This window comes from Actinocorallia sp. B10E7 (assembly GCF_039871655.1).
Taxonomy (GTDB): Bacteria; Actinomycetota; Actinomycetes; order Streptosporangiales; family Streptosporangiaceae; genus Actinocorallia.
On record NZ_JBDPLZ010000005.1, the window covers coordinates 560673 to 616348 of the forward strand.

At 71.6% G+C, this 55676-nt stretch carries 54 protein-coding genes (2 of these 54 cut by a window edge); 27 read left to right on the forward strand and 27 right to left on the reverse strand.

What is annotated here, in order from left to right; translation table 11 throughout:
* Nucleotides 1–440, forward strand: partial view of a 3-oxoacyl-ACP reductase family protein gene (locus ABGB12_RS20480; protein WP_347680218.1) — the 3' portion only. Its footprint begins 292 nt before the window's first position; only the last 440 of its 732 coding nucleotides appear in the window; its start codon lies off the left edge, out of view; its stop codon occupies nucleotides 438–440.
* Between the two features lie 2 nt (nucleotides 441–442).
* Here the strand turns inward: ABGB12_RS20480 and ABGB12_RS20485 are convergent, their stop codons facing one another.
* The 4 genes from ABGB12_RS20485 to ABGB12_RS20500 all read right to left on the reverse strand — a co-directional run bounded on the left by ABGB12_RS20485 (nucleotide 443) and on the right by ABGB12_RS20500 (nucleotide 2759).
* A complete protein-coding gene (locus ABGB12_RS20485; protein WP_347680220.1) occupies nucleotides 443–694 on the reverse strand; it encodes a hypothetical protein in 252 nt (83 codons plus the stop codon).
* Between the two features lie 151 nt (nucleotides 695–845).
* On the reverse strand, nucleotides 846–1811 hold the full coding sequence (locus ABGB12_RS20490; protein WP_347680222.1) for a sensor histidine kinase: 966 nt from the start codon (nucleotides 1809–1811) through the stop codon (nucleotides 846–848).
* Nucleotides 1808–1984 carry a hypothetical protein gene (locus ABGB12_RS20495; RefSeq protein ID WP_347680224.1) on the reverse strand — a complete coding sequence of 59 codons (177 nt, stop codon included), beginning with the start codon at nucleotides 1982–1984 and terminating at the stop codon, nucleotides 1808–1810. Before ABGB12_RS20495 ends, ABGB12_RS20490 begins: the two co-directional genes overlap by 4 nt.
* Nucleotides 1985–2159: 175 nt before the next feature.
* Nucleotides 2160–2759 carry a maleylpyruvate isomerase family mycothiol-dependent enzyme gene (locus ABGB12_RS20500; protein WP_347680226.1) on the reverse strand — a complete coding sequence of 200 codons (600 nt, stop codon included), beginning with the start codon at nucleotides 2757–2759 and terminating at the stop codon, nucleotides 2160–2162.
* Between the two features lie 132 nt (nucleotides 2760–2891).
* Here ABGB12_RS20500 and ABGB12_RS20505 point away from each other — a divergent pair, with 132 nt between their 5' ends.
* From ABGB12_RS20505 to ABGB12_RS20530, 6 genes are all read left to right on the forward strand, one after another.
* Nucleotides 2892–3917 carry a pyridoxal-phosphate dependent enzyme gene (locus ABGB12_RS20505; protein ID WP_347680228.1) on the forward strand — a complete coding sequence of 342 codons (1026 nt, stop codon included), beginning with the start codon at nucleotides 2892–2894 and terminating at the stop codon, nucleotides 3915–3917.
* Between the two features lie 55 nt (nucleotides 3918–3972).
* Nucleotides 3973–4485, forward strand: coding sequence for a hypothetical protein (locus ABGB12_RS20510; protein ID WP_347680230.1), 513 nt, complete (start codon nucleotides 3973–3975; stop codon nucleotides 4483–4485).
* On the forward strand, nucleotides 4482–5021 hold the full coding sequence (locus ABGB12_RS20515) for an OmpA family protein (protein ID WP_347680232.1): 540 nt from the start codon (nucleotides 4482–4484) through the stop codon (nucleotides 5019–5021). The genes ABGB12_RS20510 and ABGB12_RS20515 overlap by 4 nt, the downstream gene beginning before the upstream one ends.
* A 94-nt stretch (nucleotides 5022–5115) precedes the next feature.
* Nucleotides 5116–5874, forward strand: a complete 759-nt coding sequence (locus tag ABGB12_RS20520) for an ABC transporter ATP-binding protein (protein ID WP_347680234.1) — start codon at nucleotides 5116–5118, stop codon at nucleotides 5872–5874.
* A gap of 1 nt (nucleotide 5875) precedes the next feature.
* Complete coding sequence (locus tag ABGB12_RS20525; RefSeq protein WP_347680236.1) at nucleotides 5876–7207, forward strand: FtsX-like permease family protein; 1332 nt, start codon at nucleotides 5876–5878, stop codon at nucleotides 7205–7207.
* 149 nt (nucleotides 7208–7356) lie between these two features.
* A complete protein-coding gene (locus ABGB12_RS20530) occupies nucleotides 7357–8427 on the forward strand; it encodes a class I SAM-dependent methyltransferase (protein ID WP_347680238.1) in 1071 nt (356 codons plus the stop codon).
* Between the two features lie 53 nt (nucleotides 8428–8480).
* Here ABGB12_RS20530 and ABGB12_RS20535 read toward each other — a convergent pair whose 3' ends face one another.
* Entirely contained in the window at nucleotides 8481–10346 is a 1866-nt protein-coding gene (locus tag ABGB12_RS20535; RefSeq protein WP_347680240.1) for a methyltransferase domain-containing protein, read from the reverse strand.
* Nucleotides 10347–10485: 139 nt separating this feature from the next.
* Between ABGB12_RS20535 and ABGB12_RS20540 the strand changes: the two genes are divergently transcribed.
* A complete protein-coding gene (locus tag ABGB12_RS20540; protein WP_347680242.1) occupies nucleotides 10486–11382 on the forward strand; it encodes an alpha/beta hydrolase family protein in 897 nt (298 codons plus the stop codon).
* A gap of 284 nt (nucleotides 11383–11666) precedes the next feature.
* A complete protein-coding gene (locus tag ABGB12_RS20545; RefSeq protein ID WP_347680244.1) occupies nucleotides 11667–12587 on the forward strand; it encodes a trypsin-like serine protease in 921 nt (306 codons plus the stop codon).
* A 57-nt stretch (nucleotides 12588–12644) separates the two neighbouring features.
* On the opposite strand, the gene ABGB12_RS20550 is transcribed toward ABGB12_RS20545, so the two are convergent.
* The 14 genes from ABGB12_RS20550 to ABGB12_RS20615 form a co-directional block, all read right to left on the reverse strand.
* Nucleotides 12645–15470 carry a BTAD domain-containing putative transcriptional regulator gene (locus tag ABGB12_RS20550; protein WP_347680246.1) on the reverse strand — a complete coding sequence of 942 codons (2826 nt, stop codon included), beginning with the start codon at nucleotides 15468–15470 and terminating at the stop codon, nucleotides 12645–12647.
* Nucleotides 15471–15582: 112 nt separating this feature from the next.
* Nucleotides 15583–18522 (reverse strand): BTAD domain-containing putative transcriptional regulator, encoded by a 2940-nt coding sequence (locus ABGB12_RS20555; RefSeq protein ID WP_347680248.1) that lies wholly within the window; start codon nucleotides 18520–18522, stop codon nucleotides 15583–15585.
* 60 nt (nucleotides 18523–18582) lie between these two features.
* Nucleotides 18583–18993, reverse strand: a complete 411-nt coding sequence (locus ABGB12_RS20560; protein ID WP_347680250.1) for a hypothetical protein — start codon at nucleotides 18991–18993, stop codon at nucleotides 18583–18585.
* Between the two features lie 259 nt (nucleotides 18994–19252).
* The gene (locus ABGB12_RS20565; RefSeq protein WP_347680252.1) at nucleotides 19253–20512 is read right to left on the reverse strand and encodes a hypothetical protein; all 1260 of its coding nucleotides are present in this window, start codon (nucleotides 20510–20512) and stop codon (nucleotides 19253–19255) included.
* Nucleotides 20509–20790: a hypothetical protein gene (locus ABGB12_RS20570; protein WP_347680254.1), complete on the reverse strand. Its 282-nt coding sequence runs from the start codon at nucleotides 20788–20790 to the stop codon at nucleotides 20509–20511. The genes ABGB12_RS20565 and ABGB12_RS20570 overlap by 4 nt, the downstream gene beginning before the upstream one ends.
* Nucleotides 20791–21222: 432 nt before the next feature.
* Nucleotides 21223–21684, reverse strand: coding sequence for an SRPBCC family protein (locus tag ABGB12_RS20575; RefSeq protein ID WP_347680256.1), 462 nt, complete (start codon nucleotides 21682–21684; stop codon nucleotides 21223–21225).
* A gap of 32 nt (nucleotides 21685–21716) precedes the next feature.
* A complete protein-coding gene (locus ABGB12_RS20580) occupies nucleotides 21717–22406 on the reverse strand; it encodes an aspartate/glutamate racemase family protein (RefSeq protein WP_347680258.1) in 690 nt (229 codons plus the stop codon).
* Nucleotides 22407–22414: 8 nt separating this feature from the next.
* A complete protein-coding gene (locus ABGB12_RS20585) occupies nucleotides 22415–23632 on the reverse strand; it encodes an FAD-dependent oxidoreductase (RefSeq protein ID WP_347680260.1) in 1218 nt (405 codons plus the stop codon).
* Nucleotides 23629–24474, reverse strand: coding sequence for a family 3 encapsulin nanocompartment shell protein (locus ABGB12_RS20590; RefSeq protein WP_347680262.1), 846 nt, complete (start codon nucleotides 24472–24474; stop codon nucleotides 23629–23631). The genes ABGB12_RS20585 and ABGB12_RS20590 overlap by 4 nt, the downstream gene beginning before the upstream one ends.
* 10 nt (nucleotides 24475–24484) lie before the next feature.
* A complete protein-coding gene (locus ABGB12_RS20595; RefSeq protein WP_347680264.1) occupies nucleotides 24485–25312 on the reverse strand; it encodes an SDR family oxidoreductase in 828 nt (275 codons plus the stop codon).
* On the reverse strand, nucleotides 25296–26231 hold the full coding sequence (locus ABGB12_RS20600; protein ID WP_347680265.1) for a sulfotransferase: 936 nt from the start codon (nucleotides 26229–26231) through the stop codon (nucleotides 25296–25298). Before ABGB12_RS20600 ends, ABGB12_RS20595 begins: the two co-directional genes overlap by 17 nt.
* Nucleotides 26228–27391 carry an MFS transporter gene (locus tag ABGB12_RS20605; protein ID WP_347680266.1) on the reverse strand — a complete coding sequence of 388 codons (1164 nt, stop codon included), beginning with the start codon at nucleotides 27389–27391 and terminating at the stop codon, nucleotides 26228–26230. Before ABGB12_RS20605 ends, ABGB12_RS20600 begins: the two co-directional genes overlap by 4 nt.
* On the reverse strand, nucleotides 27376–28605 hold the full coding sequence (locus ABGB12_RS20610) for an aminotransferase class I/II-fold pyridoxal phosphate-dependent enzyme (protein ID WP_347680268.1): 1230 nt from the start codon (nucleotides 28603–28605) through the stop codon (nucleotides 27376–27378). The genes ABGB12_RS20605 and ABGB12_RS20610 overlap by 16 nt, the downstream gene beginning before the upstream one ends.
* A 764-nt stretch (nucleotides 28606–29369) precedes the next feature.
* Nucleotides 29370–30377 (reverse strand): LacI family DNA-binding transcriptional regulator, encoded by a 1008-nt coding sequence (locus ABGB12_RS20615; protein WP_347680270.1) that lies wholly within the window; start codon nucleotides 30375–30377, stop codon nucleotides 29370–29372.
* A gap of 101 nt (nucleotides 30378–30478) precedes the next feature.
* On the opposite strand from ABGB12_RS20615, the gene ABGB12_RS20620 reads away from it, so the two are divergent.
* The gene (locus tag ABGB12_RS20620; protein WP_347680272.1) at nucleotides 30479–32245 is read left to right on the forward strand and encodes an amidohydrolase; all 1767 of its coding nucleotides are present in this window, start codon (nucleotides 30479–30481) and stop codon (nucleotides 32243–32245) included.
* Between the two features lie 334 nt (nucleotides 32246–32579).
* Here the strand turns inward: ABGB12_RS20620 and ABGB12_RS20625 are convergent, their stop codons facing one another.
* Both ABGB12_RS20625 and ABGB12_RS20630 read right to left on the reverse strand, forming a co-directional pair.
* Nucleotides 32580–32705 (reverse strand): hypothetical protein, encoded by a 126-nt coding sequence (locus ABGB12_RS20625; protein ID WP_347680274.1) that lies wholly within the window; start codon nucleotides 32703–32705, stop codon nucleotides 32580–32582.
* A gap of 822 nt (nucleotides 32706–33527) precedes the next feature.
* Nucleotides 33528–34925 (reverse strand): TIGR04141 family sporadically distributed protein, encoded by a 1398-nt coding sequence (locus ABGB12_RS20630; RefSeq protein WP_347680276.1) that lies wholly within the window; start codon nucleotides 34923–34925, stop codon nucleotides 33528–33530.
* A gap of 131 nt (nucleotides 34926–35056) precedes the next feature.
* Between ABGB12_RS20630 and ABGB12_RS20635 the strand changes: the two genes are divergently transcribed.
* Nucleotides 35057–35974 carry a hypothetical protein gene (locus ABGB12_RS20635; RefSeq protein ID WP_347680278.1) on the forward strand — a complete coding sequence of 306 codons (918 nt, stop codon included), beginning with the start codon at nucleotides 35057–35059 and terminating at the stop codon, nucleotides 35972–35974.
* A 24-nt stretch (nucleotides 35975–35998) separates the two neighbouring features.
* On the opposite strand, the gene ABGB12_RS20640 is transcribed toward ABGB12_RS20635, so the two are convergent.
* The gene (locus tag ABGB12_RS20640) at nucleotides 35999–36511 is read right to left on the reverse strand and encodes a GNAT family N-acetyltransferase (RefSeq protein ID WP_347680280.1); all 513 of its coding nucleotides are present in this window, start codon (nucleotides 36509–36511) and stop codon (nucleotides 35999–36001) included.
* A 144-nt stretch (nucleotides 36512–36655) separates the two neighbouring features.
* Nucleotides 36656–36820 carry a hypothetical protein gene (locus ABGB12_RS20645; RefSeq protein ID WP_347680282.1) on the reverse strand — a complete coding sequence of 55 codons (165 nt, stop codon included), beginning with the start codon at nucleotides 36818–36820 and terminating at the stop codon, nucleotides 36656–36658.
* 68 nt (nucleotides 36821–36888) lie between these two features.
* On the opposite strand from ABGB12_RS20645, the gene ABGB12_RS20650 reads away from it, so the two are divergent.
* From ABGB12_RS20650 to ABGB12_RS20670, 5 genes are all read left to right on the forward strand, one after another.
* Complete coding sequence (locus ABGB12_RS20650) at nucleotides 36889–37668, forward strand: ABC transporter ATP-binding protein (RefSeq protein ID WP_347680284.1); 780 nt, start codon at nucleotides 36889–36891, stop codon at nucleotides 37666–37668.
* Entirely contained in the window at nucleotides 37665–38474 is an 810-nt protein-coding gene (locus ABGB12_RS20655; protein ID WP_347680286.1) for an ABC transporter ATP-binding protein, read from the forward strand. The genes ABGB12_RS20650 and ABGB12_RS20655 overlap by 4 nt, the downstream gene beginning before the upstream one ends.
* Nucleotides 38471–39355 (forward strand): branched-chain amino acid ABC transporter permease, encoded by an 885-nt coding sequence (locus tag ABGB12_RS20660; protein ID WP_347680288.1) that lies wholly within the window; start codon nucleotides 38471–38473, stop codon nucleotides 39353–39355. The genes ABGB12_RS20655 and ABGB12_RS20660 overlap by 4 nt, the downstream gene beginning before the upstream one ends.
* On the forward strand, nucleotides 39348–40472 hold the full coding sequence (locus tag ABGB12_RS20665) for a branched-chain amino acid ABC transporter permease (protein ID WP_347680290.1): 1125 nt from the start codon (nucleotides 39348–39350) through the stop codon (nucleotides 40470–40472). Before ABGB12_RS20660 ends, ABGB12_RS20665 begins: the two co-directional genes overlap by 8 nt.
* A 102-nt stretch (nucleotides 40473–40574) precedes the next feature.
* The gene (locus ABGB12_RS20670) at nucleotides 40575–41789 is read left to right on the forward strand and encodes an ABC transporter substrate-binding protein (RefSeq protein ID WP_347680292.1); all 1215 of its coding nucleotides are present in this window, start codon (nucleotides 40575–40577) and stop codon (nucleotides 41787–41789) included.
* A 68-nt stretch (nucleotides 41790–41857) separates the two neighbouring features.
* On the opposite strand, the gene ABGB12_RS20675 is transcribed toward ABGB12_RS20670, so the two are convergent.
* Both ABGB12_RS20675 and ABGB12_RS20680 read right to left on the reverse strand, forming a co-directional pair.
* Complete coding sequence (locus ABGB12_RS20675) at nucleotides 41858–42796, reverse strand: 3-carboxyethylcatechol 2,3-dioxygenase (protein WP_347680294.1); 939 nt, start codon at nucleotides 42794–42796, stop codon at nucleotides 41858–41860.
* Nucleotides 42797–42804: 8 nt separating this feature from the next.
* Complete coding sequence (locus ABGB12_RS20680) at nucleotides 42805–43788, reverse strand: zinc-binding dehydrogenase (protein WP_347680296.1); 984 nt, start codon at nucleotides 43786–43788, stop codon at nucleotides 42805–42807.
* A gap of 101 nt (nucleotides 43789–43889) precedes the next feature.
* Between ABGB12_RS20680 and ABGB12_RS20685 the strand changes: the two genes are divergently transcribed.
* From ABGB12_RS20685 to ABGB12_RS20720, 8 genes are all read left to right on the forward strand, one after another.
* Nucleotides 43890–45230, forward strand: a complete 1341-nt coding sequence (locus tag ABGB12_RS20685) for an SRPBCC family protein (RefSeq protein ID WP_347680298.1) — start codon at nucleotides 43890–43892, stop codon at nucleotides 45228–45230.
* A complete protein-coding gene (locus ABGB12_RS20690) occupies nucleotides 45227–45562 on the forward strand; it encodes a non-heme iron oxygenase ferredoxin subunit (RefSeq protein ID WP_347680300.1) in 336 nt (111 codons plus the stop codon). Before ABGB12_RS20685 ends, ABGB12_RS20690 begins: the two co-directional genes overlap by 4 nt.
* A 2-nt stretch (nucleotides 45563–45564) precedes the next feature.
* Nucleotides 45565–46788 (forward strand): FAD-dependent oxidoreductase, encoded by a 1224-nt coding sequence (locus tag ABGB12_RS20695; RefSeq protein ID WP_347680302.1) that lies wholly within the window; start codon nucleotides 45565–45567, stop codon nucleotides 46786–46788.
* A gap of 88 nt (nucleotides 46789–46876) precedes the next feature.
* A complete protein-coding gene (locus ABGB12_RS20700; RefSeq protein ID WP_347680666.1) occupies nucleotides 46877–47467 on the forward strand; it encodes a 3-phenylpropionate/cinnamic acid dioxygenase subunit beta in 591 nt (196 codons plus the stop codon).
* Between the two features lie 64 nt (nucleotides 47468–47531).
* Nucleotides 47532–48395: an alpha/beta fold hydrolase gene (locus ABGB12_RS20705; protein ID WP_347680304.1), complete on the forward strand. Its 864-nt coding sequence runs from the start codon at nucleotides 47532–47534 to the stop codon at nucleotides 48393–48395.
* Entirely contained in the window at nucleotides 48392–49225 is an 834-nt protein-coding gene (locus tag ABGB12_RS20710; protein WP_347680306.1) for an SDR family NAD(P)-dependent oxidoreductase, read from the forward strand. The genes ABGB12_RS20705 and ABGB12_RS20710 overlap by 4 nt, the downstream gene beginning before the upstream one ends.
* An 11-nt stretch (nucleotides 49226–49236) precedes the next feature.
* Nucleotides 49237–50826 carry a long-chain fatty acid--CoA ligase gene (locus tag ABGB12_RS20715; protein ID WP_347680308.1) on the forward strand — a complete coding sequence of 530 codons (1590 nt, stop codon included), beginning with the start codon at nucleotides 49237–49239 and terminating at the stop codon, nucleotides 50824–50826.
* A 1-nt stretch (nucleotide 50827) separates the two neighbouring features.
* A complete protein-coding gene (locus ABGB12_RS20720) occupies nucleotides 50828–51223 on the forward strand; it encodes a hypothetical protein (RefSeq protein WP_347680310.1) in 396 nt (131 codons plus the stop codon).
* 52 nt (nucleotides 51224–51275) lie between these two features.
* Here ABGB12_RS20720 and ABGB12_RS20725 read toward each other — a convergent pair whose 3' ends face one another.
* Nucleotides 51276–52100 carry an IclR family transcriptional regulator gene (locus tag ABGB12_RS20725; protein ID WP_347680312.1) on the reverse strand — a complete coding sequence of 275 codons (825 nt, stop codon included), beginning with the start codon at nucleotides 52098–52100 and terminating at the stop codon, nucleotides 51276–51278.
* A 130-nt stretch (nucleotides 52101–52230) separates the two neighbouring features.
* Here ABGB12_RS20725 and ABGB12_RS20730 point away from each other — a divergent pair, with 130 nt between their 5' ends.
* Nucleotides 52231–52833 (forward strand): helix-turn-helix domain-containing protein, encoded by a 603-nt coding sequence (locus tag ABGB12_RS20730; RefSeq protein ID WP_347680314.1) that lies wholly within the window; start codon nucleotides 52231–52233, stop codon nucleotides 52831–52833.
* Here ABGB12_RS20730 and ABGB12_RS20735 read toward each other — a convergent pair.
* Nucleotides 52830–53078: a glutaredoxin domain-containing protein gene (locus ABGB12_RS20735; RefSeq protein ID WP_347680315.1), complete on the reverse strand. Its 249-nt coding sequence runs from the start codon at nucleotides 53076–53078 to the stop codon at nucleotides 52830–52832. The genes ABGB12_RS20730 and ABGB12_RS20735 overlap by 4 nt on opposite strands.
* Before the next feature lie 122 nt (nucleotides 53079–53200).
* On the opposite strand from ABGB12_RS20735, the gene ABGB12_RS20740 reads away from it, so the two are divergent.
* Together ABGB12_RS20740 and ABGB12_RS20745 are read left to right on the forward strand one after the other, a co-directional pair.
* A complete protein-coding gene (locus tag ABGB12_RS20740; protein ID WP_347680317.1) occupies nucleotides 53201–54820 on the forward strand; it encodes an ABC transporter substrate-binding protein in 1620 nt (539 codons plus the stop codon).
* A gap of 2 nt (nucleotides 54821–54822) precedes the next feature.
* Nucleotides 54823–55676, forward strand: the start of a protein-coding gene (locus ABGB12_RS20745) for a prolyl oligopeptidase family serine peptidase (RefSeq protein ID WP_347680319.1). Its footprint extends 1006 nt past the window's final position; only the first 854 of its 1860 coding nucleotides appear in the window; it begins with the start codon at nucleotides 54823–54825; the stop codon falls past the right edge of the window.

Below are 55676 nucleotides of genomic sequence, written 5' to 3' on the forward strand. Positions count from 1 at the left end.
AGGGCCTGACGCTCGAGGACGTGGACAGGGTGCTCGCGGTGAACGTCCGAGGGGTGTTCCTGGCCTCGCAGACGGCCGCCACGCTGATGACGGCCGGCGGGCGGATCATCACGATCGGCTCCTGTATGGCCGACCGGGTTCCGGGTCCCGGAGGCGTGCTCTACACGCTGAGCAAGTCCGCTCTGATCGGGATGACCAAGGCGCTCGCCCGTGAACTGGGCGGCCGCGGCATCACGGCGAACATCGTCCACCCCGGGCCGATCGACACCGACATGAACCCCGCGGACGGCCCGCACGCGGAAGGCCAGGCGTCGATGACGGCTCTCGGCCGTTTCGGGAACGCCGGGGAGATCGCCTCGATGGTGGCCTACCTCGCGAGCCCCGAGGCGTCCTACGTCACCGGGGCCCGGCTGTCCGTGGACGGCGGCCACGCCGCCTAGGGTCACGGCAGGCGGGAGCACTCGACCTCGGCACGGCGCTCGGTCATGCCGAGGCCGACCGAGCGGGCCACGCAGGTGGCCTGCTCGGAGGTCAGCTTGATCTCACCGCAGGCCGTGGTGCTGGAGTAGGTCCGGCAGTCCTTGGCCGGAGTCGCCGTCGCCGCGGGCATGAGGGCCGCGCCCCCGGTCACCGTCCCCGCCAGGGCGAGGGCCCCCGCCACGATCATGGTCCCGGTCTTCTTGCCGACCTGCATGCTGTCTCCCCTTCACTCTGCTGCACCCGACGCTATGTCCGGTTTTGGGGTCAGGGGAGTGGCCCTGGAGAATCCTTGCCGCCCCTTGGCGCTAGGGCCCTCCAGGGATGGCGCAGGTCAAGGAAGGGCATGTCCGTGCCGTCGGGGAGCCTCAGAGGGGCTGCCCCAGGTCGAGCCGGAGCCGGACGAGGGTGCCCGGTCCCAGGGAGTGGATCTCCACCAGGTCGCAGAGCTGGCGGACGACCCACATGCCGTGGCCGCCGGGCCGCTCCGCGGTCGGGGGGAGGTAGCCGGAGTACCAGGCGGGGCTGGTGCCGCCCGTGTCCGTGACGTCGCAGACGACGCGCCCTCCGTCCAGCCACAGGGTGAGGAACCGCTCGCCGTCACCGTGAGCCAGGGCGTTGGAGGCCACCTCGTTGACGGCGAAGACCAGCCGGTCGACGCCCTCGGGGGACAACCCGAACTCGATGGCGTGGGCGGCTGCGAAGCCGCGTGCCGCGGACAGGTCGGAGCCGAACTCCATGCGGGCCGTCCGGACACCGGGCGGAGGGGGTTCGGGCGTCCCCTCCCAGGTGCCGGGGGAGGTGTCGGGCGGGATGTAGTTGGGGCTGGCCAGAGCCGAGCCGTCGTGCATCAGGGCGGGGTGGGTGCGCCGGGCGTCGGCCACCACGGAGACGGACAGGGCGCGGGTGTCGTAGGGGCAGACGATCCAGGCGCGGTGGTCGGCGAAGGCCTTGTTGGCGGCCGCCTCGTAGCGGGTCCACTCGTCGTTCTCCACCTCGTCGCGGCCGTCCCAGACCGGCTCGCCGAGGATGCGGATCCGCGGATGGGCGGCCGACCGCTCCTCCATGTAGTGGTGGTAGGCGGCCAGGGTGAGGCCGGGTGTGCGGTACCAGTCGTCCGGCCTGGCGAACTCCACCCGTCCGGCGGCGACGCCCAGCGCCTCGTGCAGCAGGGCCGTGTTGGCCGGAGTGGTGACGGCCAGGACGGCTTCCTCCCGTTCGACGCCCTCCAGGCAGAACGGGAGGGCCGAGGAGAGGAACTGCTCGTCGGTGTCGTAGATCAGGGCGTGGTGGACCAGGGTTCCGGGGGTGTCGCAGCCTCGGGTGCCGCTCATGGCGTCGGCACCTCCTCGGAGGAGGAGACGACCAGGGCGGGCGATCGGTCCAGCCCGGCCATGCGGATCACCTTGCACAACATCTCGGGCAGGTGCTCGACCTTCACGAGGCACAGGTGATCGCCGTGTCCCGCCTCTTCGACGAGAAGCTCACGGTCCATCGTCTGGATCACCATTGCTCCGTGGTGTCATCGGTCAAGGCAATACGTCCGCTCGGTGGCACTTTATTTGCCGCCGTCTTCGACAATCTCCTCTTTATGCCTCCCAAAGGGGGGGTCATAGCTATGAACCAGGATGTTCTTCGTCACTACGAAAGGCCCCGCACGAAACACCGTGCGGGGCCCTGCCTCAGTCGAACTTCAACTCGGGGACGACGTCGTCGCGGCCGGTCAGCCACATGCCGAGGGCCTCGCGGGTGCCGTGGACCTGGGGGGCGTCCACCGGGCCGCGGGGACGGCCCCCGTCGGTCGGCACGACGCGGTGGGAGCGGATGCGTTTGTTCAGCGCCGGGCTCAGGAAGAGGCCCTCGCGGAAGACGGCGTCCGAGACCTCCTCCGGGATCTCGCGGCTCAGCCCCAGGCCCCGCAGGATGTCCTGGTGGTGCACGCCGAGGTCGCCGAGCAGGAAGCGGGCGGCCAGCCTGCTGGTGAGGCTGGGGCGGTCGGCCCAGGAGGCGGCCCACTCCATCAGGCGGGCGCGCGGCATCTCCCGGACCCGCTCCGCCTGCGCCTCGTTCGCCAGGTCGAGACGGCGAGCGAAGGTGCGGGGGTCACCGAAGAGCAGGCGGCCGTAGGAGCTCGCGAAGTAGTCGATCCCGATCACGTGGCCGAGCACGTCCCGGGGCGACCATCCGGCGCAGAGCGTCCGCCCTTTGTCGAACTCCTCGTCGGTCAGGCCCTCCAGGGTCGTGATGAGACGCCGTCGCTCGGCGCGCAACTCCTCGATCATGGGCGCTCCTCTCGGTTTTGCCTCCACCTTAGACACCGGTGAACGCAAGGGGCGGGGCGGGCTGAGTCACCGTTTGTTCGTGCTGAGCGAATACCCGGCACCGGAGCGATCGCACCGATTAGGTTCGGGCAGGTGGAGTCACGGGAGTGGACGGCGGCGGCGATCATCCGGATCGAAGAAGACGTGGTCGACACACCGCTGGTGGAAGTGGAGCTGCCCGCGGAGTGGGGCGTGGGGCTCCACCTCAAAGACGAGTCCCGCCAGCCGTCCGGAAGCGTCAAGCACCGGTTGCTGAGCACCGCTTACGTCGACGCCCTGGAATCGGGCCGGCTCGCGGAAGGCGACACGGTCGTCCACGCCGGAGCGGGACCCGCCGCGGTGTCCAGCGCGTATTTCGCCCGCATGATCGGCCTGGGTTTCACGGCCGTGGTGCCCGCGTCCACCCGTCCCGAACGGAGAGAGGCCATAGAGGCGGCCGGCGGGGAATGCCGCCTCTTCGACCCGCCCGCCGGCATCTACACCGAGGCGGCACGGCTGGCGGCGGAGACGGGCGCATGCTACCTCGACCACTTCGCGGCGGCGGCCAGGACGTCCGGAAAGGACAGCCTCGCCGCCGAGATCGTCATAGGGCTCGGCCGCGCCCCCGAGTGGATCGTGACGGGCGCCGGCACCGGCGCGACGTCCGGCTCGATCGGCCGTTCCCTGCGCCGTCACGGCCACCCCACCCGCCTGGCCGTCGCCGACCCGGAGAACTCGGCGTACTTCCCCGGCTGGGCGAGCGGAGCACCCGACTACGCGACGGGAACGCCCTCCCGCGTCGAGGGCGTCGGCCGCCCCCGCATGGAGCCGGGCTTCCTCCCGTCCGTGATCGACCTGGTGATGCCCGTCCCCGACGCGGCGAGCCCCGGCGCCCTGGCCCACCTGCGGGAATTGACCGGCCGCGCCGCGGGCGGCTCGACGGGTTCCTGCCTGTGGGCGGCGTGGCGGCTGATCGCCGGGATGCTCGCCGAGGGACGGCACGGCGACGTCGTCGTGATCATGGCGGACGCGGGCTCCGCCCCCGCCCTGGACGGCACCCCCTACACCGAGGCCCTCCGCGCCTTCCTGCGCGCCGGCGTCCTGGACGTTCCCGCCGTCCCCCCGACCCGCCGGACCTGACCAGGACAGGACGGAACACTGCGCGGAGCGCTGTTTTCTGGCATCTCTGGAGGACATGAGATGCAGAGTCCTGGTGTGTTCGATGGCGCTGGTGGCGGGATGCAGCGGGGGAGGCGGGGGCGATGACGCCCCGCCCAAGAGCGGGGCGGACGTCCCCCGGGGCGACGTGGCGGTGGCCGACCCGGGCAAGGCGCTCGCGCGGGCCACGTTCGACGGGCCCTCTGGCAAGATCGAACTCGCGGTGGTGAGCCTCACAGCGAGAGGGAGACTGGCGAACCTCGCGTTGTCGTTGACCCCGCATCATCCGGATAAGACCTCGATGGGCGCCTTCTTGTACTTCGGGTATTACGTCCCGGAGGCCACCCTGGTGGACCCGGTCAACCTCAAGCGCTACTTGGTCGTCAAGGACTCCGAGGGGGCCGCCCTCGGCGCGGGGAACGTGAACTACAACCTCAATCAGCCGAACACGCTGCAGTACACCTTCGCCGCGCCGCCCGAGAACGTGAAGTCCATCGACGTGCACTTCGGTGACTTCCCGCCGTTCCGCAACGTGCCGATCAGCCGATGAGACGGCTGTTCGTCGCAGCACTGCTGCTCGTGGCGTCGTCCGGCGCGGCCGTCGCCGAGCCGCTCGTGCCCGACCCAGAGTCCTCGGTCCGCACGCTGGCGCCCGAGACGCGCGACGTGGCGCCCGCCGAGCGGACGATCATCCTCGAAGGGTCGGTGGTCCCCCTCGAAGAAGAGGAGAAGACGGACGACGGCACCAAGATCCAGATCAGCTCGGACGTGCTGTTCGAGTTCGACTCGGCCACGCTCACCCCTGCGGCCGAGACCCACCTCGCCCGGCTGGCGGAGCGGCTGAAGGGGAACAAGGTCCGGATCGCCGGGTTCACCGACTCCCTGGGCGCACCCGCCTACAACCTCAGGCTCTCCCGGCGCCGCGCGGACGCCGTCAAGGACGAACTCGTCCGGCTCGGCGTCACCGGCCTCACCGCGCGCGGCTACGGCGAGGCCCGCCCCGTCGCCCCCAACGAGGTCGACGGCAAGGACAATCCCCAGGGCCGTGCCGAGAACCGCCGCGTGGAGATCGTCTTCGGCTCCTGACAGGCCCGGCCTTCCGGCTCCCGCACCGTCCGCTGACCGGATGCCGTCAGCGGACGGTGCGGGGACGGTCAGCGGCGGGCCCGAGAGTCGGGGCATGACGAACACAGAGGCGCTGCGGCTCGAAGGAGTCCGCAAGGTGCACGGCGACGCTGACACCGCCGACAATCACGTGACCGCGCTGGCGGGGGTCTCGCTGAGCCTGCCGGCGGGGACGTTCACCGCGGTCATGGGGCCGTCCGGGTCGGGGAAGTCGACGCTGCTGCAGTGTGCGGCGGGGTTGGACCGGCCCACCGCGGGACGGGTCTTCGTGGCGGGGAGGGAGATGGCCGGGAGCGAGACGGAGCTGACGAAGTTCCGCCGGGAGCACATCGGGTTCGTATTCCAGCAGTTCAACCTGCTGCCCGCGCTGACCGTCCTGCAGAACGTGACGCTGCCGTTGAAGCTGGCCGGCAGGAAGGTCGACGAGAGGAGAGCGGCGGAGATCCTCCGCCAGGTCGGGCTGGGGGAGCGGCTGTCGCACCGGCCGCAGGAGCTGTCGGGCGGGCAGCAGCAGCGGGTGGCGATCGCGCGGGCGCTGGTCACCTCACCGTCGGTGGTCTTCGCGGACGAGCCGACCGGGGCGCTCGACACCCGCAGCGCGCGGGCCGTCCTGGCGCTGCTCCAGCAGGCGGTGCGGGCGCACGGCCGGACACTCGTGATGGTCACGCACGACCCGGTCGCCGCGTCGTACGCCGACTCCGTGCTGTTCCTGGCGGACGGGCAGATCGTCGGCGGCATGATCGACCCGACCGCGGAGGCCGTCGCCGAGCGGCTGACCCGTCTGGGCGACGAACTCGTCCAGAAGGGGGCCTGAGATGTTCTCGCTGGCGCTGTCCTCGCTGCGGCACCGCACCGCCGCCTTCGCCGCCGCGTTCTTCGCGCTGTTCCTCGGCGCGGCCCTGGTCATGACGTTCGGGTCGCTCATCGACACGGCGCTCGGCGAGGGCGTCGACCCGGCGAGCGAGGAGACCCTGGTCATCATGGGCGGCGTCGTCGGCGGCTGGAGCCTGCTGCTGGTGGCCTTCGCGGTGACCTCGACCGCCACCCTGGGCGTCCGGCAGCGGGCGAAGGAGATCGCGCTGCTGAAGAGCGCCGGAGCGGTCCCCGGGCAGCTCACCCGGATGATCCTCGCCGAGGTGCTGGTGCTGGCGCTCGCCGGAGCGGCCCTGGCCGTCCCGCTCGGGGCGGCGTGCGGGCGCGTGGTGCTGGGGCTGCTGCAGGACAGCGGCCAGATCGCGCCGGGGATCGAGCACGCCTTCGGCGCCGTCGCCCTCGGGCAGGGTTTCGGGATCACGCTCCTGTCCGCGGTGGGCGCCTCGCTCATCACGGCCCGCCGCGCCGTCCGGATGCGGGTGACCGAGTCGCTGCTGGAGCCCACGGCCGCCCCGGCCAGGCTGGGCGGCCTGCGCACCGGCTTCGGGCTGCTTTTCTTCGCCGGGGCCGCCACCCAGGCGGTGCTGACCGTCACGCTCGGGAAGGGCACGGGCATCGAAGCCCAGCAGTACGCGGGCGCGGCCGACATCCTGTTCGCGCTCGGGCTCGCCTGCTTCGCGCCGGTGATCGTCCGTAGGCTCCCGCTGCCGGGTTTCGGCACGATGGGCGCGCTGACCCGCGAGGCCCTGCGGGCCCGCACCGCGTCGCTCGCCGCCGCGCTGATCCCGGTCGTGCTGTTCATCGGCGCGGGCGTCGGCACCCTCTACATGCAGGAACTGGACAGCGAGGCGTCCGCCGGCCTGATACCCGAGGAAGGCCAGCGGGCCGTCGAGACGCTCAACTACGTCGTCACCGGAATGATCGCTCTGTTCCTGTGCATCATGCTGATCAACACCCTGGTCGCCTCGACGACGGCCCGCTCCCGCGAGTTCGCCCAGTACCGCCTGGCGGGCGCCACCACCTCCCAGGTTCAGACGATGGTCGCCCTGGAGACACTGACGGTCACCGCCACCGGCGTGCTCTTCGGCACCCTCGCCTCCCTGGTCACCATCGTGCCCTTCTCCTACGCCCGCACCGGCTCCTGGATCCCCGACCTCGACCCCTTCGTCTACCTGACGGCCGTCGTCTTCACCGCCGCCGTCACCTTCGCCGCCACCCTCCTCACCACCCGCCGCTCCCTGGCCGCCCCGCCCGTCACCGCCGTCATGGTCTGACCGCCCTCACACGCCGTGATCCCGGCCCGCACATCGCGGACCGGGATCACGGCTGCGGGCGGCGGCGAGGTGTGAGCGGGGTGCGAGCCGGGTGAGAGGGAGGGGTCCGAATCTGGGGAGACAAGGACGCCGAGACGAGGAGAAGGAAGATGAACGCCGAGGAGACCGTCGGGAAGATGCTGGGCGACGCGGTCGCGCTGACCGAGCTGGCGAGCGCGTGGCTGGGGGTGCGGCTGGGGCTGTACGAGGCGCTGGCCGAGGGGGCGGCGGACGCCAGGACGCTGGCCGAACGGGCCGGGGTGCATCCCAGGTACGCGCGGGAGTGGCTGGAGCAGCAGGGCGTGGCCGGGATGGTCGAGATCGCCGAGGACCATGAGGACCCGTACGCGCGGCGGTTCTCGTTGGGCGAGGGGCCCGCCACGGTGCTGCTCGACGCCGACAGCCCGTACTACATGGGGACGCTGCCGGGATTCGCGCTGTCGATGGCCGAGGCGACGCCGCGGGTCGCCGGGGCCTTCCGCAGCGGCGGGGGCGTGCCGTTCTCCGCCTATGGAGAGGGCGCCCGGCACGGGATCGGCGGGCTCAACCGGGCCGACTTCCTGACCTTCGCCGCCGAGTGGGTCGCGACGCTGCCGGACGTGCGGGAGCGGCTGGCCGGAGGCGCCGGCCGGATCCTCGACCTGGGCTGCGGCACCGGCTGGTCGTCGATCGCGCTGGCCGAGGCGTTCCCCGGGGCCCTCGTGGACGGCATCGACCTGGACGAGCGGTCGGTGAAGGAGGCCGGGGAACACGCCCTCACACGCGGCCTCGACGGGCGGGTCACGTTCCGGCACGGCGACGCCGCGGAGATCGTCAGGACGGCCGCCGGGAGCTACGACCTGGTCTGCCTCTTCCAGGCATTGCACGACATGGCCGACCCGGTCGCGGTGCTGCGGACGGCGCGCGGGCTGCTGGCCCCCGGCGGGGCCGTCCTGATCGGGGACCAGCGGGTCGCCGACGGTTACGGCGCGGTCGGGGACCTGATGGAACGCCTCAACTACGGCTGCAGCGTCCTGCACTGCCTGCCCGCGACCCGCGCCGAGGGCACCGCCGTCGAGGCGGGGACGGTGCTGCGGGCGGGGACCGTCCGGGAGTACGCGGCCGAGGCCGGATACGGCGGCTTCGCGGAACTGCCGATCGAGCACGACGTCTGGCGGTTCTACCGGCTCGACGCGGTCTGACCGCCTTTCACGAGGAGCGGGCCGGCGGGCGGTGTTCGTGCCCGGTCGGCCCCTCACCCGGTGGGCTTGCGGGCCAGGACGCGGTAGGCGTTGCTGTCGCGGCGGGCAAGGGGAAGGGTGAGCAGGTCGGCGAGGAGGGCCAGGGCCATGAGCGGGGCGGCGAGGAGCAGCGTCGCCGAGACCCTGGCGTATTCGGCGCGGCCGGGGACGCGCGGCCACCAGGGGCGGTCGACGTCGAGGCCGAGCCGGTTGAGGACGGCCGCCGCGGACGTGACGAAGTCGGGGCCCTGGTCGGCCTCGCGGCGCTCCTCGGCGAGGACCTCCAGGCCGCGTTGCTCCAAGGCCTCCTTCAGGTTGCCGATGGGGATCATGTGCAGGTGCTGGGGGGCCAGCCACGGCACCCAGAAGCCGCGCAGGAAGCGGGCGAACCGGGACTCGGGGTCGGGCAGTTCGATGAGGAGGTGGCCGCCGGGGAGCAGGACCTTGGCGGCGGTGTCGAGCTCGGCGAGCGGGTCCGCGGTGTGCTCCAGGTAGTGGTGCATGCTGATCACGTCGTAGCGGTCGGCGAGGTCGTCGGAGAGGGAGCGGAACTCGCCTCGGTAGGCCCGGCCGATCCAGCCCCGGGCGGCGCCCTCCTCCACCGCGGCGCCGAAGTCGAGCCCGTCGAACCGGACGTCGGGGAGCAGGGTGCGCGCCACCCGGCAGAAATGGGCCTTCCCGGTGCCGACGTCCAGCCACGCCCTCGGCCGGGCGAACCGGGAGACCATGGCGACGCGGGCCGTGTACCAGGGGGTGTTGGAGCTGAGGATGCGTTCGGCCAGCACGTCGCCGAGCCCGTCGTAGACGTCCTTGTAGTAGAAGGCCAGGCCTTTGGGGGTGACCCTCGGGTTCTGGAAGACGTGGCCGCAGCGTCCGCATCGGTCCAGGGGGAACCTTCCCGGCTTGCCCTGCAGGATGTCGCGGGCGACGACGTGGCGCGAGAGCCGGTCGGAGCCGCACCAGGGGCAGGTCTCGACCCGCGGGCCGAGGAAGCGCTCGACGCCCAGGTCGATCTCGGATCGGTACCATGCGCGGGCCGCCTCGCGTTCGGCGATCATGCGGCGTTCCCAGCGTGTCCGCGGGGCCGTCAGGGTCCGCCAGACCGACCACGGGGTGTGGACGAGGCGCAGGGCGGCGACCTGGTGCAGGTCGCGGGGGCTGACCCGGGTTCCGGCGAAGACCAGGTAGGGGGTCAGGCAGTACAGGACGGCCAGCGCTAGCCCGGCGGGCGGGGCGAGGAGCAGCCCGGCCAGGACCAGGGCGTGGCCGGCCGAGGCCGCCGCGAGCGTCTGGGGGAGGGCCAAGGTCTGCGGGACGACCAGAGCGAGGGCGCGCAGCCGGGAGCGGCGGAACTCCATGCGGTCCCGGCCGCGCGGGCGGGGAAGGCCGGGGAGGTCGGCGACCAGGATGTCGGCGGTGCCGGTGTGGAGCCGCAGCCTGGCGGTCGCCTCGCCGAGCTCATCCGGGTCCAGACCGGAGGACGGCTCGACGCGGGCGGCGGCGATCGCGTCGCGGTCGGCCAGGAGGGCGTAGCACGCTCCCCGGCCCATGCCGAAGCGGTCCCGGCGATAGGCCTCGAAGTCCAGGTGGCGGGCCAGGTCCAGGGCCTCGTCCACGGGCAGGTCGGCGGGCAGCAGGTCGAGCATGCCCAGCCCGTGCTTCCGGGCGTGCGCCTCGGCGGCCCGCCGCACCCCGTCGGGGACCTCGACCCCGGTCGCGGTGAGCAGGCCGTACTCGCGCCTCCCCCCGGCGGTCTCCGTGCTCTCCGTGTTCTTCGAGGGCCCCGCGGGCTCCAGCCGGCGCAGTCCGCGCAGCCGGCGGCGCAGGCGCAGGGCGTTGCCGCTCACGCAGACGGCGACGAGACAGAGGAACCACACCATGTGAACCCTTCTTTCCAGCAGTTTTTTCGCAGCCTGAGATAAGGCATCGTCCGCCCGTGAGAAAAGGGTGGAAAATGGCCTTGAATTAGTTGTTCAGGGATAAAGGAACGCGAAGGTCGGGGCGGCATGATGCACCGCCATGAGCGTCAAGATTCTCGATGAGGAGCGGCTGGGCGACCGGCTGCTGAGGCTGACCGTCCGGGCGGACGCGATCGGCCCGCAGGAGCTGTCCGTCCACGTGCTGCTGCCCCGGTCGTGGCCGGCCGGCGGTACGGGGAGCACAAGGGCCGCGAGGACCACGAGGGCATGGCCGCTGCTGACCCTGCACCACGGCGGCCTCGACGACTCCTCGTCCTGGATCAGGCACACCGACGTGGTGGAGCTCAGCCGCGACGACGACGTGCTGATCGTGATGCCCGACGGGGGAAGGGCGGGCGGCTACACCGACTGGCGGCGCGGCCCGCAGTGGCAGACCTTCCACGTCCGCGACCTGTTCGAGCTGATGCGCGAGAGGTACGGGGCCGCGGAGGTCCGCGCGGTCGCGGGCGTCTCCGGCGGCGGGTACGGGGCCCTGCTGAGCGCCGCGAGCAACCCGGGCGTCTTCCGTTACGCGGCGGCGCTGAGCGGCCCGTGCACGATCCGCTCCCCGCTCGCCTCGCTGACGCTGCTGGCCGCCACCGGCGTCGCGGGCCGCGTCAACCCGCTGGACATGTGGGGCCTCCCGCTCGTCCACGACCGGTACTGGCGGGCCTGCGACCCCCTGCACCTGGCGGCGGGCCTGCGCGGCACGGGACTGTTCCTGTCCTGCGGCCTCACCGGCAGGCCGGGCCCCCTGGACGCCCCGGGCGAGCCCTGGAGCGCCGCCAACCTGGCCGAACCGCTCGTCCGGTCCACCATCCGGCCGTTCCTGCGCCGCCTGCGCGCCCACCGCATCCCGGTGACGACGCACCTGTACCGCGACGGCACGCACAGCTGGCCCTATTGGGAACGCGAGCTTCACCGCGTCTGGCCTTCGCTGGTGCGTTCTCTCGCCTGACGGGCGGCCCTGCCCGGGAAAAGCGTTTTTCGTGGCACGGTCTCCCACTCCTGGAACCGAAGGGAACCACAGTGTGCGACGCCCGGGACCCGGCGGATATGAAACGGTCTCCGAAGAATTCAGGGACGGTTCTTCATCAAGTGCGTTTCCGGGCCGGGCCTGCTCCCGGCGTCCGCGAGCGGCGTGCGAGGGGGCTGACAGTTCGCGGCGAGCCGGGTGAGAGAACGCCCCGGCATCTTCGACGTGGCACCTGAACCGGTGCCTTCCCGAGTCGAGGAGAAACGATGTCCTCCCGTTGGTCCCTCCGCAGCAAGGTGTGCATGCTCGCCGCCGCGGCCGGGTTCGGTGCCCTGCCGCTGGCGGCCACCGCTCCCGCCGAGGCCCTCATCGGCACGTCCTACGACGCGTCGACCAGCCAGGCCCGCTCCATCGTGCGGACGGAGAACGGCTGCACCGGCACCCTCGTCAACCCCTCCTGGGTGCTCACCTCCGCGCTGTGCGCCGACTCCGTGGTGCCTTCCAGCACCACGGCCGTGATCGGCTGGCACAACCGCGCGAACCCGTCCGACCCGCTCACCAACGCCGTCACCCGCGTGGTCATCCAGACCGTCAAGCACCCGTCGTACCGGCCGGCCTCCCAGGACGCCGAGGCCGCCAAGCGGTACGACGTGGCGCTGCTGAGGCTGAACGCCTCGGTCACCGACCGTCCGGTCATCAGGATCGGAGCCCCCGGCATCTACAACGACTACGACGGCGTCGGTGAGACCTGGAAGGACGCGACGTTGTTCGGCTGGGGCCAGATGGACGGCGGTGTGCCGGCCACCAAGCTCCGGGCGCAGAACACCCGGATGCGCGACCACGGCTGGGCGGAGAACCGCTGGGGCGCGGCCAACTGGGACCGCACCTACAACATCGCCTTCGGCGGCCAGGACCTGTCCGGCCAGGGCCCGTGCGGGGCGGACCGGGGCGGCCCCGCCATGGGCAGCACCGCCGTCTACACGGGTTCGGTCCACTCCGACCACGCCGGCTACATCCAGATGGGCGTGCAGTCCGCCATCAAGGGCTCCTGCGGAGTCAACCCGGCCCGCTACATCCGTGTCGACCAGGGCCCGATCCTGAACTGGCTCGCCGGCCAGGTCACTCTGCCCTGCAACGCGAACAAGACCTGGAAGTGGCAGTCCGACAACACCCCCGGCTGCTCCTGAGCCTTCCCTACCGGCCTCTCCGGACCGCGACCAGCGGGCCCGGAGGGGCTTCGGCGTTCACGAGGAGGCCGTCGCGGTCAGGGCGAGCGCGACCAGGTCGTCCAGGGAGCGGATCTCGCCGCGGGCGCGGGCGCGGCGGGCGGCGTCCGCGCCCAGCCGCTCCTCCGCGGCGGCCATGGCCTCGGTCAGGGCGACCGCCTCGGGGTCGGGAGCGTGCGGGAGTCCGACCGGAGAGGCCGCCAGGCCGCCGTGCAGGCAACAGGCGGCCTCGTCTCGGCCCGCGCGGACGAGTAGCGGGATGAGGTTGCGCAGGGTGACCCACTGCTGGGCGTGGTTACCGATGCGCCGCCAGTGCTCGACGACCTCGCGGTAGGCGGGCAGGGCCGTCTTCGGGTCCGGGCGCAGCCTGCTGCGCAGCGTCACCGACGACACGATCGCCAGGCCCTCGACCAGCAGGGCGCCGGCCTCGCGCGCCAGGGCGCGGGCCTCGTCCAGATGGGCCAAGGCCGTCTCCGGGTCGTTCCACAGCCGCACCTCGCCCATCGCGTACGACGCGTACGCCCGCAGGATCGGCGACCCCAGGCGTTCGGCGACGGCCAGGCCCTCGGCGGCGGTGGCCAGCGCGTCCTCGACGTCGCCCCGGTAGGAGAGCCCGAGCGCCTGGAGGCACAGGAGCCCGGCACGGCTCGGCAGGTCGCCGGGGTCGAGGATCCGCGACGCCTCGGCGCAGTGCGCGACGCAGTCGTCGAACCGCCCTTCCAGGAGCGCCACGTCGCTGAGGACGAGCAGAGCCTCGAACGGGGGGATTTCCCGCGGCCCCGCCGAGACCCCGCGCCGGGCCAGATCCCGCGCCCGGGTGAAGTCGCCGCGCCCCCAGGCGCCCCAGGCCGCCGAGCTCAACGCCACCCCCAGCAGCGGGTGCCCCGCCGCGCCCGGCAGCTGCGCGGCGCGTTCCGCCCACTCCTGGAACTCGAACCGCATGTGGTAGAGCGCGTAGGGTCCCAGAGCCGCCGCCAGCCGGACGGCCAGGTCGGCGTTGTGCGCGCAGGTCCACCGCAGGGCCGCTCGCAGCTCGCTCGGGCGGGCCTCGCCGAGCTCGGCGTAAGGCGCCTGCCGGAGCAGGTCGATCTGGTGCCGGGTGTGTTCCGCGGCCAGCCGGAGATCCTCTCCGTGCGCGGCGAGCAGCTCGGCGCCGTACGCGCGCACGGTGTCCAGAAGCCGGTACCGGTCGCCCGCCGGGCTGGCGATCATCGACTTGTCGGACAGCCCGGCCAGCGCGTCCGGGATCCGGGCGGCGGACAGGAGACCGTCGGCGCAGACGGCTTCGGCGTCGGCCAGCCGGAACTCGCCGGCGAACACCGCGAGCCGCCGCAGCAGGACGCGTTCGGCCGGGCCGAGCAGCGCGAACGACCAGTCGAGGACGGCTCGCAGGCTCCGGTGGTGGATCCGGCTCGTGCGCCTGCCGCCGCTGAGCAGGTCGAGGGCGGGCCGGTCGGCGACCGTCGCCAGGCCGAGGCTGCGGGCCCGTGCCGCGGCCAGCTCGATGGCCAGCGGCAGCCCGTCGAGCCGGGCGCACAGTTCGGCCGCGAGAGGGATGTCCTCGTCGCGCAGTTCGGGGCCGCCGGAGGCGCGCAGCCGCTCCCCGAACAGCGTCACCGCCTCCTCCTCCAGCGGCGGCACGGTGAGGACCCGCTCGTCCTCGACGGAGAGGAGCTCACGGCTCGTGGCCAGGACGGCGATCTGCGGGCAGCACCGGACGATCCGGTCGAGCAGCTCGGCGACCGCGTCGATGACGTGCTCGCAGTTGTCGACGACGAGGAGCAGCCGCCTGGACCGCAGGGAGCTCACCAGCAGGTCGGCGACGGTACCGCTCACCGGTTCGGGCAGGCCCAGCGCGTCGGCGAAGGTCGGCGGGACGTCCTCCGGGTCGCCGACGGGCGTCAAGTCGATCCAGCAGGCCGTCCCGTCGGCGGTGGCCTCTCCGGCCAGCCTGGTCTTGCCCACCCCGCCCGGCCCGACCAGCGTGACGATCCGGGACTCCTTCAGCAGCTCTCGCAGCTCGTTCAACTCGGACGTCCGGCCGATCAGCGCGGTCGAAGGCGGGGCGGGGACCCGGCCGCGGGGCGCTTGCGGAGACGGAGCGGGGCCCGTGAGCTCCTGGCGGAGCAGCCGTTCGTGCAGCCGCTCCAGCTCCGGCGAGGGCTCCAGGCCGAGTTCGTCCAGGAGGCGTTCGCGCAGCGAGCGGTAGATCTCCAGCGCCTCGCTCTGGCGGCCCGCGAGGTACGACGCCCGCATGAGCAGCCCGTGCGGCCTCTCCCGGAGCGGGTGGGCGGAGGCCAGTTCGCGCAGCTCGGCCAGGGCTCGGTCGATCAGCCCGGCACCGAGGGCCGCCTCACAGCGGGTCTCCCGCGCCGACAACCGCAACTCGTCGAGCCGCACCGCCGGTCCCTGCGCGAAGGAACCGGCGAACTCGGCGTACGCGGGGCCGCGCCACAGGCCGAGGACCTCGTCGAGGAGCCGCAACGCCTCCGCGGGGGCCTCGTCCAGCAGCCCTTCGGCCTGTCGAAGCCCCTTCTCGAACCGGACGGCGTCGACGGCTTCCGGCCGGACGTCCAGCAGGTAGCCGGGCGGCCGGGTGACCAGGAGACCGTCGCCGAGCCGGGACCGCAGCCGTGACACGTTCGTGTGCAGGGCGTGCCGTGCCCGCTGGGGCGGCTCCTCCCATACGGCGTCCACCAGGTCTTCGGCGTTCACGACCTGGCCTCCGGCCAGCAGCAGCCTGGCCAGCAACGCGCGTTGCGCCCGGCTCGGCAGGGACACCGGCACCCCGCTTCGCAGCACCTCGAGCGCGCCGAGCACCCCGAACTCCAGTCCTCCGCTCACCGGCGCCCCCCTCCCGGACCGAATTGTGACATGCCGCGACGGCGGTGGGAGGAGGAGGAAAGCCGAACGCGAAAGTCGCGGGGCGCGTTCTCCGGTCGCCCCTTCCGGCCCGTCATCCCGGGCTCGGAGGGGTTTCGGCCGTGAGGGCCGCCAGCAGGGCTTTCGTCTTCTCGGAGAGGAGGCGGCCCATGGGATGGTCGCGGAGGGCGTCGGCGGCCCGGGTGGCGTGGGCGCGGGCGGTGGCGCCGTCGCCGCGGTCGCGGGCGACCTGGGCCAGGCCGAAGAGGCCGCGGGCGCGGACCTCCGAGGCGTACCAGCGGGGCGGGCACTCGGCCAGGGCTCGTTCGTAGTGGGAGGTCGCCAGGTCGAGGCCGCCTTCCAGGCGGGCCAGGTCGCCCAGGCCGCAGTGGACGGCGACGAGGGTGCCCTGGGCGCCGACGCGGCGGGCCAGGGAGTCGGCCGAAAGATAGGAGGAGCGGGCCTCGTCGAGGCGGTCGAGGCCGGTGAGGACGTCGCCGCGGCGCTGGAGGATCTCGGCGGTGTCGGCCAGGGAGCCCAGCTCGCGGACCAGGACGAGGGCCTCGTCCAGCAGGGCCAGGGCGCGGAGGGGGTCCCCGGCCTGTTCGGCGACGCTCGCCAGCGCGTCGAGCGTCTGGGTCATGCCCCAGCGCTCGCCGACCCCGCGGAAACCGGCCAGGGCGTGGCTCAGATGCGGTTCGGCGAGGTCGGGCCGCCCCCTGAACAGGTTCAGGTAGGCGCTGCCCATCTCGACCAGCGCCTCGTTCCACGGATGGCTGAAGAACTGGACTCCACGCCTGGCCATGACCTCTTCGACGCCCGCGGAGGGCGCAGGGGGACCGGCGGCCAGCGCCCACATCGCCAGCAGGTAGGGCTGCCGCAGCGGCCGGTCGATGGCGTCGAGGATCTCCTCGCCGCGCGCCACCAGGGCCGGCAGGTGGGGCACCTCCCGGGCGCCGAGCGACACGAGCGCCACGGCGACGACGTACTCCTCGTCGAAGTTCGGCAGGGGCGTCCCGCCGAGCGCGTCGAGCAGCCGCAGCCCGGCTTCGGAGCCTTCGCCGCGGATCCCGCGCAGCCACCAGTAGGACGCCAGGACGCCGATGAGCCGCAACGCCAGGACGGTGTCGTGGTCGAGGGCCCAGCGCAGGGCGGCGTGCAGGTTCTCCTGGTCGGGGTCGAGGCGTTCCAGCCAGGTGACCTGCTCGGCCCCGCGCAGGTGGGAGTCGGCCTCCCCGGCCAGGTTCAGGAAGTACTCGGCGTGCGCCCGGCGCGGTCTCTGCTCCTCACCGGCCTCTTCGAGCTTCTCCGCGCAGTAAGCGAAGATCGTCTGAAGCATGCGGTAACGGCCGGAAGGGGTGCGCTGCACCAGCGACCTGTCGGCGAGGTCGAGCAGAAGGTCCTCGTCGCCGCCGCAGATCTCCCGGGCGGCCTCGGCGGTGAACCCGCCGGTGAAGACGCTGAGACGGCGGGCCAGGCGCTGCTCGTCGGGGCCGAGGAGGTCCCAGCTCCACTCGACGACGGCGCGCAGCGTCTGATGGCGAGGGTTCTGCGTGCGGTCTCCGCGTGACAGGAGCCGGAACCTGTCGCCCAGCCGGTCGGCGACCTCCTGGACGGTCAGCGTGCGCAGCCGTGCCGCCGCGAGTTCGATGGCCAGCGGCTGGCCGTCGAGGGCCTCGCAGATCCGGATGACGTCCTCCAGGTTGGCCGCGGTGACCTGGAAGCCCGGGGACACGGCCGACGCGCGGTCGGCGAAGAGCCGGACGGCCGGGGCGGCGACGGCCTCCACCAGCGTCGCCCGCGCGTCCGGGACGCCCAGCTGCCGCACCGGCCAGAGTGTCTCGCCGGTGATCCCGAGCGCCTCCCGGCTGGTGGCCAGGACGCGCAGCCCCGGGCAGGCCGCCAGCAGCCGCCGGGCCAGCGCGGCGGCGGCGTCGATGACGTGCTCGCAGTTGTCGAGGATCAGCAGCGTCGGGCGTCCGCCCAGCGCCGTCGCGAGCCTTGCGACGGGTTCGAGCCGTTCCCCGGACGGCAGGACGCCCGCCTCCCGCAGCCCGAGCGCCCCCAGCACCGCACGGGCCAGGACGTTCTGCCCCTCTCCGGCCGTGATCGCCGCGAAGTCCACGAACGTGCCATCGGTCCGTGCCCCGGCCTCGATCGCCAGCCGCGTCTTGCCCGCCCCACCCGGTCCGACCAGAGTGACCAGCCGTGTCCCCTCCAGCAGGGAGGCCACCCGGACGAGGTCCTCGTCCCGTCCGACGAAGCTGGTGAACTGCGCGGGGAGCCTCGGCCTGACGAGCTCCGGCTCCGCCGCGCTCTCCGGCTCGCCGCGCAGGATCGCCAGGTGGACGTCCGACACTTCGGCCGAAGGGTCGGCGCCCAGCTCGTCGGCGAGCGTCCGCCGTGTCTGCTCGTACAGCTCCAGCGCCTCGCTCTGCCGGCCGGAGCCGTACAGGGCGCGCATCAGCAGCGCCCGCGGCCGTTCCCGCAAGGGGTGGGCTTCGACGAGTTCCCGCAACGGCGCGACCAGCTCCCGATGCGCGCCGAGCTCCAGTCGCGCCGCCGCCCGGTCCTCGATCGCCGCCATCCGGGCCTCCTCGAACCGCACGGCCCGCCCTCGCGCCTCGGGCACGTCGGCCAGCACCTCGCCGCGCCACAGTCCGAGCGCTTCGTCCAGCAGTGCCGTCCTGTCCGCCGGCTCCCGTCCGGCAGCCTCGGCGGCGAGCCGCAGGAACCGGTGCGCGTCCACAGCCTGTGGATCGACGGCCAGTCGGTACCCCGCGGACGACAGCTCGACCTCGGCGATCCCCTTCAGGGCCCGGCGCAACCGCGACACCTGGGACTGAAGCGCGTTCCCCGCCCCTGAGGGAGGTTCGTCCCCGTACATGCCGTCGATCAGGGATTCCGGCGAGACGACCCTGCCCGCGTTGAGGAGCAGCAGCGCGAGCAGCGCCCGCACCCGCGGCCCGCCGACGGAGATGGACGTGCCCTGTCCGTCCCGGACTTCCACCGCCCCGAGAATCCCGAACCGCATACCGAGGATTGTCCACCAAGAGGCGGTAACGGGTCATCGTTCCGAGCGCTCCGGGCGGAGTCAGTACGGTTGGCGGAAGCCGCCCAGGCGGCGGCGGTGGGTGAGCTGCGGAGGTTCTGGGATGTGGTCCCCCAGGGCGAGCCAGTTGTAGGTGAAGTCGTCTATCTCGGCGTCTCCGTGGTGGACGGAGTGCAGGATGCCGTTGTAGACGAGGCTCCACAGTTCGGGATCGGCCTGCAGGGTCGAGAGGCGGGAGGAGACTTCGCGGCCCTGGCCGTCGGCGAGGGTGAGGGTGCGTTCGGAGTAGCCGCGGCCGAGCATCACCTTGGTCAGGTCGTAGGTGCTCACCCACTGGGAGCCGTGGCGGTACCAGTCGGCGCCCGCGCTCACCCGGCCGTCCGCGAGGAACTGCAGCAGTACGACGGTGATGGCCATGATGATGACGGCTGCCCACATGTTCAGGCGGCCCATCCAGGCGATGCCCTCGTTTTCGAGGGTGAGGTAGCCGACGCCGATGGCGAAGGTGATGAGGAGGGCGAGGGGGCGGCCTTCCCAGGAGCGGGCGATCCATTCGAGGGCGGGACCCCGGCCTTCTGGAGGGCGGGGGGCCTGGTGTCGGGGTCGGTAGGGCGGCGCCGGATGTACGCGGACGGGACGGCCGGCGGGATCAGCGGAGGCCGGGGCAGCCCGGTGACCGGGTCGGGCCTGGGCGGCGGCGAATGCCGGTCCGTCACCTGACTCCCCACCTGGAGATGCCCATCATGCCGTTGACGAAGGCGTCCCGGGTGTCCCCGATCTTGTCGGCGACCGGATCCCAGGCCTGGTCGATACTGAAGGTGGTGACGATGCCGATCCCCACTCCCACGACGGCGCCCGTTCCGGCGCCGAGGGGACCACCGATCGCGCCGGCGGTCGCTCCGGCGGCGGCGCCGCCCAGAAGCGTTCCGCCGACGTTGGTGACGACCGCCCGCGTCGGATCCTTGCCGTTGTCGATGTCGTTGTAGACCGACAGGCCGGTGAGCCCCCACCCCGCGATGGGCACGCCCCGGGCGATCGGGGCCGCTCCGCCCAGGCGGGGCTTCCTGCCCAGCGACTCCTCCAAGAGATCGCTGTCGACAGAATGTTCGACCGTGTCGGGCGGCCTGTTGAGGAACCTGGAGAGAGCGGTGTTGTTCTTCTCCTCGTACTTGGCGGCTTTGGCCGCGGCTCTGGCCGCCGTGGTGCTGAAATACCAGCGTTTGGGTCCGTTGTAGAAGCGGGGGCTTGGAATCCGCTGCAGGCGGGACTGCTCCAGCTTGCGGAAATCCAGGGCCAGCTTCTGGAACTTGTTGATGCGCTTGTACGCCACGTCGACGGCGCCGATCGTCAGATGGCCGAGGGCGAACCACTTGCCGGCGTTCAGGGAGTCGATGAAGTCCAGAAAGATGTTCTGGCCTTCCTTCCCCTTCCTCCGGCAGTCCTTGACGATCTTCGCTGCCTGGAGGTAGGCCTTGACCTGGCCCTGGTAGACGTCGACGGCCTCGTTGTAGTCGTTGACCTTCTGGTACATCTCCCTGGTCCAGGGGCCGGTGAGGGCGATCTTTCCCGGGTTCTTCGTGTCGGGGTAGAGGTTGGCCGGGACCTGGACCGGCGGGGCGGGCGGGGGCCGGGTGGCTCGATCGTGGTCGGCGTCAGGCGAAGGCCCGCCCTCGCGGCTATGTCGCGGGCGTTCCGCATCTCCTTCTCGCAGCCGGCGAGCGTTGCCGAGAGGTGGTCCAGGGCCCGTCCGGTCGGCTCCAGCCCGTCCGAGGTGGCCGTGACGCCTTTGCTGACGGTGGCCATGGTCTCGCGGAAGCCGGAGGACGCGGGCCCGTCCCACCCGGTGGTTGGCGTGTTGCGCGCGGCAGTGACGTCGCGGATGGTCTGGCCCGTCGCGGGCGGTCCTGTTCAGCCAGTCCGCGGTCTTCTGCAGGGTGTCCGGGTCGCCTTTGATCTCGGTGTCGAGCGTCACGGCACGGCTCTCCAGGGCTCCACGGTGTTGGTGATCTCCGCCTTGAGGTAAGCGTCCCCGTTGGCGACGACCCCGGCGGCGCAGCGGTCGATGCCTTCGACGGTCTCGCCTAGTGATTCGGTGAGCGCGGCCGGCACGCTCGCGAGCGGCCCGGTGGAGACGCCCGCGTCGGGCGGGGGAGGCGCGCCGCCCGCCTTGTCGTTGAGGTCGTCCGCGGCGCCGGTCAGCCTCTGGACGATCTTCTGGGCGGCCGCGTGGTCGATGGTGTATCCGCTCACGGATTCTCCTGCCGGTGTCTGAGCTCCGGGGGCACCCTGACGTCCCAGAGGGTCTCGTCCGCGCCGACGGACTGCCGCAGCGGTTCGAGGCCCTCCGGGACCTGTACTCGTATCGCGACCCAGGGCTGCTCTTCGCCGCAACCCGCAACCCGCGACGCGCAGCGGGAGGGAGGTGTAGGTGAGCAGCCCCAGCCGGTCGTCCTCGAGGAGACGGAGCGCGGGCAGCGCGGGGTCGTCCCCGGACCGGGGATGGGTGGGGATGAAGACGACGTGCTCGGCCCCGCGCGGTTCATCCTGCAGCAGCGGCTCCCGCACATTCGATGTCGAAAGTCTCAGAATGTACTGATCCGCCGTCGGTCGCGGCAAGACCGCGCGGCAGGGACGGTCGGCCGTCCGGAGGACTCGGCGGCCGGCCGGTACCCCGCCGCCGGGCTATTCGACGTTTCTGGCGAGGATGCCGAGGGTGGCGCGGAGGCCCGCTTCGGGGATCACGGGGAAGACGCCCTTGTCGCGGTACGCCTCGTCGATCTCGCTCCAGTCGTAGTAGGACGTCACCCGGGTGCCGGTCTCGGCGGGCTCCAGGCGGTAGCCGTAGAGATGGCGGAGCGGGGGGCGGATCGCGCCGTGGATCGTCCACTGGATGTGGGCGTCCTGCTCGAACTCGGTGATGATGACGGTGACGTCGTACTTGCCCATCGGGTAGTCGTTGAGCGACTCGCGGTCCATGTGGACGACGAACTCGTCGCCCGCCTTGCGCACCGGGTCGCCCTCGGCCGACTGGAGCATGCCGGAGCTGTCGATCAGCACATGGCCGGCGGGGTCGCAGAGCAGCGCGAACACCTTCTCCGGCGGCGCGGCGATCTCTCTGCTCACTTCGAAGCGTTCAGTCGACATGTCAGTCATGTTGGCATATGGCGGAATTGGGCTCACGGCGGACCGTAGGGGCGGTGGGTGAGGGTGCGGTGGACCATCTCTGTGAGGGTGACGATGTCGAAGACGGGCATCCGCAGCTTCTGCTGGACGAGATGGGAGTAGGGCGCCAGGTCGGTGCATTCAATGACCAGAGCGCCTATGTCCGGGTTATCGGAGACGAGGCGTGTGGCCCGGGCCAGGACCTCCCGACCCAGCAGGGCGGCGTCCAGCTCGTTGCGACGCGCCTCCAGGACCACCTCGCGGAACTCGGGCTGGTCCTCCATGCCCGCCACGCGGACGGGGACGTGTCCGGCACCCACCCCGGAGAGATGGCGGGGGGTCAGGGAGCCCTTCCGGGCCACGAGCAGGCCGACCTTCTGGTCCCGGCGGATCATGCGGTGGACCAGCGGGAGCTGGACGAGGCTGGAGGCGAAGACGGGAACGTCCACGGCGTCGGCGAGTTCGCGCTGGTGGAGTGCCAGGAAGCCGCAGCCGCTGGTGACGGCACGGGCGCCGGAGGCGACGAGACTGCGGGCGGCGGCGACGAAGGGGCCGAGCAGCTCCGGATCCGGCCGGGTCACGACCCGTTCGGCGGTGGCGCCCGAGACCACCTCGTAGCGGACGGGGAAGTCGAAGGTCGCCGGGTTGCGGATATGGCCGGGGATCTTGGTGAAGGAGGTGTCCAGGCAGATGACGCCGATCATGGCGGTCCTCAGCGGTCGATCCGGAACGGGCGGAGGTCGAGATCGGGGCGTTCTCCGGTGAGCAGCTGGGCCAGCAGGCGGCCGGTGGAGGGGGCCAGGCCCATGCCGATGTGGCCGTGCCCGCAGCACAGGAAGAGGTTGCCGACGGCCGGTGCGGGGCCGACGTAGGGGAGCCCGTCGGGGGAGCAGGGACGCAGCCCCGCCCAGACCCGCTGCTCTCCGGTGAGGTCCAGGGCGGGCAGGCAGGAGCGGACGGGGGCGAGCATCGCGGCGATCCGGCGGGGGACGATCCGCCGGTCCATGCCGGTGAGCTCCAGGGAACCGGCGAACCGCAGCTCGCCGTCCAGCGGGGCGATCGCGACGGGGCCCTCGGGCAGGAGGACGGGCAGGCGGGGGGCGCCGGGCGGCGTCTTGACGGTGACGCTGTAGCCCTTGACGGGCTGGAGCGCGATCCTCTGGCCGAGCAGGCGGGCCAGGGAGGACGTCCAGCTTCCCGCGGCGAGGACGACGGTTTTGGGGCGGAGCTCACGGCCCGGCACGCGGACGGAGACGACCTTCCCGCCGGAGAGCTCGAAGCCCGTCACCTCCGTCCGGTCGAGGATCTCGACACCGTCCTCGGCGAGGCCGCGGGCGAAGGCTTGCAGGAACCGGGGGACTTCCAGGTAGGCGCCCTCCTCGTTGTAGAGCGCGCCCGCGATGGAGAACTCGGTGTCCGGTTCGAGTTCGGCCAGTTCGGCGGGGAACAGAACGCGCAGGGGGACGGGAGAACGCGCGGCGGCGGCCGCGGCCCGTTCGAACCCGTCGGGCGAGCGGTAGGCCAGCACGATGCCGGGAGCGTGGAAATGGGCGGAGTCCAGTTCGGCCAGCAGTGCGAGGCTGTGTTTCTTCAGGGAGTACAGCACCCGCGAGGAGGCGGAGGCCGCCTCCTCGGTGCAGGCGCGGCGGAAGTCGCGCACCCACCGCCACAGGCCGGGATCCAGGCGGGGGCGGAGGTGCGGGGAGCCCGCCGGGTCGAGGAGGCGGCGGAGCGAGCCCGCGCCGGGCACGGCGAGGGGCGCCGAGCCCTGGGTGCCCGCGAAACCGGTGTTGCCCGCCGAGCAGGACTGGTCCCCGCCGATGGGGCCGCGTTCCACGACCGTCACCCGCGCGCCGCGTCGCCGCAGCTGGTGGGCGGTGAACAGGCCGGCGGCGCCGCCGCCGACCACCAGGACGTCGAGGTCGTTCACAGGCTGACGATGAAGAGGTTGGTGGGCAGGTTCACCACGACCCGTTCGTAGATCTCCGCCGTGAGCGCGATCCTGTCCTCGGCGAAGGTGCCGGGCGGGGGCTCGGCGAACCTGATCACCGAACGGCCCGCGTCGAACAGCTGGACGCCGTGGCCGAAGTCGCCGATGACCGCGGTGCCGGGCTCGACCAGCCTGGTGCGGACGATGAACACCCCGTTGCGTTCGAGGTCGTCCATCAGGGTGCCTTCGCCCATGTAGCGGTAGAAGTCGGCCGGGTTGATGATGAGCCCGTCGGCGGTGCCGCCCATCTGCTCGACCTCGTCGCAGGCGCGCAGAAGCGTCGCGGCGAAGGGCCCCCGATCGGTCATACGGCCCAGCTCGGGCATGTTGAGCAGGCCGCCCTCGCCCTGGAGGATCGTCACGTTCTCCGCGGTGCACAGCCGGACGATCAGCCGGTAGTCGATGAACGACTGGAACGTCTCGGGGTCCTCCCACAGCCGGTCGGGGACCTGCACCCAGGCCCGGGTGGTCAGCAGCGGGGGGATCGGCGAACGGTGGAACCGGCTGGCCGCCTCGCGCCGCACCTCCGCGCCCGGGATGGGCGCGTCGCCGGGAAGCGGCGGGCTCTCATGCCAGTAGTGGTCGCGCGGGCTGCGGGACAGGTCGACGACCTTGAGCATGTTCCGCGCCGGGTTGCGGGGCTTGCGCCGTGAACTGGTCAGCGAATCGGTGATCGTGACGTCGTACTCGATGTGTGCCTCGGTGCCCTTGACCAGGCACTCTTCCACGAACCTCCGTCCGGGTGACAGCTGCCCGCCGCGTTCGGCCAGGGTCTGCTCCATGAGCGCTCCTTCAGGTGAGGATGTTCTTCGAGACGTTGTCGAGGTAGGGCAGCTCGGTGCCGACGGCTCCCGCTCCGCCGTCGACGGGATGGACCCCTCCGGTGATGAACGAGGCGCGGGTGCCGGCGAGGAAGGCGACGAGCGCGGCGAACTCCTCCGGCTCGGCGATCCGGCCGAGCGGGTTGTGCTCGCCCATCGCCCGCAGCGCGGCCTCGACGTCGCCGTCCTCGGCGATCCGGGCCGCGACCCGCTCGATGGGCGGGGTGCGGGTCGTGGCCGGTGCGAGGACGTTCACGGTGATGCCGTCCCGTCCGGTCTGGCAGGCGAGTGACTGGGCGAACCTGACCAGCCCGGCCCGGGTGACCCCGGACAGCGCGAGCCTGGTCGACGGGGAGCTCGCGGTCTCGGAGGCGACGAACAGCAGCCGTCCCCAGCCCGCGGCGCGCAGGTGCGGCAGCGTGGTGAGGGCGAGGTGGACGGCGGGCAGCAGCACCAGGTCGACCGCCGCGTCGTAGTCCTCCACGGTGAAGTCCGCCGAGCCGCCGACCGGGGGACTGCCTCCGCAGACGAGCACGACGTGCAGGGCGCCGAACTCGTCCGCGACCTCCGCCACCCAGCGTTCGACGGCGGCCCGGTCGGTGAGGTCCACGCTGGTGGTGTGCACCTTGCCGCGGGAGACCTCCTTGATCGACCGCGCAGCGTCGGCCAGCTTGGCCGGATCCCGGGAGCCGACGGCCACGTGCATGCCTTCTTGGGCCAGTTCCCGCGCGCTGGCCAGGCCGAGGCCGCTCGATCCACCCGCGATCAAGGCGACCTTGCCTTCAAGTCCCAGATCCACCGGTGCTCCTCTCCCAGGTGCCTCGATAGCTGTAGCCGTAGCGGTGGAACTGGGGCCAGGACAGCGCCGCGGTCGCGAGACGCGCCCGGACGGTCAGCCGTTCCTTCCACTGGTCGTCGTGCTCTCGCAGGAGTGTCGTGCCGCTGCGGAACCGGTCGGGGTTGCCCGTGACGGTGTGGTTGGGGTGCAGCCGGACTTCGCGGCCGTGTACGGGGTTGTCCGCCGGATCGGCTCCGACGAACCGCAGCAGCCGTGAGATCGTCTTTTCGGGATCGGCCCTGAAGGTCTCGTAACGCAGCAGCATCGACCGTTCGGGGTAACGTCGTAGCAGCGCGCGTGAAGCGGCGTTGAACCCGCTCCAGTAGGCGGTGCTGGTGTGTGCGGGCATCGCGATGCAGTAGTCCTTGTCCACGCTCCACGAACCCGCGACGGCCCGCGGGTCCCGTACGAGGTGGACGAAGTACGGCTCGACGCCGTCCATCAGGGGGAGCAGCGCGGCTTCTCCGGGGATCTTGGTGGTGTCGACGAGGACGTCCGCGCCGGTGAGTTCGGAGACGGAGCGGAACGTGCGGGCCATGAGGTCGGTGTGCGCCCGGACGCCGGGACTGCCCAGGCCGTGGCGGAGCACACGCCACGTGTGCCGGGTGCGGACGTACGCGCGCTGGCGGGCGACCACTTCCGCCGCGTGTTCTTCCACGGACAGGCCGGGCGGCCGCCCCTCCGCGAGGACCTTCGACCACAGCCCGCACTCGGTGAGGTGCAGGCCGCAGCCGCAGAAGGTGTTCGCGCCCCGTCCGGCGGCGTTCTTCCACAGGAAGTGGATCTCACCGACGTGGAAGAACGAGGGCACTTCGTTGAGGACGTTCCCGATGATCGTGCTGCCGTTTCGGCACCAGCCGATGATGCAGAGGATCTTCATGCGGGCACCGCTTTCCGTTGCGGAAGGGACAGCGCGACCAGGGCCGCCGCGGCGGCGCAGATCGCGCCGGCGACGAAGACCGCCGGGTAGCCGAACCCGGACGCGACCACGCCCAGCAGCGGCCCCCAGGCGGCCAGGCCCAGATCCCAGAACGAGGTGTAGGCGCCGAGCGCCGCGCCCTGCCGCGTCGGGTCGACGCGGTCCAGCACCAGCACGGCCAGCGACGGGTGCAGCAGGGAGAAGCCGACGCCCATGACGACGCTGCCGAGTACCGCCACCGGCAGGTTCGGGGCGGCCGCGACGGTCAGAAGCCCCAGGCACTCCCCGGCGCCGCACCAGATCGCGACCCGGCGGGCACCGTACTTGTCGGGGAAGTGGCCGATGAACAGCCTGGTCCCGGCGTAGACGGCGCTGAAACAGCTCAGTACGACGACCCCTGAGCCGCTGCCCCGTCCCTCGAGATGCAGGACGGCGAACGCGGCGAGCCCGGCGTACCCGGCAGAGCCGAGGGCCAGTGCGAGACCGGGCACCAGCGCCGGGCGGAGCATCAGGCCCCCGGCTCCGGCAGGGGCGGCCGTCTTCCGGTCCCGGACCGTGCGGACCAGAACGAACGCGACGAGCCCGGCCAGCGCGCTGAACGTCCAGACCGCCCCGCGGCCGAAGTTCTCGAGCACCGAGCCGAGGAGCGTCCCCAGCGAGATGCCGCCCCACATGCTCATCCCGTACAGGCCGATGAGCTGGCCGCGCCGGTGGTGCGGCGCGATCGACATCGTCCACGCGGCGCCCGCCGTGAACAGGGCGGCCTCACCCGCGCCGAGCACCAGCCGGATCACGATCAGCCAGAGGGGGCCGAAGGGCAGGAAGTAGGCCAGCCCGAAGACGGCGACGGCCAGCGCGCCCGCCTGCATGACCCGGCGGTGGCCGTAGCGGTCGGCGAGATGGCCCGCGACCGGCCGGACGAGCAGCGCGGTGAAGGCCGTCGCGGTGACCACGGTGCCGACCACGAGGTTCGACGCGGCGTACTCGTCGCGGACGAAGCCCGGCAGGACCGGGATCACCGAGGTCAGGCCGACGTAGCCGAAGAACAGCCCGCCGAAGATCCCGGCGAGCGCGCCGCGCGAGAACCCGCCGTCCTCGTCCTCCTTCACCGGCCGACCCACGAGGCGATCTTGCGGACCGCCGCGATGAGGTGGTCGCAGTCCTCGAGGGTCAGGCTGGAGGACAACGGCACGTCCACGGCGTCCTCCAGATAGCGCGAGGTCGCGGGGAGCAGGGCCTTGATCTCCGGGACGGTCCGGTCGCCGAACAGGAACCGCCAGTTCCAGAAGACCCGGACGTTCGTGTCCGCACCGGAGCCGAGGTTGCGCGCGTCGATGCCCTCGCAGCACAACGCCCGCGCGAACCATTCGGCCAGGCCGCCGGCCACCCGGAAGATGAACGCCTCACCGAGGCAGGCGCCCGGCTCGACCGGCCGGCGGATCCGGATGCCCGGCACGTCCGCGAGCTCGCCGGTGACGTAGGCGTAGTTCCGCCGGAAGAGCTCCAGCCGGGAGGGCAGCCGGGCCAGCTCCGACCGCAGCAGCGCCGCGCGGATCTCGTCCATGCGGAAGCTGAGCAGAGGCAGGTCCAGGTCGGTGCCGATCGGCGGCGGGTCGTCGGGGAAATGCCGCCGCACCCGTCCCTCATACGCGCCGGACAATACGACCGCACGGGCGAACAACGTGCTGTCGTCCGTGACGAGGAACCCGCCCTCGCCGCAGTTGAGCGACTTGTCGGACTGGGTGCTGAAGGCCCCGGCGAGCCCGTACGTGCCGAGCTTGCGTCCGTGGAGCTCCGCGCCCATCGCGGGCACCGCGTCCTCGAAGACCGGCACCCCCACCTCGGTGGCGAACCGGGTGATCGCCTCCATGTCGGCGGCGAACCCCCGCATGTGCACCACCAGGATGGCCTTGACCTCGGGCGACCAGCGCCGCCGCAGATCCTCGACGTCCAGCTGCAGGTTCTGGTCCACTTCGACCAGCAGCGGACGGCATCCGGCCAGCGTGATGGCGCTCGGGCTGGCCACGAACGTGAACCCCTGGCAGGCGATCAGCGATCCCGGCGGAATGCCCGCCGCCATGATCGCCAAGGCGATCGCGGTGGTGCCGCTGGAGACGGCCAGCGCATGCCGGGTGCCGAAGTAGTCGCACAACGCGGCCTCGAACCGACCACACTCCGTCTCCTGTTCCGGCCGGTGGTCGTATCGGAAGTAAAGATGGCTGCGAATGGCGCGGATGGCAGCCTCTTCATCCTCGGGATGGACGTGCACGGCCCCCTTGTCGTAGGTGGGCCACGGGCTCCGGCGAATGGGGTCTCCGCCGTCGATCGCGAGCATGGCGGTACTGTCAGTATTTCTCTGCACCGGCCGTTCTCCCTTTTTGGACGCAATCTGGACAGGCGGCTTCGGGGACGCCTGATAGCGCTCTCACCTCGGGTTTCGAGGTCGAGGGCGGATGTCGTTCAGCGGGCGGACACGGATTCGAAGTACAACAAAGATCTTTGCGATGGTCCTCGACGAGGCGGGGGCAAGTCAACACTGGATAATGGTTGATTAATGTTCGTTAATATGCTCATTCTGGCTATCATCACGGTCTGTGATCTGCGTTTCACCCCGGAAACGCATATGAAACGCGAAGTGTTGACGGCCGTGAACATCTTGTTGAGAACACAAGCCCGCCCCGCGGCCGGATCCGGCCGCGCGCCATGACGGTCCAGGGGCGGTGACGAAGCCGTCGCCCGCCTTGCAGGGCCCGTCCCCGCCCCGACGTCCCCTTCGAACCCGCAGGCCAGCGCCGTCATGACCGTCTCCGACGCCCGCTCCGTCGACGTCGACGCCACCCGCGTAGGCGTCACCATCGAACCCGAGGGAGGCTCCCCCGTCCCCAGCAGCGCCCCCTCTTCACCCTGGCCCTGCCCGGGTGAGGCGGTGGTGGCCACGGTCCCTGACCTCGCGGCCGGCACACCCGTGGTCGCCCCTTGTCCGCCACTCCTCGCACTGCTCCTGCGCGTTGCCCGCGACGCCGACCGCACCCGTCCCGGCCTCGCACGGCTCGAACCTTCACGGGCCCGTCAGCCGCCCGAAACCCGTTGGGGGCGGCTCTATCCGCCGGTCTTCTCCGCCGGGCCGGTCTCGCGCCTCGATGAGGACTCCCGGACGGTGAGGCGCGTGGGCAAACCGGGATGGACGGAGGCGGGGAAGCCCGACAGGGTGTCGGCCAGGGCCGTGACGGCCAGGGCGACCGTGTCGGTGGGGAATAGGGAGAGCGTGGTGACCGGAGGGGCGGTCCAGGCGTAGGACGGGTCCTCGCTGCACGTCGCGATCAGAACGTCGTCCGGGACGCGCAGGCCGAGGTCGCGGGCGGCGGCCAAGGCGCCGCGGCCGAGACCGTCGATGAGGCCGTAAACGGCGTCGGCGCCGGCCCGCAGGACCCGCTCGGCCGCCGCGCGGCCCTCGGGGTCGTCCGCGTCGATCGCGTCGATCAGCGGATCCGGGACGAGGGCCCGGTAGGTCTCGGCGCAGGTGCGGGTCCACAGGTCGGTACCGTAGGCCGTCACCAGGGCGATCCTGGTCGCGTTCTGGTCGCGCAGGTGCCGGATGACCTGCTCGGTGGCCGCCGCGTGATCGTTGTCGACCCAGGAGTCACGCGGTCCGAGCGACCAGGGCCGGCCGTCGAAGGCGATCGGGATGCCGCGGTCGCGCAGGATCGGGATGGCGGGATCGTCCTGTGGGCTGTCGAGCAGGATCACCCCGTCGACCGCCAGGGCCTGCCATTCCGGTTCGGTCAAGGTCGCGGGCAGGATGGTCAGGGCGTAGCCGTGGCGGTGCGCGGTGGCCGTCGCAGCGGTGATCAGCTGGGTGTAGAAGGCGACCTCGCTGAAGTTCCACTCATGCGGGCCGTAGGTCGTGACGCCCAGTGCCAGCATCCCGGTGCGGCCGGTGCGCAGCGCCCGGCCCGCCACGTTCGGCCGGTAGCCGAGGCGTTCGGCCGCCTCCCGCACGCGGCGGCGGGTGGCTTCGGAGACCCGGCCGGTACCGTTGAGGGCGTTGGAGACGGTCGCAGTCGAGACCTCGGCCGCCCTGGCCACATCGAAGATCGTCGCCGGCATGACGACATACTACGGAATTCGTTGCCAGAGGGACATTTATCTAAGGAATCCGAACGTTTCGGGCGGTTGTGATTAAAGGATTAATCAACCAGTCTCGCCACATGCGAATCCGGACAACCCTCACAGGCGGCGCCATGCTGGCGCTCGGTCTCACCACACCCGCGACCGCCGCGTCCACCGCAACCGCCGCCGACCTGGTCCTGCGGCACGGCTCGGTCGAGGTGGGCAAGGCGGGCAGGCGGGCGCAGGCCGTCGCCGTGCGCAAGGGTGTGATCGTCTATGTCGGCACCAACGCGGGCGTCAAGAAGTACATCGGCAAGAAGACCAAGGTCGTCAACCTGCGCGGTCGGACCCTGATGCCGGGTATCCAGGACGGGCACGTCCACCTCACGCCCAAGCTGGCGGTCTGCGACCTGAACTACCAGTACCTGACCGTTCCGGAGACGCAGGCCCTCATCCAGAAGTGCCTGGACGACGACAAGGCCAAGGGCAAGACGGACAAAGACTGGCTCACTGTGCTCAACTGGGACCTGCCGGGCATGAAGCCCGCCGGGACCGTGCCCGACAAGGCCATCCTCGACGCCCTGAACACCGGGCGGCCGATCTACGTGTTCTCCGACGACGGCCACAACGCCCTGGTCAACAGCCGGGCCCTCGAGCTGGCCGGGATCACCAAGGCCACCAAGGACCCCGAGGGCGGAGTGATCGTCCGAGACGCGAACGGCGAGCCGACAGGCTACCTCAAGGAGGACACCGCGATCGACCTGGTCCGTACCAAGATCCCGCCGGCGCCGCTGGCCGAACGCGTCGAGGGGCTGCGGACCACCCTGGCCCACGTCACCGCCAACGGCCTGACCGCCTACCAGCCGCAGATGCTCACCGAGTCCGACCTGCAGGCCTGGAAGTACCTCGCCGACCGGCGCGAACTGCCGGGCCGGGTCGTCGGCTCGCTCGGCCTCGACGCCAACGCCGCCTACGCCGACCTGCCCGGCACCCTGAAGAGGATCAAGGCGCTCAAGAAGAAGTACGAGGGCCCCAACTTCAAGATCAACGCTGTGGGCGAGATCTTCGTCGACGGCGTCATCGAGTACCCCAACCAGACCGCGCTGCTGCTCAAGCCGTATCTGGTGAAGAACTCCAAGGGCAAGTGGGTGCCCGGCAAGACCCGCGGCCCGGTCCGCATCACCCAGGCGCGTCTGAACAAGGTCGTCGCGGCGCTCGACAAGGCCCGCTGGCAGATCCACGCCCACGCGATCGGCGACGGCGCGGTCCGCGAGGCCCTCAACGCCTACGCCTACGCGCGCGACAAGAACGGCAGCCACGGGCAGCGCCACCTCATCGCCCACGCCCAGCTCGTCGACCCGGCCGACTACAAGCGCTTCAAGCGACTCAACGTGACCGCCTCGATCGCCACCCAGTGGGCCGAGAAGGACCCGTACACGATGGACGCGCTCAAGCCGTTCATCGGCGTCAAGCGGTGGAAGCGGCTGTACCCGTGGCACTCGCTGCTCAAGGCGGACGCGCGCCTCGCCAACGGCTCGGACTTCCCGGTCGACGCGCTCAACCCGATGCGGCAACTGGAGGCGGCCGTCACCCGGACCGCCGAGTCCACCGAGGGCAACAAGAACTACAAGGGGCCCCTCAACGCGGCCGAGCGGATCACCCTGTCGCAGGCGATCCAGATCCACACCTTCAACACCGCCTACCTGCTCGGCCTGGAGAAGAAGACCGGCTCGATCGAGGTCGGCAGGCGGTTCGACGTGATCGTCCTCTCCGGCAACCTGCGCAAGGTGAAGATCACCAAGATCGGCGACCTGACCGTCAAGGCCACCCTGGTCGGCGGCGAACTGAAGGCGGGCAAGCTCTGACCCGGTCCCCTTGAACCACGAGAACCCGGTCGATCGTCTGCTCGTGTTCGCGTACGCCCGCAACAGCAACCCGATCCGAACCGAGGTTCCCCCTGGTCAGCGGACAAGCCGCTCATGAGGGCCAGGTCACTGGTTACGGAATCGCCACCTGGAGCGGTTTCGCCGACGATGCCTTCACCGTACGAGACCCTCTTGCCGCGGCACGAGACGCTGCTGGAAGCTCTGACATTCACTTGAAGGCGATCCAGTTGCCCATAAGCCTCGTGCATATAGCCCCTGTCGCCGAAGCCCTTCGTAGCGTCGGCTCTGTCGTAGAGGCGGCCGAGGCGGGACTTCAGGTGTGGGCCTCCGCGCCGCTGAGCGGCGGCGAGCTCACCGACATGGTCACCGGGGGCTTGGCCGCTTTGATCAGCCCCGGCTCGTCCCCCGTCGAGGCGGCCTTGTCCGTGGTGGCCTCCACACCGGGTCTCACCGGTGCCTTGCTCTCGGCTTCGACTGCGGCACACTGGCGGGACGCTCTCACGGCGTTCCGCCGTCCACCGATCACACCGACCCGTCTCCGGGAGGTCTGCCGTGTTCTTCGAGCCTGACGATTCGGCCGTGCGAGACCGGATGCACGTTGCCTTCGCCGACGCGGCGACACGACTCATCTGCGTTCCCGCCTTCGGAACGGCCGTGGCCTGGGGCCATGGCGGCAGAACGCTCGGCAAGGAGGTCGAAGACGTTTCCGGACGTGCGTGGCTCCGGGTGATGGAAGCGTCGGCGGGCAAAGCCGGCGGCAAACTCCGGGTGGGCACGGAGACCGCCGCCGTGGTGCTGCCCGATGAGATCCCAAGACCCCGGCTGCTCCGCTCCGCCGAGTGGGAACGGGATGAGTACGCCTACCGTGCCGAACTCAGCTCCTATGTGCTGGATCCTCCCTGCTCGTCTTCTCCTGATCTCACCGAGCCCGTAGCCTTGCCCGACGCTCACTGGCCCCGAACTCACCATCCTGGACTGGGAAGGATTCGGTCCTGCCCCCCACGGCTTCGGTGCCGCGCATCTCCACGCCTACACCCTGCCCGTCCCGGAGCTGGCCGCACAGGTCCGGGAGACCTTCTCGGAGGTCCTGGACACGCCGGACGGTCGGCTCGCTGAGATCACTGTGGCGGCGATCCTCCTGCAAACGGCCGACCGCGACCCCGTCCACGCTCGCCTCGCTCCTTACGTGAGAGCCCATGTTCGGTCTCTGCTGACCACTTCCCAGAACCGCGGGCACGGTTCACCTCGGGAAGGCTCGGGCTCAGGCCTGGGGTACGGCGATGACCTCGACGTCAACGCCGTAGCGGCGAAGCGTCTCGCAGGTGGAGGCGAGCGCTTTCCCGGTCTTGAGCATGATCGCAAAGATGATCTTCTTTGGAACGGTGTCGGGAGGGACGGTCCTGGTCCCGCCCGACACCGAGGCGACGAGCTCGGCGAAGGAGGTACGGGCCTCGGCGCGCAGGTGGAGAGCCTCAGTGGAGACGAGTGCCTGCATGAACTGGTGGCTGAGCGGGGCGGACCGGTCGGCGGGCTTGACGTGAATCATCTCGCCTTCCGGGCCGATCACATGCTCGCAGTTGTCGAAGATCAGCAGCGTCGGCCGGTCGCCGAGCGCGGTCTCGAGCCTTTCGACGGGCCCGAGCCGTTCCCCGGACGGCAGGACGCCCGCCTCGCGCAACCCGAGCGCGCCCATCACGACGCGGGCCAGGGTGTTCTGCCCCTCTCCGGCGGAGACCGCCGCGAAGTCCGCGAACGTGCCGCCGGACCGTGCTCCCGCCTCGATCGCCAGCCGTGTCTTGCCGGCTCCGCCCGGCTCGATCAGGGTGACCAGCCGCGCGTCGTCGAGCAGGGACCCGATCCGCGCGAGGTCGTCGGCCCGGCCGACGAAACTGGTGAACTGGGCCGGCACCCGCGCCTTGACCGGCTCGGGCCCGGACGCGGGTTCCGGCTCGCCCCGCAGGATCGCCAGGTGGACGTCCGACAACTCGGCCGAGGGGTCGGTGCCCAGTTCGTCGGCGAGCATCCGCCGGGTCCGTTCGTACAGCTCCAGCGCCTCGTCCTGGCGTCCCGAGCCGTACAGGGCGCGCATCAGCAGCGCCCGCGGCCGTTCCCGCAGCGGGTGGGCCTCGGCGAGTTCCCGCAGCGGCGCGACGAGTTCCCGGTGCTCTCCCAGTTCGAGCCGGGCGGCGGCCCTGTCCTCGACCGCGGTGGCCCGCGCCTCCTCGAACCGCACGGCCTGGTCGCGGGCCTCCGGCACGTCGGCCAGCGCCGGTCCGCGCCACAACCGGAGCGCCTCTTCCAGCAGGGCGGCTTTTTCGGCGGCTCCCAGCCCGGAGGCATCGGCGACCAGCCGCCGGAACCGGTGCGCGTCCACAGCCTGTGGATCGACGGCCAGCCGGTATCCGCCGGCCGACGACTCGACCTCGGCGATCCCCTTCAGCACTCGCCGCAGCCGCGACACCTGCGACTGGAGCGCGTTGCCCGCCCCCGCCGGCGGCTCGTCCCCGTACAGCCCGTCGATGAGGAGCTCGGGAGAGACGACCTTGCCCGCGTTGAGCAGCAGCAGCGCCAGCAGCGCCCGCACCCGCGGCCCCCCGACCGAGACGGGCGTCCCTTGATCGTCCCAGACCTGGACCGTCCCCAGAATGCCGAAGCGCATGTCCGGATTCTCTCCCGAGCAGAGCCGGGGAGGGGAGACGAAACCTGCGATCTCGTGAGCAAGGGGACGGGGAGGCGGGTCGGGACGCTCCTCCCTGTCGCCCGGGACGGCGCTCTGGGAGATTCGCCTCCATGAGGCTTCCGATCTTCAAAGCGCTGGTCGGCGTTCTCCTGCTGGCGTCCACGGCGTGCGAACCGCTCTCCGAGCAGGACGGCGGGTACGGGAATCCGGAGCGCACGCCTCTCTGGGTGGCGCTCGACGAGGCGCGCCTCGACGGACCCGGACGGCATCATGTGGAGTACCTGGACCTCGCCAAGCTGAGAATCCTGAAGGAGAAGCACCCCGGAAGGTTCTCCCGCCTGGCGGAAATCGGAGTGGGAGAAGCGCTCCGGCGTTCAGATGACACGGGAATCCCTCTCAAGACCGCGTCTTCCGCCGCTCTCTTCGGCAGACCTCCCGCCCAGGCCGGTCTGCTTCGGGGCCGGTTCGACGTCGACGGCATCGCCCTCTCCCTGAACCGGCTCGGCTACACCCGGAACCAGCAGGTGTGGCAGCGGGCCGAGCAGGACGGCCTCTCCGTGGTGGAACCCGGCGAGGACCTCGTCACCTATGCCGGTTCGCTTCAGACGCACGAGCAGGTGAGACCGCCCTCCAAGGTTCCCAGGCTCAGCGGCAGCACGCCGCACCGAGCCGTCTCCTGGTGCCTCGGCTGGCCGCTCGCCGCCGTCCTGACGGAACCCGGGTCCCCTGGAGAGGCCGACCTCATCGGTGCCGCGGCCAATGCCGTCGAAGCGGAGTTCGCCGACGGAGCGGACTTCACCGAGGCGCTCTGCTATCACACGACCGGCGACCCCGAAGCCCTGGCGGAGCGCCTGCGCACGGCGCTCCGCGAAGGAGCCTCCGCCCGCACCGGCAAGCCTTGGCGGGACCTGCTGCCCGGGGCCGAGGTGGAGGTCGGACAGGACGCGACCGTCCGCCTGTCCTTCCCCCAGACCGGTGACGTGGGCGTGCTCGTGGAGGCCCTGTCCCGGAACGACGTCCCCCTCTGACACCGGAGTCCTGGACCGGTGAACTCAGCGGTCGGGCGTTCCGCTCCGGCGGTACCGCGTCATCGGGCCGAGCACGCCGGGCACCGACTCGCCCGGCTCCATGCCGAGCCGCGCGACGAGCGCGGCCGACGCGTCGTTGCCACGGTCGACCTCGGCCATGACCTGGGGTAGGCGGAGCGTCTCCAACGCGTGCTCCACGACGGTCCGTGCCGCTTCGGCGGCGTAGCCCCGGCCCCACGCCGCCGGCACCAGGCTGATGATCATCTCTGGTCTGGAAGCGTCGTCTTCGAACGGCAGCAGCCCGACGGCGCCGAGCGGTTCACCCGCCTTCCGCATGATCCACAGCCCGTAACCGGACGAGGCGAAATTCCGCTCGCTGCCCTCGATGGACTCGAGGACCTCCGCCGACGAAGGCGCCTTCCCGTCGAACAGGAACCGCCGCACCCCGGGCTCTCGCCAGTGGGACAGCAGCCAGGCATGATCCGATGGGGCGACGGGCCGCAGCTCCAGCCGCTCCGTCACGAAGACCCGATCCATACCGTTCAGGCTAACCGCGCGTGGCAAGAGGTTTTCGTCTCCGGCACGTGACCGGAAAGGAGGCCGAAGACTCCAAGGTTCGGGGTCGGCCTGCAGGCCGAGAGGTGAGGCCGGTGCCGCTTCGGGCGCCGGCGGGGTGCTCGGCTACTCGACGTTCCGGGCGAGGATGCCCAGGGTGGCGTGGAGGCCGGCTTCGGGGATGACGGGGAAGACGCCCTTGTCGCGGTACGCCTCGTCGATCTGGCTCCAGTCGTAGTAATAGGCCGGGGTCGGACGGTCGTGTGCCGTAGAACGGAACGGCCAGGTCACCCTGTGACCGTCGTCACCTTACTTTCCAGGGCGAACAGCCATTCTCTCTGGGAAGCAGGGCAGCGAACATGCTGGAAGTGCGCGGCGTCAGCGTGCGCTATGGCCAGAGCGCACCCGCGCTCCGGTCCCTCGACCTCAAAGCCGGGCCGGGCCGGGTCACCGCCGTCGTCGGCGGCAACGGCGCCGGCAAGTCCACGCTCATGAAAGCCGTCTCCGGAGCGCTCGGCTTCGACTCCGGCCGGCTGGTGGAGGGCGAGATCCTCCTCGAAGGGAAGCCGGTCCACCGGCTGGGTCCGACGGCGCTGGTCCGCCGCGGCATCGCCCACGTGCCCGAGGGGCGGCGGGTCTTCGCCGACCTGACCGTGGAGGAGAACCTCCGCGCGGGCGCGGCCACCGTCAGGGGCCGCGTCCAGGAACGCCTCGACGAGGCGTACGGGATGTTCGAGGTCCTGGCCCGGCGCCGCCGCCAGCGGGCGGTGCTGCTGTCCGGCGGCGAGCAGCAGATGCTCGCGATCGCCAGGGGGCTGATGAGCGGGCCGCGCCTGCTGCTGCTGGACGAGCCGTCCCTGGGGCTGGCTCCCAAGGTCGTCGAGCGGATCGGCGAGATCATCTCCCTGATCCGTGAACAGGGCACCGGAGTCCTGGTCGTCGAGCAGAACGCGGCCATGGCCCTGTCCGTCGCCGATGACGGCTACGTCCTGGAGCAGGGAAGCGCCGTGCTGTCGGGCACCGCCGCGCAGCTGCGCGCGACCGACGAGGTGCAGCAGCTCTACCTGGGCGGCTCGGGGACGGCCGACGAGCTCCTGCAGTTCGCCGACCGCGCCCCCCTGCAGAGGTGGTCGGCATGAGCGTGCTCGCGCTGCGGGACATCTCCCTGCACTTCGGCGGCGTCCAGGCCCTGGACGGCCTCGGATTCACCGTGGAGCCCGGCACGGTGCACGCCCTGATCGGCCCCAACGGCGCGGGCAAGTCCTCGTGCTTCAACGTCATCAGCGGGCACTACCGCCCGGACCGGGGGACGGTCGTCTTCGGGGACGAGGACCTCACCCGCCTGCCCCCGCACGAGATCGCCCGGCGCGGCGTGGGCCGCGCCTTCCAGAACATCGCGCTGGCCCCCCACGAGACGGTGCTGGACAACCTGATGGTCGCCCGCCACCGGCTGACCCGGTCCGGTTTCGTCGCCGCCTCCCTGGGGCTGCCCCGCGTCCGGCGCGAGGAGCGGCTGCACCGCGAACGCGTCACGGAGATCGCCCGGTTCGTGGGCCTGGGCGACAAGCTCGACACCCCCGCAGGGGTGCTGGCCTACGGCGACCGCAAACGGGTCGAGCTCGCCCGCGCCCTCAGCAGCGAACCGGAGATCCTGCTGCTCGACGAGCCCGCCGCGGGAATGCCGGCCCACGAGAAGTGGGACATCGCCCACCTGGTCGTCAGCGTGCGCGACGCCCTGGGGATCTCGGTGCTGCTCGTCGAGCACGACATGCCGATGGTGATGGCGATCGCCGACCGGGTCACCGTCCTGGACTTCGGGCGCGGCATCGCCGACGGCACCCCGGCGGAGGTGCGCAGCTCCCCGGAGGTCATCGCCGCCTACCTCGGCGCCGAACCACGCGCCGAAGACCCCGAGGCCCCGCGGACACCGGAGGAGAAGTCATGAGGATCCTGCAGTCACTGCTGCTCGGCGTGTCGCTGGGCTCGATCTACGCCCTCCTCGCCCTGGGCTTCGTGGCGATCTACAAGGGCACCAAGGTGATCAACCTGGCGCACGGGTCGATCCTCCTGGCGGGCGCCTACACCGTCGCCATGCTCTCCCCGCACGTCGGCTTCCCCGCCGCGGCGGCGCTGGGGACCGCGGCGGCGGCGCTCTGCGCGGTCGTGGTCGAACGGCTGGTCGCGGCGGTCAGGACCGCCGACCACCTGGTACTGACGATCTTCACGATCGGCGTGGACCTGCTGCTGATCACCGAGCTCACCCGCCGGATCGGCTCCCGCGTCCTGACCATGGGCGACCCCTGGGGCGACCGGCGCGTCGAGCTCCTGGGCACGGTGCTGCCCCAGGCCCGGATCGCCGCGACCGCCGCGGGCGTCCTCATCATCGCCGGGTTCTTCCTGGTGTTCCGCAAGACGGACTTCGGCGTGCGGATGCGGGCCTCGGCCGACGACCCGAGGACCGCCGCGCTGATGGGCATCGACCAGCGTCGGGTCGCCCGCGCCTCCTGGGCCATCGGCGGTGCCCTGGCGTGCGTCGCGGGGGTGTTCCTCGCGGTCTTCCCCAACCCGGGCCTGGACCACACGGCGGGCCTCATCGCCCTCAACGCCATCCCGGCCGTCATCATCGGCGGCCTGGACTCCACCGAGGGCGCGGTCCTGGGCGGGCTGATCGTCGGGGTGACCCAGACGCTCGTCGACGGCAACGCCGCGTCCCTGCACTTCCTCGGCGAGGGGTTCGGCGGCGTCGCGCCGTACGTCGTCATGCTCCTCGTCCTGTTGTGGCGCCCGTCCGGGCTGCTGGGCTCCAAGGAGATGAACCGTGTCTGAGACGACCGTCCACCCGCAGGCCCCGGTACGGGCCGCCGAACCCGCCCCGGCCCCCGGCCGCACGGTCCGCGGCGGCCTGCTCCGGCGGATCGCGCCCTGGTCGCTCCTCCTGCCGCTGCCGGCCGTCCCGCTGTACCTGGACGGGTCCTGGCTCATCATCGGGATCCTGGGCATGGCCACCGCGGTCGGCGCGATCGGCCTGACCCTGCTGGTCGGCACCGCGGGCCAGCTCTCCCTGGCCCACTCCTTCTTCGTGGCGGTCGGCGCCTACACCTACGCCTACCTGGCGGGCGACCCGGGCTCCTCGGACGTGGGCGGCCTGGGCCTGCCCAGCATGCTCGCCGCCGTGGCCGCGGTCGCCGCCGCGGGCCTGGCCGGGCTGCTGTTCAGCCCCGTGTCGGCGCGGCTGAAGGGACTCTACCTCGGTGTCGCCTCCCTCGCCCTGGTGTTCATCGGCGAGCATGTGCTGAAGAACGCCTCCCCTGTCACCGGCGGGTACAACGGCCGCGCGGTGCCGCCGCTGGACGTCGCGGGCTTCGAGCTGAGCGGCGGATCACCCGACCTGTGGGTGCTGGGCGTCCAGTACGGCGGACGCGAACGCCTGTGGTACCTGGCCCTGGCCGTGCTGGCCGTGGCCGTGGTGGCCGCGGGCCGGGTCGCCCGCGGCAGGCCCGGCCGCGCGCTGCAGCTGATGCGCGACAACCCCGCCGCGGCGGGCTCGATGGGCGTTCCCGTGCACCGCTACAAGGCGGCGGTGTTCGCCTACTCGTCGGTGTTCGCGGGGGCGGCCGGAGTCCTGACCGCCCTGGCGTTCGAGTTCATCGTGCCGCAGTACTTCACCCTCCACCTGTCGATCACCTACCTGGCGATGGCGATCATCGGCGGGCTCGGCTCGGTGCGCGGCGCCGTGGCGGGCGGACTGTTCGTCACCGCGCTGCCGCTGCTGCTGGACCGCTTCGGCGGATCGCTGGGCTTCCTCGCGGAGGCGGGCTCCGGCGGACTCGACGCGGCCATGCTCGCCCGCTTCGTCTTCGGCGCTCTTCTCGTCCTCGTCCTCATCTGGGAGCCCGGAGGCCTCGCCGCGCTCGGACGCCGGCTCCGCCGCTCCCGTACCTGACCTCACCGCGACCCGGCCCCTTCCGGCCGTCTCCACCCCGGCCACCTCGGTGGCGTTCTCGTGAAAGGCCATGCAATGCCAGTCTCCCCCCTCCTCCGCGGGTTGATCACGGTCACGGCGCTCGCGCTGACGGCCACCGCCTGCTCCACCCGCGCACCCGGCTCCGAGCCCGGGGACGTCAAGACCGGCCAGGGCGTCACCGACAGCACCCTCACGCTCGGCGTCCTCAGCGACCTGTCCAACGTGTTCGGTCCCCTCGGCCAGACCCTGGTGCAGGGCAACGAGCTGTACTTCAAGCAGCGCAACGCCAACGGCGGGATCTGCGGACGCCAGGTGAGACTGGAGGTCCGCGACCACACCTACAACGTCCAGACGGCGGTCTCGCAGTTCTCCGAACTGGAGCCCGAGGTCCTGGGCTTCGTGCAGCTGCTCGGCTCGCCGGTGGTCTCGGCGCTGGCCCCGAAGCTGGCGAGCACGAAGGCCGTCACGCTCCCGGCCACCTGGTCCACCGACTGGCTGAAGAAGGACGGCCTGGTGGTCACCGGCAGCTCCTACCCCGTCGACATGGTCAACGGGATCCAGTACCTGCTCGACAAGGGCCTGATCAAGAAGGGCGACACCCTCGGCCACGTGTACTTCGAGGGCGACTACGGCTCCAACGCCCTGCGCGGCTCGCGGTACGCGGCCGAGAAGCTCGGCCTCACCGTCAAGGCCGTCCAGGTCGCCCCGTCCGCGACCGACCTGACCGCCCAGTTCAACGAGCTGCGCTCGGGCGGGGACCCGAAGGCGATCCTGGTCAGCGCGGGCCCCCGCCAGACGGCCTCGATCGCCGGGCTGGCCGGCGGATCGGGGCTGAAGGTCCCGATCCTGGCCAACGGCCCCGGTTTCGACCCCGCGCTGCTCAGCACGCCGGTGGGCGGCACGCTGGCCGACCACCTGTACGTGACCACCTCGTACGAGCCCTTCGCGGGCGAGAGCACCACGGCGAAGACCATCGCCGAGGACTACGGCAAGGCCTACCCGGACGGCAAGCCGACGATCTTCGTCAACTACGGCTACGCCACCGCCAGCGTCATGGGCCAGGCCCTGGACGCCGCGTGCGAGAAGGGGGACCTGACCCGCGACGGCCTGACCGAGGCCATGCGCTCCCTCACCGCGGTCGAGACCGGCGTCATGCCCACGATGAACCTCACCAGCGACGCCGCGTTCCCCTCGAACAGCTCCTACATCAACCGCGTCGACGCCAAGGTCCCCGGCGGCCTCGTCGTCGCGGAGGACCCGTTCGCCTCCGAGCCCGCCAAGTCGTTCACCGGCTGAAGCCCCTGAACGGTTCAGGCCCGTCCCACGCCGTGGTGGGACGGGCCTGACGGATTTTCGGCGGAGGGTCAGCGCAGCCGGGCGGTCGCCACGGCGAAGCCGGCGATCCACTCGGGAACGGGCTCGTAGAAGCGCGAGGTCATCTCGTAGGGGCCGAGGGCGTCCAGGGCGGCGAACGCGGCGATCCAGGTGCGGACCTCGTGGGCGGAGCCGCCGCCCTGCTCGCCCATCCACTGCACGGTCCAGGAGTCGAAGGCGGGCAGGTCGCCCTGTTCCAGGTGGTCCAGCAGCAGGTTGTCCCATTCGGGATTGAGCGGGATCATCCGGGAGGCGCCGACGGCGTAGTCGCGGCCGGCCTGGATGACGCGCTCCTCGCCTCTGGCCCGCTGCTCGGGGGTGGGCGGGCGGCCCTCGATCAACGCGTCGGCGACGCGCGGGGGAGCGCCCTCCAGCACCGGGACGGGCGGGTCGTGGGACAGGCCGCCCGAGCCGAGGAACAGCACGCGGCGGTCCAGGTCGGCGGCGGCCCGGCCGAGGGCGGCGCCCAGGGCCCTGACTCGGGAGACCGGGCCGAGCGGGGTGGCGACGCCGTTGACGAAGACCGGGACGACGGGCACCCGGTCGAGACCGCCGAACAGCACCTCCAGCGGCTGGGCGAAGCCGTGGTCGACCGTCATCCGGGCCGAGACGGCCAGGTCGACGCCGCGGTCCAGGACGCCTTCGGCCAGCGCCCTGGCGGCCTCGGCGTCGACCGACAGCGGGCCGGCCGAGGAGCCGAAGTCACCCACCGAGTGGGCCTCGGTGGCCAGGCAGAAGGGCGGCATCTCCCGGTAGAAGAAGCCGTTGTAGTGGTCCGGGGCGAAGAGCACGACCAGCTCGGGGTCGAACTCCGCGATGAAGGAGCGGGCGCCCTCGACGGCCTCGTCGACCCGGGCCAGGACCTTCGGCGCGGGGTCGTTCTTGCCGATGAGGGGGGAGTGGGAGAGCCCGACGGCTGCGGCGTTCATGAGGGTCCTCACTGCTGGGAGGCGGACGGGTGGACGACGAGCTTGCCGGTGAGCGAGCCGTCGATCATGAGCTGGAAGCCCTTGTGGATCTCCTCCAGCGGCAGCGTCCGGTCGATGACGGGCCGCACGCCCGTCGCCTCCATCATCCGGAGCAGCGCGACGAGCTCGGAGCGGGTGCAGCCGGTGGAGCCCATGACGCGCAGCTGCTGGTAGAAGATCCGGTTCAGGTCGGCGGACGGGGCGGCCCCGCTGGTGGCTCCGGCGATCACCACGGTCCCGCCCGGCCTCAGGCATTTGAGGGAGTGCGCCCAGGTGGCCTCGCCGACGGTCTCGATGACGACGTCGACGCGTTCGGGCAGCCGCCCGCCGGTGGGAAGCGCGGCGCGCGCGCCCCAGGTGAGGGCCTCGGCGCGCTTGTCCTCGCTGCGGCTGGTGGCGTAGACGACGGCGCCCGCGGCGGCGGCGAGCCTGATCGCGGCGGAGGCGACGCCCCCGCCGGCGCCCTGGACCAGCACCCGGTCCCCGGCGGTGATCCTCGCCTGGGTGAAGAGCATCCGGTAGGCGGTGCCCCAGGCGACGGGCAGGCAGGCGGCCTCGTCGAAGGACAGCCAGGACGGCTTGGGCACGAGGTTGCCCGTGGGCACGGCGAGGTACTCGGCGAAGGCGCCGTCGTGGCGCTCGGACAGCAGGGCGCGGTCCGGGTCGAGGGTCACGTCGCCCCCGCCGGCCTCGGGGTCGCCGAGCACCGGGTGGACGATCACCTCGTCGCCGTTCTCGTTGTACCCCGCCGCGTCGCAGCCGAGGATGATCGGCAGCCGCTCGGGGGGATGCCCCACCCCGCGCAGGGTCCACAGGTCGTGCATGTTCAGGGAGGAGGCCACGACCCGGACGAGCGACCACCCGGGCCGGGCCTCGGGCTTGGGCGCGTCTCGCAGGACCAGGCCCGACAGGGGATCGGCGGCGCTCTGGGAGATGGCGGTTGCAGCGAGCATGCCGCAACGGTCCCGCGGGCCGGGATGATCGTCACAGTCCGTGTTCCGCAGCGCGGCACAGTGACTGGAGGCGGGGGCCCGCGGCCGGTTCGATGCCGTGCATGAGCTCCACCACCGAACCCGCGACAGCGACACCCCGGGGCGCCCTGCGGCGTCCGGACGAGCTGACCCCGAACCTCGACGTCAGCGGGCTGGTCGACACCGACGGCGGCCTGCTGGACCGGGCGATCTTCACCGACGAGCAGGTCTACCGGCAGGAGATGCGTCGGATCTTCGCCCCGAGCTGGCTGTTCCTGGCGCACACCGACCAGTTCCACAAGCCCGGTGACTTCTTCAGCACCTTCATGGGCGAGGACCCGGTGATCGTCACCATGGACAAGAGCCGCCGGATCCGGGCCTTCCTCAACTCCTGCCGCCACCGCGGCGCCCGGGTTTGCCGCGCCGACTCCGGAAGCACCCGCAACTTCACCTGCACCTACCACGGCTGGTCCTTCGACCTGGAGGGCAAGCTCGTCAGCGTCCCCAACAAGGACGGCTATCCCGAGTCGTTCGACACCGGGGACTGGGGCCTGGTCGAGGTCCCGCACGTGCAGGAGTACCACGGGCTGATCTTCGGCACCTGGAACCCCGAGCCGGTCTCCCTGCGCGAGTACCTGGGCGACATGGCCTGGTACATGGACGCGATGCTCGACCACGACCCCGAGGGCACCGTCGTGGTCGGCGGGGTGCACAAGTGGGTGCTGGAGGGCAACTGGAAGCTGGCGGCCGAGCAGTTCGCCACCGACTGGTACCACGTGAACATGAGCCACGCGTCGGCGCTCATGATCATGGCTCCCGGACAGAAGCCCAAGCACGAGATCGTGCACCGGACCGGCCGCCAGTACGCGAGCCCCAACGGGCACGGCGCCGGCTTCCCCGTCCACCCCAAGAACCGCTTCGACGCCCAGACCGTCCACGAGTGGACGGACTACGACGCCCTGCGCGAGCGGCTCGGTGAGGCCCGGGTGGAGGGCCCGCTCACCAACGGCCACGCCACGGTGTTCCCGAACTTCTCCTACCTGCCGGTCAACGGCTCCATCCGCGTCTGGCACCCCAAGGGGCCGGACAAGATGGAGGTCTGGGCCTGGACCATCGTCGACAAATCCATGCCGGAGGAGGTCCGCGAGGCCCAGCGCCTGTACAACCTGCGCACGTTCGGGCCCAGCGGCATCTTCGAGCAGGACGACGGCGAGAACTGGAGCGACGTCCAGGCCATCGCGCACGGCTTCATCACCAACAAGGTCGCCCTGAACTACCAGATGGGCCTGGGCGGCGAGCGCGAGGACGGACGCCACCCCGGCACCACCAGCGAGCTGTACAGCGACGCGGCCGGGCGCTCCTTCTACGCCCGCTGGCGCGAGCTGATGAACACCCCGGCCTGGCACGAGGAGGGAGGGCGATGAGCACGGGCATCCGGGTCGCCGCCCTGGACGACGTCCCCGAGGGCGAGGGCATCGTGATCGACAAGTCGGTCACCGGCACCGAGGACCACATCGCGCTGCTGCGCGACACCGACGGCGGCGTGTGGGCGCTGGACGACACCTGCACCCACGAGGACGCCTCCCTGGCCGACGGGTGGGTGGAGGACGGGTGCGTGGAGTGCCCGCTGCACTCCGCGAAGTTCTGCCTCAAGGACGGCGCCGCCCAGAGCCTGCCCGCCACCCGGGACGCACGGCCCCACCGGGTCGAGGTCCGCGACGGCGAGATCTACCTGTTCCCCGGCGAGGCTCCCTGACCATGGCCGCCCATGTCGAACGGATAGTGATCGTCGGCGGCGGCGTCGGCGGGGTGAGCACGGCCGCCGCGCTGCGCGCCGGAGGCTACGACGGCGAACTCACCCTGGTGGACGCCGGCGAGTTCCCCTACGACCGGCCGCCGCTGTCCAAGGAATTCCTGGCCGGGGCCAAGGACTTCGAGCAGCTCGCGCTGCAGCGGCCGGAATGGTACGACGAGCAGAAGGTGCGCCTGGTCAACCCGGCCACCGTCACCGCGCTGCGCGCCGACCGGGCCGGGGTGGAACTGGCCGACGGGACATTCCTCCCGGCGGACCGGGTGGTCCTGGCCGTCGGCGGTGAGGCGGCCCGGCCCCCGATCCCCGGCGGCGACGATCCCCGGGTGCACGTACTGCGCACGGCGGAGGACGCCGAACGGCTGCGTTCCGCCCTGCTCCCCGGGGCCCGGATCCTGGTGGTCGGCGCGGGGCTGATCGGCGCGGAGGTCGCCTCGACCGCCCGCGCTCTGGGCTGCGAGGTGGTGCTCGCCGACCCCGCCGCCCCGCCCCTGGCCGGGGCGGTCGGCGAGCAGGTCGCGGCGTGGCTGCACGGCGTCCACGCCGAGCGCGGCGTCACGACAGTGCGGGCCGGGGTGGAGTCCTTCACCGCCACGGCGTCCGGCCTCCAGGCCCGCCTGTCGGGTGAGGAGCATCCCCGGGTCTTCGACGCGGCGGTGCTGGGAGTCGGCATGGTCCCGCAGACCGCGCTCGCCCGGGCGGCCGGGCTGGAGGTCTACGGCGGCATCGTCGTCGACGAGGGCCAGAGCACTTCCAACCCCGCCGTCCTGGCGGTCGGCGACCCGGTCCGGCGGCGCTGCGACGGCGTGCTGCTGCCCCGCGCGGAGCACTGGGAGGCGGCGCAGCTCGACGGGCGGCGCGCCGCCGCCACCGTCCTCGGGACGCCGGCCCCGGCGCCGACGGCGTCCTGGTTCTGGACCGACCGGCACGGGCTGCACGTCGAGGCGGTGGGGGAGCCGGCCGCGGCCGAGACCCTCGTCGTCCGGGGTGTTCTGGGCGTCCCTCCGTTCGCGGCCTTCGGGCTGCGCGGCCACATCGTCGTGGGCGCGGTGGCCGTGGACGACCCCACCTCGGTACGGGCCGCGCGCCGCATGATCGACCGCGCGACCACGGTCGATCCCGGCCGCCTCGCCGACCCCTCGGCGGACCTGCGCAGGATGCTGCGCGGCTGACGCCACCCGGCCTTCCCCGGTGTTCCGTTCCTCGGCACACCCCGTTTCCGCTCTCCCGCAGAAGGGATCGAATGACCCCGTGAGCACCATGACCGAATCCGCGAGCACCGCGTCCCGGATCGTGCCCCCGCCGGCACGGGCCGGCCGGCTCGCCGACCATGAGCTGCACTTCCAGGTCGAGCAGTTCTACTACCACGAGGCCGAGCTGCTGGACGAGGGCCGCTACGCCGACTGGCTCGACCTGCTGGACGACGACCTGGACTACTGGATGCCGACCCGCACCAACCGGCTGCGCCGCCAGCAGGCGCTGTCGGTCGCGGCGCGCGGGGAGGCCGCCTACTACGACGAGACCAGGGAGAGCCTGGCCTGGCGGATCCGCCGGTTCGACTCGGGCATGGCCTGGTCGGAGGACCCGCCCTCGCGCACCCGGCACCTGGTGGGCAACGTGGTGGTCCGGTACGCCGACCCCGCCGAGCACCAGGGCTTCACCGAGGACGACCTGCTGGTGAAGTCGGTCTTCCTGGTCTACCGCAACCGCCTGGAGCGCGAGGAGAACGTCTTCGCGGGCAGCCGCACCGACCTGCTGCGCCGCTCCGGCGACCGGTTCCTGGTCGCCCGCCGGACGATCCTGCTCGACCAGAACGTCCTGCTGGCCAAGAACATCTCGACCTTCTTCTGAACCCGCCGGGCCTTCCCCGAACCCTTCCGCAGACCACCGCCGAGCCGACACCGAGGGATCCGACATGACCGTGACCGACCTTCAGCCCAAGCAGCACCAGGTGATGACCTCGCTCGGTGAGATCGCCGTCGCCGAGATCGGCGAGGGACCGGTCCTGGTGATGTTGCACGGCGGCGGGCCGGGCGCCTCAGGGGTGAGCAACTACCACCAGAACCTGCCCGCCCTGTCCGAACGCTTCCGCGTCGTCCTGCCCGACCAGCCCGGGTTCGGGGGCAGCTACCGGCCCACCGAGGCCGACCTGGAGGCGCGGTCGATCACCGAGATCACCGTGGACGCGCTGTTCCAGGCCCTGGACGCCCTGGGGATCGACCGGTTCCACCTGCTGGGCAACAGCCTGGGCGGCGCCGCCGCGATCGCGATGGCCCAGAGCAGGCCCGAGCGGGTGGCGGGCCTGGTGCTCATGGCGCCGGGCGGCGGCTGGCTGCCGTTCGGCCCGACCCCGACCGAGGGGCAGAAGGAGATGTTCCGCTACTACAACGCGGGCGGCCCCTCGGAGAAGAAGATGGCCGGCTTCATCCGGGCCATGGTCTTCGACCACAAGCAGTTCGGGGAGGACGTGGTCAAGGCCCGGTACGAGGCGTCGCTGGACGAGAGCCACATCGCCTTCTACCACCGCTACAACGCGGCGTTCGCCAAGCGGCACGGCATGGATCCGCTGTGGCGCGACCTGCACGAGATCAAGTCGCCGACCCTGCTGCTGTGGGGGCGCGACGACCGCACCATCACCCTGGACGGTGCGCAGATCATGCTGAAGCAGATCCGCGACGTGCAGCTGCACGTGTTCGGCGACTGCGGGCACTGGGTGCAGCTGGAGCGGCAGCGGGACTTCGAGCGCCTGGTCGCGGGTTTCCTGGGAGACCTGTCATGACCGGCTGGCTCGACGGACACGTCGCTTTGATCACCGGCGGAGGCTCCGGTATCGGCCGGGCCGTCGCCGACAGGTACGTCACCGAGGGCGCGTCGGTGACCATCCTCGGCCTGGACCAGGCCCAGCTGAAGGAAGCCGTGGAGTCGTCGCCGGATCCGGCGAGGATGCACGCGGTGCAGGCCGACGTCCGGGACTCCGGGCAACTCCACAGGGCGGTCTCCGAGACCGTGGAGCGCTTCGGGAAGCTGGACACGCTGGTGGCCAACGCCGGGGTGTGGGACTTCCAGCGCCAGCTCACCCGGCTGAACGCCGACGAGCTCGGCGCCCTGTTCGACGAGTTGTTCGCCGTCAACGTCAAGGGCTACCTGCTGGCGGCCGAGGCGGCCTGGCGAGAGCTGGTCGAGACGCGGGGCAGCATCATCATGACGTTGTCGAACGCCTCCTTCCACGTCAACGGCGGCGGCCCCGTCTACACCGCGAGCAAGCACGCCTGCCTCGGTCTGATGCGCGAGCTCGCCTACGAGCTGGCCCCCAAGGTCCGGGTCAACGGAGTGGCCTGCGGAGGCATGAACACCGACCTGCGCGGGCCCGCGTCGCTGGGCATGGGGGACCGGTCGATCGCCGGGTCGTTCGCCAAGAGGGGACCGGGCACTCCGCCGCCTCCTCTACCGTTGCACGACTCCAGTACCGACCCTCGTGACTTCACCGGCGCCTATGTGCTGCTGGCCTCCCGCGAGCAGAGCGGGCCGATCACCGGCCAGGCGGTCTGCGTCGACGGCGGCGTCGGCGTGCGCGGCTTCACCACCGCCGCAGGCGGAGACCACCTCTGACAAGGAGTGAGATGACCACCCCCCACTCTGCCGGCTCCTGGAGCGCCCCCGACGTCAACCCGGCCACCGCGGTCCACGGCAACGCGCTGTACCAGCCCGAGCAGGTCGTGGTCCGGTACGCGGGCGGCGACCTCACCTACGCGCGGCTCGACGACCGGGCGGCCCGGCTCGCCTCCGTCCTGGCCGAAGGAGGCGTCGTCCCGGGGGACCGGGTCGCCTACCTGGGGCTCAACAGCCCCTCCTTCCTGATCACCATGCTCGCCGCGTTCCGGATCGGGGCGGTCTTCGTGCCGGTGAACTTCCGGCTGGCGGGGCCGGAGCTGCGCGGCGTGCTCGACCGGAGCGGCGCGGCGACGATCGTCTGCGAGGAGGGCCACCGCCCCCTGGTGGACGGGGTGCGCGAGGAGACCCCGCTGAAGCGCCTCCTGCTCGTCGACGACGACCCGGCGGCTCCCGCTCCGTCGCCGGCACCGGCGGGCTGGGAGGCGTGGTCCGGCCCGCTGGCGCAGGCGTCCCCGGCGGAGACGTCCGTGAGCCGCGGCTTCGACGACCCGGCGATCCTCATGTTCACCTCCGGCACCACGGGCCGGCCCAAGGGAGTGATCCTCACCTACGGCAACCTGTGGTGGAACTCGGTCAACGTCGACTCGCGGCTGGACACCCGTCGCGGTGACGTCACCTACGCCGCAGCCCCGATCTTCCACATCGGCGCGCTCAACAGCTTCCTGCTGCGCACGCTCGTGCGCGGCGGCACCGTGGTGCTGCGCCGGTCCTTCGACCCGCAGCAGTTCCTGGACGATCTCGTCGAGCACCGGGTGAACTCGACCTTCGCGGTGCCCGCCATGCTCAACGCCCTCAGCCGGGTGCCCGGAGCCTTCGAGACGGACCTGTCCCATGTGCGCTCGATCGTCGTGGCGGGGGCGCCGGTGCCGCCCAGCCTGATCCGGAGGTACGCCGAGCACGGCGTTTGGCTGCAGCAGGCATGGGGTCTGACCGAGACCGCGCCCTTCGCCACCCATCTGCCCGTGGAGCGCACGCTCGACAAACTCGGCTCGGCGGGCATCCCCATGCCCCACACCCAGGTGCGCGTCGTGGACGCCAGGACGAACACCCCGGTCGGCCCGGGGATCCGCGGCGAGATCGTGGTGCGCGGCCCGAACGTCACCCCGGGCTACTGGGAGGACCCCGAGGCGACCGCCGCGGCGTTCGACGAGGAGGGCTGGTTCCACTCGGGCGACATCGGCCATCTCGACGCCGACGGCTGCCTGTACATCGTGGACCGGCTCAAGGACATGATCATCAGTGGTGGGGAGAACGTCTACCCGGCCGAGGTCGAGCAGGCCCTCGCCGACCTGCCGGGTGTCGCCGACGTGGCCGTGGTCGGCGTCCCCGACGAGGAGTGGGGCGAGACGGTCGTCGCGGTGGTGTCACTGGCGGAAGGGGCGGAACTGACCCTGGAGGGGCTGCGGGAGCACGCCGCGGCCGGTCTGGCGGGCTACAAGCTGCCCCGGCGGCTGAGGGTGGTCGCCGCGGTTCCGCGCAACGCCTCGGGCAAGCTCGACAAGATCGCCATCCGTCGGCTGGCCGAAGGACGTTCCTGACATGGCGGCCGTGTCGACGTCCTCTCTGAACCTGCGTGACGGCGTGAGGGTCACCGTGGAGCTGGAGCGCCCCGCGGCCGGACGGCTGGGCCGCGCCTATCCGGCGGGCGCCCACGACCTCGAGGTCAGGATCACCGGGGCACAGCGGCCCGAGTCGCTCACCGAGGCCCTCATCGCCGTGGTGCGGGAGGTCCAGGCGGCGGATCCGCGCTGCAAGCGGGTGGTGTACGCCGCCGCCGCGGACGATCCGGTACGGGCCGCCGCGGCGCGGGCCGCGGGCTTCCGCCCGGTGGTGGAGGTCGAACTGCCCGGCGGTCGGGAGCTGAACCTGCTGGTGGCCGAGCCCGCGTGGGTCACGCGGGTGGACATGGACCTGGACCGGGTACCCGGAACCTGACCGTCCAGGGGAGGGGCGCCCGTCCAGGGGGCGGGCGCCCCTTCCCGTGATCTCACAGCTCGGTCGGCGGCACCGCGCGCGTCGCCCGCGACCTCGCCGAGCGGGTCAGCGCCCGGGCCGCGGCGGCGCTGACGCGGCGCAGGCCCACGGCGTGCCGCCGGGTGTCGATGCGACCGGTCACGCCGGCGACCGACAGGGCGGCCATGGGTCTTGCGCCGGGCCCCATCACGGGCACCGCGACGCAGCTCAGCCCCTGCCGGGACTCCTCGTCGTCGAACGCCACGCCCTCGCGGCGGATCCGGTCGAGTTCGGCGGCCAGCCCGGCGGCGTCGGCGATGGTCCGGGGCGTGTACCGGCCCAGCGGCTCGGACAGGGCCGCGGCGGCGGCGTCGGGGTCGTAGGCGAGCAGGACCTTGCCCACCGCCGTGCAGTGCGCGGGCATGCGCCCGCCGATCCGGGACGGGGCCGGAGCCTGGCGGTGCCCGTACAGCTTGGCGAGGTAGACGACTTCGGTGCCGTGCAGCGTGGCCAGGTGCACGGTCTCGCGCGTGAGCTCGTACAGATCGGTGAGGTAGGGGATCAGCAGGTCCCGGATCTGCGCGTGCCCCGGCGCGTAGACGCTGCGGCCCAGTTCGTGCAGGCGGGTGCCCAGCCGGTAGTCCTTCCCCACCCGCTCCACCACCTGGTTGCGCTCCAGCATGCCCAGGACCCGGAAGGCGGTCGACTTGCTCAGGCCGGAGCGGCGGGCCAGTTCGCTGACCCCCAGGCCCGAGCTGGCCTGGTCGCCGAAGCACAGGAGCAGGCTGATGGCCTTGTCGATGGCGGCTCGGTCGTCACGGACCGGCGGTTCGGCCAGGGCGGCGGGAGATGAGGACATGCGCAGGCACCTCAGAGCATCAGTGTCAACTAAAGTGTGCCGAGTTGGCACTTCTTTGTGACGATGATGCGAAGAAGTCGCCCGGTAGTCAAGAGTGACGAAGTGTCTATTAAAAATGACGGAGCACAGGGTGTCGGAGAACAATCTGCTGGTGGCCCGCAATGTCAGAAGGTTCAGGCAGGAGCGGGGCCTGTCGCTGGGCGAGCTCGCCCGGCGCTCGGGACTGTCCAAGCAGACCCTGTCGAAGATCGAGCAGGGCATCGGCAACCCGACGGTCGACACCCTGACCCAGCTCGGCGCCGCGCTCGACGTCTCGGTGCGGCGGCTGCTCACCGAATGGGGCACCCCCGTGTTCGTGCAGCGGCAGGCCGAAGGCGCATGGGAGGACTCCGGAGGCTGGTCGCAGCGGCTCCTGGACGAGGTCTACGGTTCGGGCTACGTGCGCACCCTGGTGCTGCGCCTGGAGCGGGGCAAGGCCGTGCCCGAGGTGATCGACGCCCATCCCTCGGGCACCCTGCATCACCTCTACGTCATCACCGGCAGGCTGAGGACCGGCCCGCTCAGCGAGCCGGTGGAGCTGAGCGCGGGCGACTTCGCGAGGTTCCCCGGCGACAGCCCGCACCGCCACGTGTGCCTCAGCGAACGCGTGGTGGCGCACATGGTCACCACCATTCCGCAGATCCGCCAGTTCGGGCCCCGGGTGACCCGCGGCGGGGGGCCCGCCCACCCCTAGGCGGGAGCCTCCGGAGGAGTGAGCCGCCGCCGGACGTCGGCGACGCCGGGATTCACCAGGGCGGTGCCGTCGGGGAAGACGACGGTGGGAATGAGCCAGTCGCCGCCGTTGAAGCCGGCGATCAGGGTGGTGGCGTCCGGCTCCTGGTCGACGTCGACCTCGGTGTAGGGGATTCCGGCGCGGTCCAACTGGCTCTTCAGACGGTGGCAGTGGCCGCACCAAGGGGCGCTGTAGACGGTTATCACACCGCCTCCTTCCAGGACTTCCTTGACCGCACCCTAAGCGGTGAATACTCTTTCTGGCCATTCGGGTAGTTATGGTAGACGCCGCAGGTGAACGCCATAGTCTTGCAATAAGGAAGGCCCCCATGGACGCTCACCGGCAGGTGTCACGCCGCTCGTTCCTGCAGTCTGTAGCCCTCTTCGGAGGGCTTGCGAGCGTGCCGGGGGTGCTCGCGGCGTGCGGGGCGCCCGCGTCCGGGCCCGCCGGGGGGAACGGCGGCGAGCTGAAGGAACTGAAGGTCGCGCTGCCCGGGTCGCTCAGCTCGCTGGACGCGAGCAAAGAAGCCGGGATCATGAACTACGTCGTGGCGCTGCTGTGCCAGGAGGCCCTCGTCGGGGTCGACGCGAACGGCAAGCTGGTGCCGGCGCTGGCGGAGTCCTGGAAGAGCGACGACGCCAAGACCTTCGTCTACCGGCTCCGGAAGGACGTGAAGTTCTCCGACGGGACGCCCGTGACCGCCGCCGACATCGTGGCGAGCCTGGAGTACAACGCCAAGAGCGGTTCCACCTCGGCCTTCGCCTACGCCTACGCGGGCGTCGAATCGATCAAGGCGACCAGCGAGCACGAGGTGACGATCGAGCTCAAGCAGACCGACAGCTCCTTCGAGTGGACGGTCTCGCCCGGCAGCCTGCTCGTCACCAGCGCGGCGTTCCTGAAGAACGGCGAGAAGATCGGCACGCCGGAGACCAAGATCCTCGGCACCGGGCCCTACAAGGTCACGGAGTTCGCGCCCGACTCGCACGTCACGCTGGAGCGCAACGACGCCTGGTGGGGCGGGAAGGCCGCGATCGCGAAGATCCGGTTCGAGTTCATCGCCGAGGACTCCACCCGGCTGCTCGCGATGCGGCAGGGCGAGGCCGACGTCGCGCTGAACGTCCCGCTGGAGCAGCTCGACCAGTGGCGGAAGGTGTCCGGGGTGAAGGTCGAGACGGCCACCGACCGGTCCCTGGTCGCCCTCGCCTTCAACACCGCGGTGAAGCCCTTCGACGACGTCCACGTGCGCAAGGCGTTCGCGCACGCGATCGACCGGGCCGGCATCGTCAGGACCGTCCTCGGCGGGCACGCCGAGGTCGCCACCACGATCCCCTCGCCCTCCCAGTGGGCCGGCCTCCCGGCGTCCGAGGTCCAGGCCATGTACGCCGCGATCCCGCAGTACGAGTTCGACCTGGCGAAGGCCAAGGCGGAGCTGGCGCAGTCGTCGGTGCCGAAGGGCTTCAAGACCGAACTGCACTACCCGAACAGCGGGCCGCAGCTCGGCAAGGCCGCGCTGACCCTCGCCGAGAACCTCAAGCAGCTCGGGATCGAGCTGGAGGTCAAGGAGGTCACGCTGGAGGCCTGGATCGCCGAGCTCGGCGAGCGGAAGGCCGGGATCGCGTTCGGCTGGTACTTCGCGACCACCGGCGACCCCGCCGAGTTCACCCAGATGCTGCTGAACGGCGCGAACGCCGGCAAGGGCGGCACCAACATCGCCTCCTACACCGAGGCGAAGGTCACCGGGCCGCTCGACAAGGCCAAGACCACGACGGACGGCGCCGCCCGCGCCAAGCTGATCGGGGAGGCCCTCACCGTCTCCGCCGCCGACGCCCCCTACCAGCCGCTGTGGTGGGGCGAGTCCGCGACGGCGTTCGGACCCAAGGTCACCGCCGAGGGGTACGGGCCGTACTTCTTCATCGCGCCCTGGGCCACCCGGATCGCGCCGAAGTGACGATGGACGCTCGCGCGGCGCACGAGGCACTGGCCGCCGTCCGCCTTCCGATGGACGTCACCGCCGACGGCGGGACGATCGCCTTCACGGTGCTCTCCGGCGAAGGCCAGGTGGTCCATGTGCTCGGCGCCGACGAGCGTCCCCGGCCGCTCCCGGAGACGAACCACACCCTGCTCCGCTGGATCCCGGGCACCGGACGGCTGGTCGCCGCCGCGGGCGGGCTCGACCGGATCGAGGAACTCGACCCGCGGACAGGGGAGGTCCTGTGGTCCCTGCCCGTCGACGGGGCGGTCGAGGACCTCACCGCGACCGCCGACGGCCGGATCCTCGCCCGCGTGGCCGACCCCGGCAGCGACCGGGACGGCATGCACCTCGGCCTGCGGGTCCCCGCGGCCGAGGACCCGTTCACGGACGTCCCGGGCGCCCGGCTGCGCCGCCTCGTCCTGGCCCGCGCCGGTACGCCCGGATCCACGGTCGTCCCGCTCGGCACGCACACCGTGTGGGAGGCGGACTGGCAGGGCGGCGACACGGCCGTCGCCGTCGTCTCCGCGGACCCCGCGCCCAGCGGCTACTACCGGCCCGAACTCGCCCTCGTGGACCTGAGGGACGGCTCCACCCGGACGCTGCTGACCACCCCCTGGCAGCTGGCCCGCCCCCGGTTCAGCCCCGACGGCACCCGCGTGGTGGTGGTGGAGGGCCTGTCGATCGTCTCCGGCCAGGTGCTGCACGTCGACCTCGGCTCGGGCGAGACCACCCGTTGGGACGCCGTCGACGACGTCACCGATCTCGGCTGGCTCGACGCGGACACCCTGTGGTTCACCGGCTGGTCCGGGACGGGCGTCCACGGCGGGGTCCT

Bases quoted from the DNA above. Each gene is read 5' to 3' on its own strand.
- ABGB12_RS20500 (WP_347680226.1), bottom strand. From the start codon at position 2,759: ATGATCGAGGAGTTGCGCGCCGAGCGACGGCGTCTCATCACGACCCTG.
- ABGB12_RS20515 (WP_347680232.1), top strand. From the start codon at position 4,482: ATGAGACGGCTGTTCGTCGCAGCACTGCTGCTCGTGGCGTCGTCCGGC.
- ABGB12_RS20655 (WP_347680286.1), top strand. From the start codon at position 37,665: ATGAGCGTGCTCGCGCTGCGGGACATCTCCCTGCACTTCGGCGGCGTC.
- ABGB12_RS20560 (WP_347680250.1), bottom strand. From the start codon at position 18,993: ATGGGCCGCCTGAACATGTGGGCAGCCGTCATCATCATGGCCATCACC.
- ABGB12_RS20535 (WP_347680240.1), bottom strand. From the start codon at position 10,346: ATGGTGTGGTTCCTCTGTCTCGTCGCCGTCTGCGTGAGCGGCAACGCC.
- ABGB12_RS20690 (WP_347680300.1), top strand. From the start codon at position 45,227: ATGAGCACGGGCATCCGGGTCGCCGCCCTGGACGACGTCCCCGAGGGC.
- ABGB12_RS20575 (WP_347680256.1), bottom strand. From the start codon at position 21,684: ATGTCGACTGAACGCTTCGAAGTGAGCAGAGAGATCGCCGCGCCGCCG.
- ABGB12_RS20545 (WP_347680244.1), top strand. From the start codon at position 11,667: ATGTCCTCCCGTTGGTCCCTCCGCAGCAAGGTGTGCATGCTCGCCGCC.
- ABGB12_RS20530 (WP_347680238.1), top strand. From the start codon at position 7,357: ATGAACGCCGAGGAGACCGTCGGGAAGATGCTGGGCGACGCGGTCGCG.
- ABGB12_RS20490 (WP_347680222.1), bottom strand. From the start codon at position 1,811: ATGAGCGGCACCCGAGGCTGCGACACCCCCGGAACCCTGGTCCACCAC.
- ABGB12_RS20700 (WP_347680666.1), top strand. From the start codon at position 46,877: ATGACCGAATCCGCGAGCACCGCGTCCCGGATCGTGCCCCCGCCGGCA.
- ABGB12_RS20710 (WP_347680306.1), top strand. From the start codon at position 48,392: ATGACCGGCTGGCTCGACGGACACGTCGCTTTGATCACCGGCGGAGGC.
- ABGB12_RS20555 (WP_347680248.1), bottom strand. From the start codon at position 18,522: ATGCGGTTCGGGATTCTCGGGGCGGTGGAAGTCCGGGACGGACAGGGC.
- ABGB12_RS20720 (WP_347680310.1), top strand. From the start codon at position 50,828: ATGGCGGCCGTGTCGACGTCCTCTCTGAACCTGCGTGACGGCGTGAGG.
- ABGB12_RS20520 (WP_347680234.1), top strand. From the start codon at position 5,116: ATGACGAACACAGAGGCGCTGCGGCTCGAAGGAGTCCGCAAGGTGCAC.
- ABGB12_RS20660 (WP_347680288.1), top strand. From the start codon at position 38,471: ATGAGGATCCTGCAGTCACTGCTGCTCGGCGTGTCGCTGGGCTCGATC.
- ABGB12_RS20715 (WP_347680308.1), top strand. From the start codon at position 49,237: ATGACCACCCCCCACTCTGCCGGCTCCTGGAGCGCCCCCGACGTCAAC.
- ABGB12_RS20680 (WP_347680296.1), bottom strand. From the start codon at position 43,788: ATGCTCGCTGCAACCGCCATCTCCCAGAGCGCCGCCGATCCCCTGTCG.
- ABGB12_RS20615 (WP_347680270.1), bottom strand. From the start codon at position 30,377: ATGCCGGCGACGATCTTCGATGTGGCCAGGGCGGCCGAGGTCTCGACT.
- ABGB12_RS20675 (WP_347680294.1), bottom strand. From the start codon at position 42,796: ATGAACGCCGCAGCCGTCGGGCTCTCCCACTCCCCCCTCATCGGCAAG.
- ABGB12_RS20525 (WP_347680236.1), top strand. From the start codon at position 5,876: ATGTTCTCGCTGGCGCTGTCCTCGCTGCGGCACCGCACCGCCGCCTTC.
- ABGB12_RS20740 (WP_347680317.1), top strand. From the start codon at position 53,201: ATGGACGCTCACCGGCAGGTGTCACGCCGCTCGTTCCTGCAGTCTGTA.
- ABGB12_RS20640 (WP_347680280.1), bottom strand. From the start codon at position 36,511: ATGGATCGGGTCTTCGTGACGGAGCGGCTGGAGCTGCGGCCCGTCGCC.
- ABGB12_RS20650 (WP_347680284.1), top strand. From the start codon at position 36,889: ATGCTGGAAGTGCGCGGCGTCAGCGTGCGCTATGGCCAGAGCGCACCC.
- ABGB12_RS20610 (WP_347680268.1), bottom strand. From the start codon at position 28,605: ATGCTCGCGATCGACGGCGGAGACCCCATTCGCCGGAGCCCGTGGCCC.
- ABGB12_RS20510 (WP_347680230.1), top strand. From the start codon at position 3,973: ATGAGATGCAGAGTCCTGGTGTGTTCGATGGCGCTGGTGGCGGGATGC.
- ABGB12_RS20725 (WP_347680312.1), bottom strand. From the start codon at position 52,100: ATGTCCTCATCTCCCGCCGCCCTGGCCGAACCGCCGGTCCGTGACGAC.
- ABGB12_RS20590 (WP_347680262.1), bottom strand. From the start codon at position 24,474: ATGGAGCAGACCCTGGCCGAACGCGGCGGGCAGCTGTCACCCGGACGG.
- ABGB12_RS20600 (WP_347680265.1), bottom strand. From the start codon at position 26,231: ATGAAGATCCTCTGCATCATCGGCTGGTGCCGAAACGGCAGCACGATC.
- ABGB12_RS20540 (WP_347680242.1), top strand. From the start codon at position 10,486: ATGAGCGTCAAGATTCTCGATGAGGAGCGGCTGGGCGACCGGCTGCTG.
- ABGB12_RS20630 (WP_347680276.1), bottom strand. From the start codon at position 34,925: ATGCGCTTCGGCATTCTGGGGACGGTCCAGGTCTGGGACGATCAAGGG.
- ABGB12_RS20620 (WP_347680272.1), top strand. From the start codon at position 30,479: ATGCGAATCCGGACAACCCTCACAGGCGGCGCCATGCTGGCGCTCGGT.
- ABGB12_RS20635 (WP_347680278.1), top strand. From the start codon at position 35,057: ATGAGGCTTCCGATCTTCAAAGCGCTGGTCGGCGTTCTCCTGCTGGCG.
- ABGB12_RS20580 (WP_347680258.1), bottom strand. From the start codon at position 22,406: ATGATCGGCGTCATCTGCCTGGACACCTCCTTCACCAAGATCCCCGGC.
- ABGB12_RS20685 (WP_347680298.1), top strand. From the start codon at position 43,890: ATGAGCTCCACCACCGAACCCGCGACAGCGACACCCCGGGGCGCCCTG.
- ABGB12_RS20485 (WP_347680220.1), bottom strand. From the start codon at position 694: ATGCAGGTCGGCAAGAAGACCGGGACCATGATCGTGGCGGGGGCCCTC.
- ABGB12_RS20695 (WP_347680302.1), top strand. From the start codon at position 45,565: ATGGCCGCCCATGTCGAACGGATAGTGATCGTCGGCGGCGGCGTCGGC.
- ABGB12_RS20705 (WP_347680304.1), top strand. From the start codon at position 47,532: ATGACCGTGACCGACCTTCAGCCCAAGCAGCACCAGGTGATGACCTCG.